Below are 57,671 nucleotides of genomic sequence, written 5' to 3'. Positions count from 1 at the left end.
GAAATAATCATGAAAGTTTTATTTGCCGCAGCTGAAGCTCATCCATTTATCAAAACGGGTGGTCTGGCCGATGTCATTGGGGCATTACCTAAAGCGCTGAAGGGTGCCGGGGTAGATGTACGAGTGATTTTGCCTAAATATCGTGGGATTCCAGAAAAGTTCACTTCAAAAATGGAGCATTTAACAGAAGTGTATGTGCCAATCGGTTGGCGTAATCAATACTGCGGGATCGAACATATGGTTTATGACGGTATTCCCGTTTACTTTATCGACAATGAATATTATTTTGGACGGGACGGAATCTACGGATATATGGACGATGGGGAACGCTTCGCGTTCTATAATCGTGCGGTGCTGGAGTGTCTGCCAGCTATTGATTTTCAGCCGGACGTCTTGCATTGCCATGATTGGCATACGGCTGTAATCCCAATGCTGCTTCAGGGTCATTATCGACACAATCCATTTTACAGCGAAATGCGAAGTGTATTTACCATACATAACCTGTTGTATCAGGGTGTGTTTCCATATGAGGTGCTTGGGGAGCTATTGGGTCTTGACAGCAGTTATTTTGGAGGCGTGGAGTATTACGGGAATGTGAATTTCTTAAAAGGTGGCATTGTATACAGCGACCGTGTCACCACAGTAAGTCCAACCTACTCGGAAGAAATTCGAACACCTTATTATGGTTACGGACTGGATGGATTGTTGAATGCGCGAGCGGATGTTTTGAGCGGTATTGTGAATGGAATAGATACAAAAAGTTATAATCCTGCAACAGATACAAGTCTTGCTACCCGTTATCGTTCTAATCTGGCGAAGAAAACGGAGAATAAATTAGCCTTGCAGGAGGAATTAGGACTACCTGTGGATGCTAATATTCCGATGGTGGCTATGGTTACTCGTCTTGTGGATTCCAAAGGTTTAGATTTGCTTACGCGTGTATTGGATGAGCTATTGTATAAGGATGACATTCAATTTGTTCTGCTTGGAACTGGGGATGAGTCCTATGAGCGATGGTTTAAGGAAGCGGCTTGGCGTTATCCGACAAAGCTATCTTCACAAATCCTCTTTAATGATGCACTCTCACGCAAAATATATGCTGCTAGTGATATCTTTCTTATGCCTTCCAAGTTTGAACCTTGCGGGATCAGTCAACTTCTCGCTTTACGCTATGGTAGCATACCTGTTGTGCGGGAAACTGGTGGCCTGAATGACACTGTTCAAGCTTATAATGAAGAATCCGGTGAAGGAAACGGCTTTACGTTTAGTAACTACAACGCCCACGATATGATGTTTACGCTTCGCCGGGCGATCTCATTATACAAGCAGCCTGAACACTGGAAAAAGATTACGAAAAACGCATTCGCTGGCGATTATAGCTGGAATGTATCGGCGCAACAGTACATTGATATTTATAATGAAATTACGGAATAAGGATTCATTAGATTCCGTAATAGGTTAATAAGGGAGTGCACTGAAGTATAACTCATACTTTAGTGCACTCCTTTTTTTTGATGAAAATTAGGGGCGATTTGCCGCATGATTTGGTTAAGTTAGGGAATAGTAAAAATGTATAAAATTATATAAAATTTGAATAAATGTTGAATAATATGTTTCAGAAGAATGAATTCTTTGCTTTGAAACCCAATAAAAGGAAGTTATTGTCACAATTATGCCTTTGCATATTCATGCGTTCTGATTTATAATAAGTCGGTCAAAGAGACAACTTGGATTTTTTTCATACGAATAGGGGAGATATAGAAATGAACAAATGGGGTAAACTTAGTTTAGGTATGTTATTAGCAGTAGGCCTGTTGTCAGGCTGCGGTCAAAATAAAAATGATAGTGATACCGCTGCAAGTGGAAATGCAACTAACGGTGGGGCTACTAAGAAGCTTACTATGGGCACAAGTGCAGATTTTCCTCCGTACGAATTCCATAAAGTAGTAGACGGTAAAGATACTATCGTGGGCTTCGATATCGATATCGCTAAGGAAATTGCTGCTGATATGGGTGCTGAACTTGTAATTAAGGACTTGCCATTCGACTCACTATTGAACGAATTGTCCAGCGGAAGAGTAGATATTGTAATTTCTGGACTTAGCCCGACGGAAGAACGTAAAAAAGCTGTTGATCTTTCAGACATTTATTACAAGGCTGAGCAAGCAATTGTTGTGCGCGAAGCGGACAAAGATAAATACGCCACTATGGATGCTGTAAAAGGTACCAAAATTGGTGTGCAGACTGGTTCCATTCAAGAAGAAATTGCTAAAGGGATCGAGGGAGCGAAAATCACTTCGCTTGGTAAAATCTCCGAAATCGTTCTACAATTGCAATCCAATCGTGTAGATACTGCTATCATTGAAGGTCCCGTCGCTAAATCATTCGTTAAGAATGTTCCTGGTCTTGTAATTACTGATGCTAAGCCAGAAGTTGAAGATGACGGTTATGCTATTGGTATTAAAAAAGGAAATAAAGAGCTACTGGATCAAGTAAACAGCACACTGACACGTTTAAACTCAGAAGGTAAAATTGATGAGTACGTAACGGCAGCTAGTGAGCTTGCAGATAGCACGAAGTAAAGAAACAACGGATATTTTTAAAGTCTGCTAAAGTAAATTGTATGTGTATACAGAAAATAGCGACAATAAGCTATTTTCTATTTTTTTGGAGATGGGAGGAAAGGTTATGGACATTACTTTATTTAAAATGGCTTATGATTATCGTGATTTTTTCCTAACCGGTTTGCAGTATACCTTGCTGCTTGCTGTTTTGGGCGTCTTCTTTGGTTTTATTCTAGGGATTATTGTTTCCTTGCTACGTATGTCCAAATGGGGTGTGCTTCGCTTCTTGGCAACAGCCTGGGTAGAATTCCTTCGTGGTACACCTATGCTTGTACAACTGTTTCTGATCCATTATGGATTGGCTACATTCGGGATTGAATTTACACCGATTCAGTCGGGGGCAATCACTTTATCCATTAACAGTTCTGCTTACCTTGCAGAGATTTTCCGTGCTGGGATACAAGGGGTAGATCGTGGACAAATGGAGGCAGCCCGTTCGCTTGGAATGAAGCAAGGGATGACTATGCGCCATATCATACTCCCGCAGGCACTCAAGAGTGTTCTTCCGGCAATTGGAAATGAATTTATCACTATTATCAAGGAATCATCGATTATTTCTTTTATCGGCGTTACGGATTTGATGTTTCAAGCACGTACGGTTACAACGATTTCTTACGATGGTATGACACCACTTGTAATTATCGCATTTATGTACTTTGTGCTGACATTTACGCTATCGAAGATCCTAGGTAGACTGGAAAGGAGGCTGAATACCGATGATCGCCGTTAAAAACTTGCAAAAAAATTACGGAAAGCTGGAAATTCTCAAGGGAATTGACTTGGAGATTCATAAAGGTGAGGTCGTCGTCGTTATCGGACCGAGTGGATCGGGTAAAAGTACCTTTCTGCGCTGTTTGAATCTCCTGGAGCAGCCAACTGGTGGCGAAATTACTTTTGAAGGTGAATCTATTACCTCCAAAAAGCACGATATTAATGTCACACGTGAGAAGATGGGAATGGTATTTCAGCAGTTTAACCTCTTTCCTCACAAAACAGTTCTACAGAACATTACACTAGCACCGATTAAGGTGAAAAAACAGCAGCAGTCCGAAGCTGATAAATTCGCAATGGAGCTGCTCAAGACTGTAGGCCTAGAAGATAAAAAGGATGCATATCCTGCTCAGCTGTCCGGAGGACAGAAGCAGCGGATCGCGATTGCCCGTGCGCTGGCGATGCAGCCTCATGTGATGCTCTTTGACGAGCCAACCTCAGCCCTTGACCCAGAGATGGTCGGTGAGGTGCTGGAGGTTATGAAGAAGCTTGCAGAAGATGGGATGACAATGGTCATAGTTACGCATGAGATGGGCTTTGCACGCGAAGTGGGCGACCGTATTCTATTTATGGATGGCGGCGTGATTGTAGAGCAAGGTACACCTGCACAAGTATTCGGAAATCCACAGCATGTACGTACACAGGATTTTTTAAGTAAAGTGTTATAAGTAAGTCAAATTGTAGCGGCGCTCGGGCAAGTTATCCGGGTGCCGCTTTATTTTTTTAACAGTTGCGTAATTTTGAGGATATAATGGACTGAGTTCATTTATTTATGTAAACCATGTATAATAGATGGTCAATCAACTTGAAAAGGAGTACATACATAATGAGAGATGATCTGCGCCGGATAGGCATTATCGATATTGGTTCTAACTCCATACGTCTTGTAATCTATGATACAACGCCGGAGGGAGGCTATAAGATCATCAAGGAGTGTAAGTACTCTGCACGTCTTAGTGAGAAGATTACGAAGGAAGGTCAACTGGAGCAGAAGGATATGGAGACGATCATCCCAGTCTTGCGCCAGTTTAAGGAGATCTGCAATGCTTTTGATGTAGAGACCATTCGTGCGGGCGCTACAGCGGCAATCAGAAATGCTGCTAACTCCAGTGAAATTATTGCCTTTTTGTCAGAAGCTTCAACCATACCCATTGAGGTTATCAGTGGTCATCAGGAAGCTTACTTTGGCTTCTTAGGTGTCATAAATGCATTTAATGTTGAAGATGGTTATGTCATCGATATTGGTGGCGGGAGTACTGAAATCACACTTTTTCGCGGGCGGCGTTATCAACATAGCATTTCCTTTCCGTTCGGAGCGGTGAATACCAATCTTATGTTTGGTCAAGGCGGGAACTGGAATGGAGAGCAGATTCAGAAGCTCGAGACCTATGTTCTGGGGAGATTGGTAGAGCATGATTGGCTCAACTCAACAGCAGGTCTTCCATTGTTTGGTCTGGGAGGTACGGTTCGTTCTCTAGGTAAGCTGGATCAAAAGACTAGAGCATACTCATTACCTAACTCTCACGGTTACACCATGGCCAGTGAGACGATTGAGCATTTTATGAACACATTACCTTCAATGCCTTATGATAAGCGTAAAGATTTAGATGGGTTGTCTAAGAGTCGAGCAGATATCATCGTATCCGGGTTGATTATTTTCCATACGGTATATCAGTATATTGGGGCTAGCCAGGCTGTAATCAGCGGGGAGGGGCTCAGGGAAGGTATGCTACATGATCTACTGAAGCCGGAGCAACCGGTGCGAGACAGTGCGCTTGAATACAGTTTAAATACGATTATTCGGTTTGATATTCGTACTTCTAAACGGTATTTAGATCATATTAACAAACTTGCTCTAAGTCTGTTTGACGCGTTCAAGGATGAGGAGAATAAAGCTGAACATGAGATGTTAATTTATGTATCCATCATGCTACATCGGACAGGGTCTAACATTAACTATTATCAATCTAAACGACACACCCTGTATTGGCTGATGAATTCACCGATTCGTGGACTGACACACCGCCAGCTTATCCTGTGCGCGATGATTGCCTCGTATAGCACAAAAAGCCGGAAGCAGAAATTGTCCCAGATGTATAAGGACATTTTACTGCCTTCCGACGAAGAGTGGATTCATAAGCTCGGATCGCTTGTACAGCTTAGCATTGCACTAGACAGCACCGAGATCGGGATTGTAAGCGGCCTGAAGGCTAATCTCCACGGCAATACTCTTAATCTGGATCTTGAGGGCGCTTCAGCGCTTCTGATTGGTCTAGAGGACATTGAGAACGCCTTGAAAGCATTTAAGAATGCTTGGGCGGTGAAGGTAAAACTCGATTTTCCTTCCAACGTGTAACATCCATTGCTGCGAACTGGCTCCGGAAAGGGGCCTTTTTGTCGTCTGGTTGCTCGTAATACCCATTAGGCTGTAAGAAGCTGGCTTTCACATTATCTTTAAGGGATAGTTCAAGAATCTTTACGATTTGTTTACGAATATTGCTGTCTCTTACCGGACACATCAGCTCGATCCGTCGGGTTAGGTTTCTAGTCATCCAGTCTGCACTGGATAAATACACCTCAGGCTTCCCGCCATTTTCAAAATAGTAAATTCTTGAATGCTCCAGAAAGCGGTCGACAATACTGCGAACCGTAATGTTTTCGCTCAAGCCTTCAATCCCCGGACGAAGACAACAAACCCCCCGAACGATTAAATCGATAGATACACCGGCCTGTGCGGCACCATATAAATCGTCGATGACTTGTTGATTAGAGAGTGAGTTCATTTTGGCAATGATACGTGCAGGTCTTCCAGCTGCAGCATGCTCCGCTTCACGCTTCATTAGCTTTTGTAAGGAAAGGCTCATGTCCGTTGGAGCTACAATGAAGGAATTCCAGTCAAAATCAGCGGAATAGCCAGTCATTTGATTAAACAGCTCGGAAGCATCAAGTCCGATATCGCTTTGAGCAGTAAATAGACTTAGATCCGTGTAGACTTTGGCGGTACTGTCATTGTAATTTCCTGTGCCTACATGCACGTAACGACGTAATTCATGGCCTTCCTGACGAACAATCAAGGTGACTTTGGCATGTGTTTTGAGTCCAACAAGACCATAAACGACATGGCATCCGGATTTTTCAAGTTGGCGAGCCCAAGCGATGTTCCGTTCCTCATCAAATCTGGCTTTTAACTCAACAACCACTGTTACCTGTTTTCCGGATTCAGCAGCATTAGCGAGTGCAGTGATCAGAGGAGAGTTTCCGCTCACGCGGTATAAAGTCATCTTAATGGCCATCACTTGTTCGTCCTCTGAGGCTTGAATGATAAAGTCCGTCATCGCATCAAAGGATTCGTAAGGGTGGTAGACCAGAACATCCCGCTCACGTAATACCTCGAAGAAATCCTCGTTCTCTTCAAATTCAGCAGGGTAGACGGGTTCAATGCTTGGATAGTTTAAGTAACTAAAGCCCTTAATACTGCCGGCGAAATTACGAAGGAAACTTAGATCTAGCGGACCTTCAATTTCGAATACGAAATCTTCAATTTCAAACTCAGCTTGCAGCTGTTCCAAGGCATATGGATGAATTCCTTTTTGTACTTCAAGTCTTGCTGGAACACCGCGGCGACGCTTGCGCAGCTCCTTTTCAATCTCTTCTAGAAGATCCTCGGCCCCTTCTTCGTCGATCGTGAGATCAGAGTTGCGGGTCAAACGAAATTCACTAACAGCAACGGGCTCATAACCACTAAATAAAGTTTGAATGTGATGACGGATGACATCCTCTATAAATACGAACTGCCGTTTCTTACTGTTAGACCGGTGTGGTAGCGGGATACATCTTGGCAGATTAGATGGAATTTGCAGAATAGCAAAAAAAGGCTCTTCTTCAAGGCCATTCTTACGAGTAAGAACTACTGCTAAATAGATAAATTGGCTATGAACGAGTGGAAACGGTCGACTCTGATCTACAGCCATTGGTGTAAGTACAGGATAAATGATATCCCGGTAATATTGTTCTATGGACTGTTCTTGTGCATGAGTGAGATCCTCATAATCCACAAAAACGATACCTTCTTTATGCAAACTCCGTGAAATATCACGGAAAATCCGGTATTGGTCGGCAACAATTTTGGTAACTCGCTTGATGAGACGTTTGTATAGCCCGGAAGGGGTGTAGCCAGTGAAATCTTTTTTAGTATAGCCTGCCCGGATTTGATCTTGAATTCCTGCCACTCGAACGCTTATGAATTCATCAAGGTTGCTTGAGACGATAGCCAGAAATCTAGCCCTTTCCATTAGCGGATTATCAGGGTCTTGAGCTTCTTTCAGCACGCGTCGGTTAAATTCGATCCAGCTCAAATCTCTATTGAGGTAAGCAGTGGCTGGGCTGCTTTGGTTGTTTTTATTCTCTTCTGTATTCATGGGACCTCCAAATATGATTCGTTGTCTATATCTATTCTATTTATCATATTCTATCATTCTACTATTGGATAAAGCATGAAATGTTAACGCTATGTAAAATCTTCGGGAATTTTATATGATAATTTTTAAAAATGGTGCATCTATCTTTTAATGTAGTTAACATAATGAAAAATATGTTAACCATAATCCGAAAAAATGACAATATTGAAACTTGATTTTTCACAATGGTAACAATTACATAAGCACAGGTTACAAAATTGTGATATATTAAGTCCTGTCAGTTTTACAAAAGACTGCAACACATCAAGAAATCACACACGGGTTGTACATAAGTACTTAAAATGTACACGAGCGTATACGGAAGTGATACCGTTCACGCCCATCTAATGAGGAGGCAATTATGAAGAACAGATTTAGAACAATTAAAACCCTTGCTGCAATTATGGGAATCAGTGCATTACTGCATGCCGTTCCAGCTCATGCAGACAGCGTTCATATCGCTAAGGACGGCAACACTTTTTATACTTTATCCAAGCAATATAATGTAGGTATGAATGAATTAATGAAAGCAAACCCAAACGTTGCAGCACTTAACATTTACGAAGGTCTTGAAATTACTATCCCTAGTAAGATGCAAGCTGAGTCCGTAACTACAACTGACAAATCACCAGTGATTACACCAAGTCTGAATGTAAACTCAGAGTCCAAAACAGTTGAAGCATGGGGTAAGTCCTTTAATTATGACAAATCGATTCAAGTCAAAGCTTCAGCTTATTCTTCTGCAAGCAGTGAGAACGGCGGATGGGGTGCAGTAGATTATTTCGGAAATCCTCTCAAGCTTGGAACTATTGCTGTTGATCCAAATGTGATTCCTCTCGGTACCAAAGTATTGGTGACAGGCCATTCACATGATGGATTGCCTAAAGATGCATTCTTAGCAACTGCAACGGATGTGGGCGGTGCTATAAAAGGCAATCGTATCGATATCTTTATCCCTGGTAGCCAAAGCTTTGTATCATCATTCGGTTATCAATATGTACAATTATACATTGTTAAATAGATAGATAAAAATAGAGAGAATACCTATGAGATATGAAAAGTTCTAAAATAAGGTTACACAGGAAACGGAGGAAGTCCTTAGCGGCTGCCTCCGTTTTTTGCGTATTATAAAATATATATTTGGGGGTAATTTATTTACTTTTGGACACTTGTAGTAATTGAGGAACGGTAACGAAAGTATAGCCCCGCTTGCGCATAATAGTGATTACTTCAGGTAAAGCCTGAATCGTTCCCTGTAGATGACTACCTGGACCGCCTCCACCGTGCTGAAGAATAATCGCTCCTCTCCCAATATGGGCTAGAATATTATTTCTGACTTGGTTTTTGGAAAGTCCTTTCCAGTCCAATGAGTCCACATTCCAATTCACGAGCGTGTAGCCATGGCTTTTTGCCCATTTTAGCTGCTGTTCACTGATATCCCCATAGGGTGGGCGAATTAGTCGTGGTTTATATCCGGCCAAGGTTTGTATAATATCCTCGGTCTTTATGATTTGTGATTGAAAATCATTCATCGCAAGCTTCACAAACTGAGGGTGGTTATACGAGTGATTTCCAATCGCATGTCCTTCTCTAATCATTCTTTTCACCAAAGCTGGATGTTTTTTTGCTCGGCTTCCCACCACAAAGAAGGTTGCTTTGACATTGTATTTTTTCAGGATGTTAAGCAATTGGGGGGTAAATCTTGGATCAGGAACATCATCAAAAGTAAGTGCTATGACTTTATTCCGAGGTCCACTAGTCTTAAAAGTCTCTGGGTATTTGTGTAACAGCTGACTTAATGTCAGACCTTTAGTGTTTTTATTGCTGTTAAGTGACGAACTATTTGTAGCAGCGCTACCTGCTGAAATTGCCGTATCTTCGTCTGAAGCGGGTACACTTTGTGTTTGTTCTTGCGGAGTCTTCTGACTCTGTACAGGCGCTGACGCAACCTCTGAAGAATAGGTTGGGAATAGCATAGTTATGATTGTTCCTAATATTATGAGCAGTTTCTGACCTCTCCGTTGAAAATACATCCCCATCTGCCTCCTTTACTACCTGATCACCGTCATATTCTTAATTGTTATCTCCATAGATGGGTAGATTTATGCTGATAACAATACAGTATTGGTTAAGATTTCTTGAAGGAACCAATGCGTGTATACTAATAGAACGGGGAATTCCCGAGTCAATTATAGATTACGGAAGGATGGAGACATGAATGTCTGATTTGTTTGCACCGTATGAATTGAAGGGGTTATCGCTGAAGAATCGTATTGTCATGCCACCTATGTGTCAGTATTCGGTGGATAAAGAGGATGGCATCCCTAATGATTGGCATTATGTTCATTATGTAAGCCGTGCTATTGGCGGCACAGGATTTATTATCGTGGAAATGACTGGCGTACATCCAGATGGTAGAATCACTAATCGAGATACAGGAATCTGGAGTGATTCGCAAATTGAAGCTTATTGTAGAATCACGGATGGTGTACATGCGTATGGATCAAAAATCGCTGTTCAATTAGGACATGCTGGACGAAAAGCTGTGGATGCAGAGCCGCCAGTGGCTCCATCAGCAATTCCTTTTGATGCTAATTTTAAAACTCCACAGGCCCTTTCTAAAAAAGGAATTTCAGAATTAATTGAGGCCTTCCGTGAAGGGGCGCGCAGAGCTATAGAGGCAGGATTTGATACGGTCGAAATTCATGGTGCACATGGTTATTTAATTCATCAGTTTCATTCTCCATTGACGAATACCAGAGATGATGAATATGGACAAGATCCTGCGTTGTTCGGAGAACAGGTAGTTAAAGCAGTCCGAGAAGTGGTTCCTGTAGACATGCCATTGATTATGAGAATATCTGCGAAGGAATATGTAGAGGGTGGATATGATGCTGCATACGCTCTGGATATTTGCCGACGGTATAAGAATGCTGGAGTGGATCTGTTCCATGTTTCTTCTGGAGGAGAAGGTCCTATAGGTTCAAATGGAGGGCCGGGTGCAGGCCCTGCTTATCAAGTGGATCTGGCAGAGTTTATCCGTAGTGAATTACAGGTGCCTGTAATTGCAGTGGGGCGGCTTGAATCCTTTACTGAGGCACAGTCCATCGTCGCGGAAGAACGGGCAGAGCTGATAGCCGTTGGCCGTGGGATGTTGAGCGATCCCTATTGGGCTTTACATGCGGAAGAGGCGCTTGGAAGCGTACGTAATGTACCCAAACCTTATGAACGCGGGATCTGGAAAAAGGGATAGCGCGCTTTGAATGTGAAGTTTGTCACAGATTTTATGCTCCTTCTAAGGCAATCTTAATAAAGATAAAATTTGAAGGAGCTTGATAACGTGGGGATGGTTTTAAGTAACGATCGGCTAACTGACGGAGTGTACCACCTTAAAGTTGAAACGAATAGCGGCGGTGAAATGGGTCAATTCTACATGTTACGGGCATGGGATGCTTATCCGATCCTTTCCAGACCGTTAAGTATACATGAAGTAAAAGAAGATAGTGTCGAATTTTTATATCACGTAGTGGGGGAAGGCACTGAGATATTTTCACGGTTGACTCCTGGTGACTCAGTGGAGCTTGAAGGGCCTTTTGGCACGGGATTCCCACAGGTCGAAGGCAAGGTTGCACTTATTGGTGGCGGAATCGGAATAGCGCCGCTATATTATTGTGCAAAGCAGCTGCCTAGTTGTGATATCTTTCTAGGTTTTAGTCGGGAAGCTTACCGGACAGAAGCTTTTCGTCCATTAGCAGCCGAGCTTACAGTAGATGTAGGCGGATTTATTTTGGATCGTGTGGATTTTAGTCAATATGATCATGTTTTCGTTTGCGGCCCACATCCTATGCTTAAAGCTGCACAGCTTAAAGGCGTAGCGGCCGAAGAGGCGGGTAGCAATACAAAAGTTTATCTCTCTCTAGAGAATCGAATGGCATGCGGCATTGGTGCCTGTCTTGTTTGTAGTGTTTCTTGTCGTGATGGTCAGCGAAAAGCCTGTGCAGACGGACCCGTGTTCCTTTCTGAGGAGGTGATTTTTCATGACTAAGATGAGTACAACAATTGCAGGCGTTCATTTTAAAAATCCGATTGTAATGGCTTCAGGAACATTCGGCTTTGGTCGTGAATATGGAAAGCTGTATGATGTATCTTTGCTAGGTGGAATCTCAGGGAAAGGGCTCACCCTCCATCCAAAAGCAGGTAACCCTGGCACTCGAGTTTATGAGACAGCCTCTGGCATGCTGAATAGTGTAGGATTGGAGAATCCCGGTGTAGCTGCGTTCTTGGAAAAAGAATGCCCTTATTGGGAAACACTCGATACAGCCCGTTTGGTGAATCTTGGCGGCGGGACGCTTGAGGATTACGTACTTGGAGCAGAAATGATCCAGCGTGATGCAGATCTTCGATCAAGCGCAGGTAAACCAGCTGTTGATATGATTGAGTTGAATATTTCCTGTCCAAATGTAAAAGAGGGCGGAATTGCATTTGGAATCAAGACTTCAGAAGCGCAAAAAGTAGTACAAGCTGTTAGACGTGCCACTAAGCTACCACTTGCGGTAAAGCTGTCTCCAGGTGCTGAGAATATCGTTGAGATGGCGCAAATGTGTGAGGCAGAGGGAGCAGATGCTGTCTCGCTGATCAACACCATTTCCGGGATGAAAATTGATGTGCGACGGAGAAGTAGTGTATTTAATAACTTGTATGCCGGACTGTCCGGACCAGCGATTAAGCCAGTTGCTTTGCGCATGGTGCATCAAGTCGCACAAAACATATCTATTCCAGTAATCGGAATGGGGGGCATCACCACAGCTACTGATATTATTGAATTTATTATGGCAGGTGCTTCGGTAATCCAAGTAGGAACCTACAATTTCATGAATTTGAGAGCAGGTAGCCAGCTTGTTGAAGAGCTTGAGCAATTCATGGTTCAAGAAAATATTCAATCCTTGGATGAAATACGTGGCATTATATAAAGTGGAGTAGTGAGGAGATACTATTGACTTCTAACAAGATTAACCCTGAGGATATTGAGCTGACGGCGACGCCTGTCGGACGTGATCTCTTACTCGTAATTAGTGGGGGCGTTCGTCATATTGGAGCGGCAAGTACTGCGTATTTAAATGGAGAGCGGGTGGAAGTGCAGACCTCTGCGGTTCCTCATCATAAAGAGCATACGATAAGCGAAGATATTGCCATTAGGGTAGCTGAGGCTTTAAACAGGACGGTCACAGTGGTTATGGGCATTCATTACGACGATCTCACGAAAGAAGGTATTAAAGAGGTCGTTGAGATCGTAAATAATAAAGTAATTCAATATTTAGCGCAACAAATGTGAAACGGGATTGGCAATTCTGCGTAAAAGATATCAAGTGAGTATTTAAATTATCTTTTGGAGGAATGAAACCATGTCTATATTTAAAAGATTGCGCGATTTAACAATGTCTAACGTGAATGCGATTATCGACAAAGCAGAAGACCCGATTAAGATGACCGATCAGTACATTCGTGATATGACCGAAGATTTGGAAGATGCAGAAAAAGCGGTAGCGGCTCAAATCGCTATTGAGAAGAAGTTCAAGCAGCTGTATGAAGAGCAGGAAGCACTTGTTAACAAACGTACGCAACAGGCACATGCTGCAGCTCAAGCTGGTAATGTTGACCTTGCTCGCCGAGCTCTGGAAGAGAAGAAGGCTGCTGAAGCTAAACTGGTAGAATACAAAGCTAGCTTCGATCAGAACAAAGCATCTGCGGATAATCTTCGTGGGAAGCTTGACGAAATGCGTAAGCAACTTACTCAAATGAAGAACAAACGTGAAACCTTGGTTGCTCGTTATAATGCTGCTAAAGCTCAAACCGAAATTAATAAAGCGATGAGTGGTTTCAGCTCTGATTCCGCATCTGCTGGCCTGAAACGTATGGAAGAAAAAATGCTGCAAGCAGAAGCTCAAGCCGAAGCTAGCAACGAGATGAGCTCGGGCAACAAATCACTTGATGATGAGTTCGAGAAGTTGAACAAAGATCAAGCAGTAGAAGATGAATTGGCTGCTCTGATGAAACAATACGAGAAGCAATAACATTTGATCTTAGCCGTTTCACGGCTGATGTTCACAGGCGAAGGGGAGACAGGAATATCGTTTCCTCTTCGCTTTATCTATGCTTATGACAGCATGCAAAATGAATAAGCGGGGGCTATTAGAATGGATTTCCATATCCTGGTGTCCATGGTCGTGTGGACAGTGAGCGGCGCGGTGTTGCTGTTTGTGCTGATGTTCGTAGATTCACTCTTCACTCGATACAATGATTTAGAAGAGTTAAAGGCTGGAAATATGGCAGTTACTACACGTTTTGTAATGAAGCTATTGGCACAGGCATTCATTTTATCATCATCGATAGCTGCTTCTAACAGCCTGCCAGATGCTTTGCTGATCTCGATTGTATCTTTTTTTCTTTTGCTTATTTTGGAAAGAACGGTCCGTCTCCTCTTGGCTAAATGGGGGAATCTGGATCTGGATCATGGTACACAGCTTGGCAAAATCGGGTACGGCTTATTATCAGGCTCACTGCAAATTACGGGAGCTTTAATTATTTCTGCATTTATGTAGGGGGAACGATCAAGTTGAGTATATGGAAACGTATAGGTAATCTTTTCTCCAAACCAGCGGCTCAGGAAGTTCAGAAAAGTATGCTTAATTTGTCTCCCGGAGACATCTGTGAAGTATCGCTCGTTACCTACGAGGTTACCGGCAGGACCCATAATCGTGGACGAAATGCGGTAGTGCTGACATTAAGAGATGGTAGTCAAATTGCCTATTTGCATATTGAGGAGCGGGAACAGCTGCAATATGGTTTATATAAACCTATTGATGGGCGCTTAGATAATCCTGCTGAGGTTCCAACAACACTTGAACTGGACGATTATACATTTTTTCTGGAGGAAGAGTATGAAGGATATGTTGCTGCCCTAGGCCAAACCCCTTTTATGAATGGTGGAGAGCAGCATGTATGGCAATATCAGTCAGATGATTCTCGGCTTCTGCGTGTAGAATGGCAACATGGACGGTTTATGCTGTATGAAGGGGAGAAAGTAATTCCTGGTGATGTGAAGGTAATTAGAGCATCCTAGACATGAATCGTAAGAGATGTGATCTTGAGATCGCATCTTTTTTTTGTAATTACGTAGATGAAATCGGTGAAGGATTTAATGTCGTTTCCACCATTCATTTTACTTCAGGATAGCTCATGTTAAAATAGTACCTATTGTACTGCAAAAATGGACGATTTAGAGCGGAGGTATGGTATGAAGGATCATAAATTTCAGCGCAGAGCGCTTCAAGTAAAAGAGGCACAGGCAAAAATAATCAAATTTGCGAATCTGCTAGAGTCACAGGAGGTTTCATTGAATGAGGTCTGTGGACGTTATTTGGCTGAGGAAGTGATTGCGCCACATTCTTTTCCCGCGTTTAACCGTTCTAGCATGGATGGATATGCAATTATTGCAGCAGATACAAGGCACTGTGTAAATGGACAAGTCGTATGGTTAGAAATGGTGGACAATATTCCATGTGGCGCTGTGGCATCGGTAGATATAACTTCGGGAACAGCAGCAAGGATAATGACTGGAGCACAAGTGCCGTCAGGGGCAGATACTGTAGTTATGCTAGAAGTAACGGAGACACGTGAGGAGGAAGGAAAGACTTACGTAGGTATTCGAAAGAACCAGGAAGCGAACTCTAATATTACACCGATGGGGCTGGAGTTAAGCTCTGGTGAGCTAGTGCTGCCAGCGGGGCGATTAATCTCTGCCGGGGATATAGCTGTTCTGGCAGCGTTTGGCATACATACAGTGAAAGTCTATCGTCAGCCTAAGGTAGCTATCTTTGCGACAGGCACAGAGCTGCTAGAGGTACATGAACCACTACAGCCTGGCAAAATTCGAAACAGCAACTCACCCATGCTCGAAGCTTTAGTCAAAGAGGCAGGTGGGGAGCCCGTGATGCTGGGATCTATTGTGGATGATCTGGAGCTGGCTCGAAGTAAAGTACAGATGGCGCTGGAAACCTATGATTTTGTAATCACTACGGGTGGAGTATCGGTAGGAGATTATGATATTATGGGCGATTTGGTTCGTGAACAGAGTGGAGATATGTTATTTAATAAAGTGACGATGCGTCCGGGGAGTGTAACCACTGCTGCTGTTAGAGGTGGTAAGCTGCTGTTAGCCCTATCAGGTAATCCAGGTGCTTGTTTCGTTGGTTTTCAATTGTTCGCACGTCCGGTTATCAGATTAATGCAGTGTGTGTCACAGCCGTTCTTACCAGAATGGAGCGCCACACTCGGTGCAGATTATAACAGAGTGAATGAGTTTACCCGATTTGTTAGAGCGCGATTAGAGATCCGTGAAGGCAGCCTTTATGCCATTCCAGCAGCGATAGACGAATCTTCCGTGATGGTCACGATCAAGGATAGCGATTGTCTGATTGTTGTTCCACCAGGGGATCGAGGCTTATCTGCGGGTGCTAAAGTGACTATTATCAAGCTTCCGGGAGAAATACGGGGATAGGATAAAGGTAAAATGCTTTTTGACATTAACAATAGGACGGAAATAGCTAATTATCTAATATGCCAACGATATTATTTACAACATTTCAATATATGAAAAATTCACAATAGAAAAGCTGATAATTCAACATAATGCTAATCTGATCAGTCTTTCTAAACCATGTAAAAAGAGAGCCGGCCACACCTTTTCCATAAAAATCGGATAGGGTATGGCCGGCTTTTCGCAAAAAATTAATTATCCAAACGGCGTTCAATCGCCTCAGACATCGTTTTGTCCGTGAGATGAGCATAGATCTCGGTTGTTTCTGTCGAAGCATGCCCGAGCTGTTCTTTCGTTTTATAAATATCGTTTTGCAGATAATAGTCTGTTGCAAAAGAGTGACGAAGCTTATGTACCGTTAGATAGGGCTTACCAAAGCGTTTTGCATATTTAATAATCATTTCTTGAATGGCTCTTTTGGTCATGCGTTTGCCTTCTTGCCGTCCATTGGGCAAAGCGATAAATAAAGCTTTTTCCCTCTTCGGCGTTTTATAACGGGATTGACGTAGGCTTAAATAAAGAGCTAAATCCTCTTTAGCTTGTTCTCGAAAATAAACAGGGGTTTTGAAGGTTTCATCATTGTTCCCTTTTCGGGTGACATAGATCAGCTTGTTGTTAACATCCAGATCATCTACGTTTAGATTGACTACTTCGGATACACGAAGACCAGAATTCAGAATTAAGCTGGCAATACAAGCATCGCGTTCACGATTTAATTGAAAGGAGTAATAGGCCTGCTTGTTTCCTTCAACATCTCGTCCATATCCTTCGAAAATGTACCCCACAAATTCCAGCAGTTCCTCATCCTCTAGAATCTTGCCCTTTAATTTAGCAGCAGTATCCTTAGGTTTATGCGTTCGTTTAACTTCAACCTTAGCCATAATGTTTCGCTTAAGCAATGGATAGAAGTTCTCATCCTCAGCGATTTGACTTAAATAATGAAATAAAGAGCGTAATGCGGAAAGCTTACGTGACACGGTTACACGTGTATTGGTTCCCTCAGCTCTGGTAGTGAGGTGTAGGCGGTATCCAACAATACTATCCATATGCAGGGTCTCTAATTCCAGCAGTGTGATCTCTGTGTTGGAGCTGGCCTGTGAGAGACCCTCAGCACGCAGCCATCCGAAAAAGGACTCATAGTCCCGAATATATTCCAATAGGGTGGAAGGGGATAGATCAGGACGCTTATAGTCAATAAACTGCTGAACGAACCAAGGCATGAGAGGTAGCTTTAGATCCAGTTTTTTACGGTCATCGTTCTTTTGAACGCTCATGTGATTCACCTTTTCCATAGTCTGCATATTATTTCTTCTTTCTATCTTACCATGTTTTGTCCAAATATAAGAAAGTATAAGTTTCACACCATACTTTATGCCTTATATTTCTCGCAGAAACGGAAACCGTCCCAATAAGGACGGTAAAGCCGGTTCTTCTTGTCCCATGGCTTTGTTCAAAGCTAATTACAAGTGATGAACTTGCTCCTGAAGTAACTAAGTTATATGATGTGTAGTAAACATAAATGGCAGAGGTGCACGAAATGGAACTTGGAATGGAGCTGGTTCCCAAAGAGCGGAAACAGACGATAAGCAAACTAATGCAGTACTATTTATATGATTTCACCCGTTATCTGGAGCTTGATGTAGATCAAGATGGAGTATATCCAGCTTATCCGGGATTAGAATCATTTTGGAGTAGTGGCAACAATAAATTTGCGTATTTGTTCAAAGTAGACGGGAATATTGCCGGATTTGCTTTGGTAGAACGGTTGTTGTATGATCCCGAAGGGCAATTTTACATGACTGAGTTTTTTGTGATGCAAAAATATCGCCGGAGCGGTGTGGGGACCTGGGCCGCGCATAAATTGTTTGATATGTACCCAGGCGACTGGAAGGTGTCACAGGTACGCGCGAATACGCCTGCCCGTAATTTCTGGCATAGAGTGATTGGAGAGTACACAAATGGAGAATTTAAAGAGCGTTTTAATCCGCCTCAAGGAAATCCGAGTCAATACTTCAATACATTAACTAATAATAAGGTTAATAATTATAAAGGTAACAGCGATGATGTAGTCATGAAAAATTAATGGTTATCTCACGATAATTAAGATAAACGCGAAAAAGTTTACATAATAATTATTATGTAAACAAAAAACGAATAACCTAACAGCCTTAACAGGAATGTTGGGTTATTTTTGTTCATTTCACCCAAGCACAGAGTGGGATTTAGCATATCTTATGGTGTACTCAATTACAAAGGAGGAGTTAAAATGGGCGAATTCGCAGGAGGATATGGTGGATTTACTTCCACAGGAGCGATTCTGGTTCTGTTTATCCTGTTGGTTATCATCACTAAAACTCTTTGTCTGTAATCCTTTAACATCATGAAGTTTGGTTCCGCCAGTCTATAAGGACTGGCGGATTTTTCATGTTTGGATATGACAATAAGGGTTGGGTGGTTTGCCTGTGACTTACTATATAGAAAAGAACGTTATAAATTATATATATTTAACAGTGTTCAATGACTAAACGATGTTCAAATTATAAGGAGACGTCATGATGACTAAAGAACAACGGCAAATGCGTGAGCGTGAGGAAATGAAGAAAAGAATTTTAGAGGCTGCGGCCTTGTTGATTGCAGAGGAGGGGATTGAAAAGCTTTCTATTCGCAAAATTGCAGAGAAAATCGAGTATTCTCCGGGTATTATTTATCATTACTTTCAGGGTAAAGATGAAATTGTGGTGAGATATTTGCAACAAAAATATACAGATATGGTTGCCGGGCTTCAGTCCGTACAGCGGAAGGTGGAGCATGAACTGCCACCAGAGACGCTTTTGAGACAATCGCTTGAGCAATGGATCAGGATGACCCTTTCCACAAGTGTTGAGTACCGTAATGTTATGCTAAATGATACACCGGCTGTTCTTAGTTACACAGCAGTTCTATTCAAGGGAGCTGGTCAGGAGCGTAAAGCGATAGGTATGCTCTGTCAATGTCTATCTAGGTTCGAATCGAAAGCACAACATATGGAATCTTCGATAGAGCTCACTGCTCAAGTGATGTGGAGTGCTGCGTTCGGATTAATTATGCGTTTGATTGTGGAAAAGGATTTGCCAGAAGATCAGGTTGAAGCACTGATATCTTGTTATTTGGATTCTATGGTTTCAATAGCAACCAGGGAGATACGTGAGCCTTTAACATAGTAGGATGATCAGAGGGTGGAGGGAAGAATCAGAATGAAGACGATTATTATTTATACTTCTAAATATGGATGTACGGAGAAAGCTGCCTATTTATTGAAAAATCAATTGGATGATGAGACTGAAGTAGTTAATTTAATGCATGCTAAAGAGCCTACATTAGAACGGTACGATACTGTCATCTTAGGTGGGTCTATTTATTTTGGGAAAATACAAAAACAAATGACGGAGTTTGCTTCAAAATATCAAAATGAACTAGCTAATAAGCGCGTTGGATTGTTTATTTGTGCAGGAGCGAAGGGGGAGCAAGCCATACAAGAATTGAAATCTTCATTTCCAGAGAAGCTGTATAACCAATCAATTACAAAAGAAGTGTTCGGTGATGAGATTTACGAAGAGAAGATGACTGCATTAGATCGAGTGGTTCTGCGAGTGGTAAAAGGGAAGAATAAGAGTGTAAATGGATTATCCAAAGAGACGATAGAACGTTTCGCACTTGCGCTAAAGAAGCGGTGAACGAGTGTGGAAAAGCGTTTACTGAAATTAGTTAACATAATAATGATTATGTTAACTAATTATTGTTTCAGATACCAATTATCATTAGTTAGGAGATGGGGGGCTTATAAAAAGTATTGATTTTTGATTTTATCACTATTATTTTCCGCTAATTCATCATATGAAAAATTCACAATAGAAAAGTCAAAATCCACTACTGTCTCACCCTATACACTACACATCAATAAACAATTCACCTCACCTCACCCTACAAACAAAACCCCTGAAAAAGGATATAACATCCCTTGATCCATTTATACAAGCTTTTTTTCAATGCAAATAGCTAGTTCTAAAGCTTGTATCGCATTGTCTAACTCAATTATTGATGAACTACCCTCCACTAGACATTGGAGTGCATACTCCAAACTTTTTTCATAGGGATTAGCTGGTTCTAACAAAAGATCTTGTTTACCTACAGCGGTATATTCAATTAATGAGCTTTCAACAGCTCCATTCATGTTGTCACTCTCTTGATAGACAAGCTTGCCTTGTTCAAAATAAGCCTCATAGCCTACGGTAAAAGGATACGAAGCCGGCATTTGTGAAGAAACAACGATCTCTGCGGATACAGGAGGTTGTTGAAAAATTGCACGGACTAAGGCTTGATTACTATTACCACCATCGGATCCCCAAACCGATTGCGGCTCCATAGACCCCAGCATCCAGGTCACAAAATCCAATTCGTGAATCATCAGATTTGTAGCGATAGCGTGCAGACCGAGGTCACCCCACAAAGGAGACGTCTCTCTTTTTAAGGTAAGAGATAAGAGTTTTCCGTATTTCTCATTATGAGTCGCTTCGTAAAGATATTTGTACGCAGGATCGAATTTAATAAACTGGTTTACGAGAATTCGCGAATCATACAGTTGTTCAGCTTCCTTCATCGCAAGAGCATCTTCTAAGTTGTAGCAAACCGGTGTCTCACAGAATACATGTTTTCCATGCTTAAGCGCATCGACTGTATACTGCTTATGTAAAAAAGAGGGCAAACAGATATCAATCACATCGATGGTGGAATCAAGCATAATATCGTCAATATTGGTAGTTATCTCAACGCCAAAAGATTGTTTTAGCTCCTGCAGCTTAGCTTCGTTCCGACCAAAGATAATTACTTTGTCTACTCGTTCCATTGTCGTCCATAACTGCGCATGATAAGCTCCGAATCCAGTTCCCAATACGCCTATATTCATGTGTATCAGCTCCTTTAATGTAATGAACTAATCATAACCTTCTATTGTTGACAACAGCTTGGCAAGAATTATGATGTATACTATAAAAAAAGAAAGATTTGGAGGCTCCCCATGCGCTTGCATCGTTTGATTGCAATTTTATTATTAGTGGAATCAAGAGGGAAGATGAAGGCCAATGACTTAGCTGAAGCCTTGGAAACCTCCGTACGTTCTATCTATAGAGACATTGATGTATTAGCTGAAGCAGGAATACCACTGTTATCCACGCCGGGACCGAATGGTGGCATCTCCTTGATGGAGGGGTATACTGTTAACCTAAATCAGCTTCATGGGGAAGATGTAATCAATCTATTTTTAACAGGAATGGGGATTCATACTGGCGGACATACAGATTCCGGATTAAAGCTAAAGACAACCCTCTTGAAATTAGAAAAATCATTACCCGCTTCCTATCAAAATGATATCCAGAAGGCACAAAGACGTTTTTATTTTGATGATACACCTTGGTGGACAGAACGCTTAGAGATTCCATGTCTGGAATCGATTCGAACTGCTGTTTGGAGATCTCAGAAACTACAGATTGAGTACCACAAGATTAACGGAGTCATCTCGAGCAGGAAATTACAGCCCTATGGTCTAGTTGTGAAAAAAGAAGAGTGGTATCTTATAGCCTACTGTGAAGAAATCGAACAAATCCGCACGTTTAAATGTGAGCGAATCGCCTCTATACAGCTTATAGATGAAGAGTATGCTATCCCTCAGGACTTTTCATTAGAAAGGCACTGGAAGCAGCAGGAGAGGGGATTCAAGCAAGCTTGTAAAGAGGAAGAGATCTACCCAGTATTGATCAGAACGGATAAGAGGAGAGAGGCCTCGCTACACGGGGTGGAGATTATGAATAGAGTAGAGGAAGGAGATCAAATAACCCTTACTGTAAATATGTATAGCTATGATAGTGCATGTACGAATATTTGGGGAATACTTGGACAAGGCGAGATTGTGGAACCTTTGGAACTGAGACAATATGTGAAAGTACAGGTGAATTTGCTACAGGAGGTTTACAATTAGCATGATTTTTTTGTGAAAAAGGGACCGTTTCGATTGCATGTTCTGCAATGAAACGGTCCCGCTCATTTGTGAATAGGCTTTATTTATTCAATTGGTTTACATAATAATTAATATGTTAACTAATTTGGGATTGCCCCATAATAACCTCTAGATTTAATAAATTAGACTTTTATGTGCTAGCGTCTACGCCTAGAGATAACTTCTCTCTAGCAGTAAGCCTCTTGTGCGCTACGATTAGAAAAGGAAGACCTATAGCCGTGGTTAAAGCGAGTGGCAGGAAGATCGTAAGGCCATTCTGAGCTCCATAATGATCCAGCAATACACCGCCGAAGATAGGCGCGATTACACTCCCCAAATTGTTAAAGCCAATCGTTCCAAAGTACGTACCCTTCATTTCTGGCTTCGCGATCCGATCAATTAACATATCCATCATCGTAAAGAGCAGTACTTCCCCTATCGTAAATAGTACGACACTAAACATTAGAAGGGCTACACCTTCAGCTAAACCTACTAAGAGAAGACTAATAGCAACGCAGATATTTCCGAGAATCAATGGAACAATCGGTGAGAATTTGCTTGCAGTACGTACGATAGGATATTGTACCACGAGCACTGTAATGGCATTGAGTGACAACATATAGGAGAATAATTGTCCACCATTTGTGAAATGGGTGTTCATTGCTAAATATTGCGCCATAGTTGAACCAAAATGTCCGTATCCAAGTACACAAAAGATTGTACCAAGTAGAACTGGCAAGAATACACGGTCTCTACCGGTTGTTGCCAAGGCTTCAAGTAAACGTGGTGGTTCAGCTTGCGTATGACTCTGCATGGTTGAACGATGCAATTTAAATTGGATGAATAGTACAAGTCCATATGCAACATATACAATACCAGCGATCATAAAAGGAAACGTAGATTCGGCAGAACCGAGCTGTACTCCAATAATCGGACCAAAGACAACACCAAGATTAATCGCAGCGTATCTAAGATTGAATACAAGCAGCTTACTTTCAGCAGGGGTAATGTCGGATAAAAGTGCCCGTGATGTGGGCTCAAACACGGATCTGCATAAACCGTTCAGGGTGTTGACCAGGAAGAATACCCACAGATGTTGTGCAACAGAGAATCCGAAGAATACTGCTGCCCAGCCAAATACGGAGATTAACATGACAATTTTTCGGCCTACAATATCCGAGATATATCCTCCGTAGAAGCTGGCCATTACGCCCGCCAGAGAGCTGACGGCTACCGTAATCCCCGTTTGTGTGGGGGTGGCTCCAAGGACTTGGGTTAAATAGATGGATAAGAACGGAATGCTCATTGAAGTTACCAAACGTCCGAACATCGTACCGACGATGATGGTCCAAGCTAGTGGGTGAATATGCCTAAGATGCTGGTTCATAATTGAAAAGGTCTCCTAATCTGATAGCTATAATTTAGTACTGCATATTCATTAACGATATATGTATAATTATAATGATAAAAGGGGGAAGTAAAAGTGTAAGAATTACTTACTGTGTTTCACCTTTAAAGGAGTGAACGATCGTGGACCATATTAGTAATCATTTTTTATGTTTAGCAATAGCCATCCCATCCTCAATAGATATAGGGGAAGCTAATCCTGTGACGATAGATAGACTAGCTTCGATTCTGTGCTGCACTCCGCGTAATGTAAAGTTTATTCTGCGAAAACTTGAAGAGCAGGGTTTTATACACTGGCAGCCTGGAAGAGGACGTGGAAATATCTCGCAGCTAACTTTTCTTCGAACGATTGAAGAGGTGCTGGAGGACAACTTTCAGGAACTGATTAATAAGGGGAAGATTAAGGAAGCTATAGAGTTATTAAGTCGTGGTCAGGTTAGCGACACATTAAAGGAACGGTTATTAATGGTGTTAAATAAGCAGATGGGCTTCCGTAGTGAAACGGAGTCGACATCAGGATTGGATGTCTTGCGAATTACACGAAACCGGCATATGGAAGTGCTGGATCCAGCTTATGTATATACCGCGTTTGAATCCTATTTACTCGGACAAATTTATAGCACATTAGTTACCTATGATGCGGCAAGTGATACCTTTCTTCCCGGATTGGCGCATATGTGGGAAGCCAATGAAGATTGTACTAGTTATATTTTTTATCTACGGAAAGGTGTGCGATTTCATCACGGCAGGACTATGACCTCTAGAGACGTAAAAGAGACATTTCAACGACTTATAGACTTGAACAGTCCGGCGTTGAGCTTGTACAAAGATATTGAACGAGTAGAGCTTGAAGGAGATCACAGGATCAGGTTTGAGCTGTCTCGTCCGAATCTCTTTTTTCTCCATATGTTCAGTTGTATTCATATGTCGATTCTTCCTCATGATGTAGATCTTGTAAATGAAGTAAGTGGAACAGGGCCCTATCGTTTACTAGATCTTAATGAAGATGTGCTAGTCCTCGCGGCATTTGACTATTATTACGGTATACGCCCGCTACTAGATCGTGTGGAAATCTGGTATTTGCCAGAACAAGCTTCAAATGAACGATTGTATGAACTTCCTGAATCTGCTCAGGAAGGTTTATTACCTAATATCATCTGTAACCACAGTATTGACTACCCTGCCTTGGGATGCCGATATCTCTTGTTCAATTTCCATAAAGACGGAATTCATCAACACCAACTATTCCGGCAGGCTATACGAATCCTTTACAGCCGAGAAGCCTTAATTAAGGAGTTAGGAGGGAACCGTAGTACCCCTGCTGATAGCTTTTTACCTTGGGAGAGCAGTAAGAGAAGTATTATTGAGCCTACTCTGGAACATGCGAGAGAGCTGCTAGTGGCAAGTGGCTACCAGGGGGAGACCTTAAGATTAGCCACAAAAGATAAAAAAGAAGAGCGAGAAGAAGCCCTGTGGCTTCAAGCACGAGCTGCTTCAGTAGGACTGCATATTGAGCTGTATTTATTCAACGAGTTTAACTCAGCAAATATAAAGAACACCTCCGAAATCCTCCTTGCTGAAGAGGTTCTTGAAGATGATTGGCAGTGGGGAATGGTTAACTATTTTAATAATAAACTTAATTATCTTTTTTCTCTGCTGAGAGATGAACAGATCTTGTTATTCTCAGATGTACTTACCGATTTCACGCAATCCTCAAAGGAAGAAAGAATAAAGTTGCTGGATCAGGCAGAAGGTGTGCTTAGGGACAATTATTGGGTGCTATATGGTTGTCATATGAATAAAAAAGCGCAGCTAAATCAAAGCTTGTTTGGACTTCACACCAGTTCATTCGGATTTCTGGATATCTCAAAACTGTGGATCAAAACTACTAGTCTTTAAGGAGAGTTACCTAAATATGCTTGTACAGGAATGTTTTCTTTTGCTATACTTTCCAGGGAGGCTGTATCGATAAATCATCGAATGGTGCTCTAATAGGTTTTAATAAATGAATAGTAATTAACTTGTAGCCATGGAGGTGAACTCGTTGGATTTTGCTCAGATCCGTAAGGACCGAGACAAAAGAACGGTCGATACTTGACTCTTTTTTTGCCTTTCGGACCTGTTTAGCAGATAGCTAAAAGGTCTTTTTGTTTGTTTAAATTAAGGGAAAAGAAGGGGAGATTATTATGCGTTTTCTTATCGTGGGTGCAGGAGCTATAGGTGGATATTTCGGGGGCCGTCTAGTTCAAAAAGGAGAAGATGTTACTTTTCTCGTCCGAAATGCTAAACAGATTCAGTTAGAAGCGGACGGTTTGATTGTAAAAAGTGTTCATGGGGATTTTCAGACTTCTGTACGAACGATTTCTAATAGGGAAGCAGTAGAGCCCTTCGACTGCATTATTATAGCGGTCAAGGCATACCATTTGCCTCAGGTGATGAATGACATTGAACCCTACGTCGGTGAACATACACTGATCCTCCCGCTCCTCAATGGTTACGATCAATTTAGCATTTTGCAGAAGCGTTTTGGCCCAGAACATGTACTGGGTGGTCTTTGTTATATAGAAACAACTCTAGATTCAGCAGGTACTATCGTTCAAAGCAGTTCGTTCCATAGTATAGTGTTTGGTGAGTGGGCAGGTGGTGAGTCAGAACGAACACAGTTGCTTCTGAGTCATTTGGATCATGCTGGATTCACAGTGACATTAAGTTCTGACATTCAGCGCGAAGTGTGGCAGAAATATATATTTGTAGCTAGTCTAAGTGGGATTACCACTTTAATGGACAGCTCTGTTGGGCCTATTTTTGCTTCCCCAAAAGCACGTGCAATCTATGAGCAGCTTCTTCAAGAGATTGTTAGCTTGGCTCAAAATGTTGGAATGCCTGTGGGACCGGAAAATATAGCTTCCACGATGCAAAAGATGCTTTCTGTGTTACCTGAATTTACTTCATCCATGCATCGGGATATGCATAAGCAACTACCTGTAGAAGCGGACCATCTGCATGGGGCACTTCTGGCTATGGCTGTTCCGGGTCAAGGCGCGTATCCGGTTCTCGAAACCGTGTATGCCCGTTTGAAAGTATACGAAAGCGTTAATGATATGAAATGATCTACTTTAAATCACAATAAGGAGCTGGACAATTATGAAGGAAACGAATCAAAAGATCATGACTTTTCTAATGTTCGAAGGTAAGGCAGAAGAAGCTATGAATTTCTATACGTCCTTGTTTGATGATTCCGAAGTTATTAGCATTAAGCGATATGGAGCGAATGAAGCAGGACCTGAAGGGAGTGTAATGCAAGCTTCCTTTTCTATGCATGGACAAGTATTTATGTGTATAGATAGTTATGTTCAGCACGGGTTTACCTTTACTCCAGCGATATCCTTATATGTAAATTGTGAGAGTGAAGCTGAAATTGATCGGGTCTACGAATCATTAGCGCAAGGTGGACAGGTCCTAATGCCTCTTGGAAGCTATCCGTTTAGTCCGAAATTTGGCTGGGTAGCGGATAGATTTGGCGTGACTTGGCAATTAAATTTTTCGGGGAATGCATAACGATTGAAGTGTTGCGCGGTCAAATCTTTTAGGGTTTGACCCGACATACTTTCCAAGTGAAAAAGTAGGTTTTCTACGATTAAAGTTGATAGCCCACTCTCCATTTTTAATCCGCAAAAAGGTCAAAAGAGCAGCAATTCTCTCATCACTGGAGAATTACTGCTCTTTGTTTATGGTCATAGCAAGTGAAAGTCAACCGACCTCAAGCGTCACTTTTTCCATGCTGTCAAAAGAAAATAAAGTATTAGACTCGAAAAATAAAATTGTAGACTGGCATGGCGATTAGCAAACGGCTGAGCAAGGATACGCTCGTCCGACTAGTTGAGGTCTTAAAAGTGTAAACGGCTACATCACAAAGAAGGTTGGTCGAGTTAATCGGTGTATCCCAGGGACGAGTGAGTCAGTTAATTCAAAAATTGAAAGAGTCAGCCCGCGGATTTGGCGAGTAGTTGGTACTGCTATGGGAATGAAGTAGGCGCTTCTGGACTACTGCCGGGAGCGCCTTTTTTCGTGTTTTGATGATAATACACAGAAGAAGAGTTATATGCTTTTAGAAAGGGCTGGGTTAATCAGTAGCTTGGAAGAAGGGAGAATTGGAAATGAAGCATTGGGCTTTGTGATATAATATGGTAAAATATTCAACTCTTCAGAGACTATCCCACATGTAGCGTCATCTTTCAGAGAGATTATCTCTCAAATAACCGTTGTTTGCGGAATACCTGGATTTGAAGAAATCCCAATAGGAGGAAAACAGAAATGAAGAAGAAGGTTGTTACGACTTTATGCGGTACCATGATACTTTTAGTGGGCATGGGCACAGGTGCTTTCGCGAGCTCGCAGCTCCAAGAAATTAAAGCGTTGTTAAACGGAGATTTAAAAATCAGAGTGAACGGGGAGATTACCCCTCTCAAAGATGGCAATGGCAAAGCGGTACTTCCAATTACTTATAAAGGAACTACTTATCTTCCGGTACGATCTGTTTCTGAGCTTCTGGATGTTCCGGTGAATTATGACGGGACAGCCAAAGAGGTGATTATTGGCGAACAGCAGGCAGGCGTTCCCGTGAAGCAGGAGGATTTTAACACGAGTCTGTATACCAAGGACCCTACACTGACCAAATACGGCGGCAAAAATTATAAGGAAGTTCTGTACAGCGCACCTAATTCAAATATTAAATATACCGCGCTCAGCCCTAACGGCAAATATCAGAAGCTTGTTCTACAATTCGCTTCAGTCGGCAAGGAAGTGGAATCTCTTGAAATTAGGGATAATGACAAGAATGTGCTCCTTAAAAAAGTAGAGAAGATTTCACCTAATAGTGATCTCCAGACGATTGAAGTAGATATTTCTGGAGTAAAGACCATCGCAATAAATGTGACACAAGCTGTTGACGGCGGGTTCATTATTCCGCTAGATACTTCAATATACAAGTAAGATTAAGCAGCGAAGCCCACAATGCCCGAATAGGCGTAGTGGGCTTATTTTCACGTGAGGTTACATTGGATTTTTTCTCGTTCTTTTGCTATAGAGAGATTTAAATCCATCTTTCGTTATATGTGGACATGCTTAGAGGGTATGTGTCGACTCGAAAAATAAAGTTGTAGACTGGCATGGCGATTAGCAAACGGCTGAGCAGCGCGCCTGCAACTCGTGCTCATGGTTCTTTCGGATGCAACGGGACGGGCCGCGATCGGTATGCCGACGACAAGAATGTGTTCGCCGGTAGCCATTTAAAGGGACGTTACTCAGTCTACTAATTTATTTTCTTCGAACACATGCCGCGAAGCAGAAATCGCCGGAAGCTCCGATTGTTCTTTAGTTGTCCAAACATACTCTCTAGTTCTATCATTCGACGTACGGACAAAGCATAGTCTTCTTCGCTTCGCAGGATTTCCTGAGCTTGGTATACTGAATGTTCAAAAGAAACCTCTTCTTTGAAATAGTTGTATGGTAACTCCATTTTACCAAAAGAGAGGTTTTTTTGCGTTTTTATAAATATTGTAGTCCATTTCCCGCCTACACAGCGGAGAGAACGGACTGATTGTGGAAAAGCGATAGCGGTCGCCTTTGTTTCCGGATTTTATCCGCTAAGGAAAATTGAAAAAAATCTGGACACAACAGCGATTGGAACAACGGACCGTTCGCGGAGCGTCCTTATGGAGCGCAACCGTCTATCCGACTCCAAAAACAAGGGATCTCCTAAGCATCCGTTTCATGGCTTTTGGGACAGCCCCTTAGAAGAAAGGATTTAATTACATTGCTGAACTATAGTTGTGCCCTCATTAGTAATGGTGACAGTTGAATAACCAGATAGATACTCTGTATAACCGCATACAGTTTCTTGGGTGGATTGTCCTTTTGCGTTAGTATACTTAAGGTATATAGAACCTTCACCACTTAAGCTCAATGTAGGTTTGAACTTTTTTGTTTCACCTTTCTTGATGGGATCTGTAAATAATTCCTTAGAATCCATATGGATTAAACCTATTTCAATAGAGCTAATTTCATCATCCGACTGATTATCAACAGTGAGTAAGAAATTCTTAAATGGAGTTAGGATATTTGATATCGTACCGATCCCGAAAGCTATCACAATACCTAATGAAAATATAGCAATACCTATAAAAAATCGTCTCTTCATCATTTAGTCCCCCTATGTAAGTAAGACAGGGTTCACTCGATAAATGTTACGGTATATAAGAATTAATTATAACTATTCATTAACAAGTGAAATTGGAAGAGTTGTGCTACCCTTAATGTATGCCAAAATTTATATGAAAAGGGGTTTTGTTTTGACAAAATCTACGATTCTTTCATCAGAAGGAATAACGATTCGTCATTTTGAACAAGGGGACATGCCATTACTGGGTGAGTTATATAACTCGGTTACTTCGCGGGGAAATGCTGTTTTTTGGTGGGTTGGCGATAAGGAAAACTGGGAGAATGTGTACTGCGCCTTTGAAAATGGAAAAATGGTTGCCAAAGGTCAAGTAGAGATCATAAATATTGTGCCGCCTGGGCGTTCAAAGGAAAGCAGACATTCGATCTATTTGAATTTGAAAACAATACCTGAACGAGCAGAAGACTACGATTTATTAGAGAGCATGTATCAAACGCTCCTCTTGAGAGCACTTGAATTGAAGGAAACTTTATCAACAGCGTACAAAACGACGCTATGTGTCGGGAATAACGCATCAGAGATCGCAAATACGCAATTTTTTGAAAAAGAAAAGGGCTTCTGTCAATTCAATAGCTTATTTAAAATGAATCATACTCTTGATCATTCCTACACCGTACCTGAACTGAAAAAGGAATTTGAATTTGCAACTTGGATGATGGAGACGCCACAAGAAGAAGATCTTTATTTAGAATTGGAAGCAGAGGTTTGGCCAGAAACCCCACTTGGGAAAGAACGACTATCTCAGTTTAAGCAAAATCCGCTTTGGAACTCTATGGTTGTTCGAGAAGGAGAGAGGGTTGTAGGCAGCTTGATGGTATGGCAGGAAGAGAATAGTGGGTATATTGAAAATGTTTTTGTTCTTGAGCCGTGGAGAAGATTTGGGATTGCTACGTACATGCTTTCTCAAGCGTTAAAATATTTCAGAACACATGGACTTGAAGAAGCTTATTTAATGGTGTTAACAGATAATGATTCTGCATTGCATCTTTATGAATCTGTCGGATTCAGTTTATCGAGTGAGGAAAGAAGGTATCGTATAGAACTCCTATAGTTTTTGAAGTGGAGGATTACTAAGCAAAGTGTGATTCAGTTTCATCGAGGTTCGATGACAGGATTGCACTTTTTTAGTAATCCGTTCTCCTTGTAATAAATGATGACTGGAAATCCTCTGAACAATTTTGTTCAGTTACTGTTAGTTACTTGTTTACCCTCGCATTTCTTACACACGTTAACCTTTTCGCCAGAAAGTCCTTTTCCGATGTACAAAAGCTTAATACGAGTGCTGCCGCAGATCAGACATGTTCCTCTGCTTCGGGATGGCATACGCCAGAGTGCTTTGCCGCGCTTGTTTTTGGACATAAATAGCCCACCTTTGCGATTGATACCCTATCTTATGAGCGAGGGAACCTTAAAGTTCGGAGAATGAAGCTTATAAATTCCTTTGTGATTGCAGACAAAATTAAGGATAAAAAGGGCAAAAAACGCCCTAAAAAAACAGCGCATAACTTAAATTATACGCTGTTTTAGATTTAAGACGTTTTTTTGAGGAGAGATCGCCACTTGGACGAGCAAAAAGGAGGGGTTTTAAGGATTTTTTTATAAATAACGGATGTCGATATCTCTAAATTTACCTGCTGACATTTTCGGCATTCTGAATTGCAATGAGCCTTGTTTATAAGTGCCTCTGCTCTGATCCGGATTGACTGGAATGGGGAGTGGGATGATCTCGTTATGATCTTTTCCGAGACCGCTTAATTTGATTTGTGTTCGGTTGATTTGTGCCCAAATACTTTCGGGGTGAATTCCACTTGGAATACGGATTTTAGTGATCAAATAATTATGTGTGTCCAGATGCTCAAATTGAAGACTTGAGGTTTCGTTCGTAAATGACGAAGAGGTCGCTGCAGTAGCTTCTTTGATTATTTTTTCAACATAGCCATCGATCTGGCTTGGATCCAGCTTCCATTGCTCTTCAAGTGACTTTAAGGATAACTTTTTCTTAAAAAAGGGATCTTCGTTCATCCAATCTAAAGGGTTTGATTTATTCGGACTCATGAACGCTCAACCTCCTTCATTTTTAATCCATTGTATGGGCGTATGACTTATTCAGTGACATCTGGGCGGATATCTACATAGAATAGGTTATCATTCCGAAGGGAGGAGTGGTTTGGTGGTTTCAATCATCGGCAATATTAAAATTAACAGCGTAGGCCCCAGTTCCACAGTCTTAGTAGGAAATACGGCATCCGTTATCTTGAGCAGTAACTCCAAAATCTATGCCGGTGCCAACTCCTTCTCCATAGGTGACTCCATAGGTACAAACATTACGAATAATGCAGCCAGCAGTACGAACACGATGGATTCAGATGTGGTGGATCAAGTATCGCCTCCTTAAGGGTGGGTTTACATGAATATTACGGTGTATCAGTGCATATCGGTCAATCATCTGAAAATTGGTACGATCTCAAATTCATCGGTTTTGCAGATCGGTACTTCCGGCCGAATTAATGCCTTGTCTCATAGTTATCAGTCTAGTGACGTTCCAGTATCTCCTCCTGCGCCATCACCAGCGGTAAGTGATTCACCTCTTGTACCCTTGCCTCCACCAACTGAACTATATACACGCTAGAATTAGGCTCTTATCCTTCGCATACAATAAACCATAGGAGGGGGTTGTATGCACCCGTATTATGTTCAGCAAGTCTTTAATGCACTAAGAGTACAAGCAGAAAAGATTCAACTGCTAGAGAAACAACTCCAAGATTTAAAAGGGGACGTAGACAGCATAAAGAACAATAAAACTGCAAGTATAGGTCCTATAAATTATCATTTTGAACAATTGAAAATCGAGAAGCTGGAAGGCACTTTAAATATAGGCATTACACCAAATGAGGGAAATAATCTGGATGAAGCGATGATCAATGGTAAGCCTATTGGGGAGCAAGAGGGAGGGACACCAACTGCATCTGCATTATCGGATAAAATCCGTCCAGAGATTCTGAAGTATGTGCAAGAGGAAGTTCCTTTTCAATTTTCACGCTTAGAAAAAGAGCAGAACTTAAGTATTGATGAGCAGTATATCCAAATGGTAACCCAGGATCTGCTGAATCAGATGGATGGCCGGATTAACGAGTATGTAAGCCAGCTTCCTGCCGCTGAAGAAGGGCGTGGATACACAGAAGAGGAAAGTGCTTCTATTGTTGAACAAATCAAACGAGATATTGTTACGGCGGTAGAACGGCATTTGGAAAAAAACATAACTGGAAGGCGGGAGCCGCATGAAAGTAACCGTGATTAATAGAGACATAAATGTAAACGCAGTAAAAGTGGTTTCGATATCAGGTTCTTCAGTATTTTTAGTAGGGGATACACAGACGATTAACTGTTCTTCGGCGTTTGACAGCGTGATAGAATATACTCCGAGTGCTTCGGATCAAGTCAAAAAAGGCAGTTAACAATGCACAACTCGCGTATACAAGATGTATACATTAATAATCTGTCTGACAGTTCGATTTTCTTATGTGGATCTGTAGAGCGGATTCAGTCCAAATTCGTGGGCAGTAAAGAAAATTACCTATATAACATACAAGAGATTAATAGCAATAATAGAGAGGCTTTACGTTTAGACATCCCTCTTGCGACCTGGTCGAACCAAGTGAATGATGATGTTGAGATTTTAAATGATTCTGAGGAATCAAGCATTAATATTAAATTTATTAAAATCTTATCGATTGGCTCTGGAACGACCTTTCAGATTGGAAATGGTAGCTCAGTTCATCTGGAGAGTCGAACCAGTGAGTTCAAGCGGGAAATAGCTTCAGAAGATGAGGGGTAATTTGGCATATTTGTTGATACTTATTTTGTAAAAATAAATTAGTTTACATAATCATTATTATGTAAACTAATTTAAGGTACTGTCCTATAAGAAAGTACTTATCACAAATAAGGGAGCTTCGAGCTACGAAAAGGAGGGCTATCAAAGGTATTCTGCTATAGATATAGCATTAAACTTATAATTAGAGAAAGCCTGCACATTTGCAGGCTTTCTCTAATTTGGTGAACGAACATATTTATTTAGAAACCTTCGCGAAGCCATGTAGTCGCCAGCTTGATGGCGGCTTTTTTGGCATTGGTTTCAGCTAAAGGATTAAGCATCACGAAATCATGTATGATCCCTTGAAAACGAACTGCCGTGACTGTGACTCCAGCTTCACGTAATTTGGCGGCATAAGCTTCACCTTCATCACGTAGAACATCTGCTTCACCCGTTATGACTAGTGCTTCAGGTAGATCGCGTAACTGATCTACACTAGCTCGAAGCGGGGAAGCTGTGATCTGCTTCCGCTCCTCAGGGTCAGTTGTATATTGATCCCAGAACCATTTCATTCCATCACGCTGCAAGAAGTATCCTTCGGCGAATTCATGATAAGATTCGGTATCAAAGGAGGCATCCGTTACCGGATAGAACAAAAGTTGTTTCCCTATCTTCGGGCCACTGCGTTCTTTAGCCATAAGCGTAATGGCGGCTGCCATATTTCCACCGACACTATCACCGCCTATGGATAGCTTGCTAGCATCAAGTGCATGTTCACTACCCTGTGCAGCGATCCATTTCAGAACAGCATAGATTTCTTCAATTGCTGTAGGATATTTAGCTTCTGGAGAGAGGCTGTAATTTGGAAAAACAATGGCAGCCTCCGCTCCGACAGCTAGTTCACGGATCAAGCGGTCATGGGTATGTGCATTACCAAACACCCAGCCAGCACCATGAATGTAAAGGATCACTGGCAACGACGCGGAAGAGGAGCTAGGGGGCCGGACAATTCTTATGGAAACATTACCATTAGGTCCTCCTGGCACCATAAGATCTTCAATTTCGACTTCAGGTTTATATATCTCACTGGATTGTACAGTATCTACCGTCTCACGGCCTTTTTCTGGTCCAAGATCAGGAAGGAACGGAGGTTTGGAATTATCATCAGCAAATTTCTGCGCTGCTGGCTCAAGAATGATCTTTGGTTGATTTGACATGATGTATCGTCTCCTTTATCTGGTCATAGTATAGTTTACCCTCTTCATACCATAACCATCTAAACGAATGCTGAAACGATATGAGTCTTACAATGCTTTTTGTTGATCCTCACGAATTTCACTTTTTAAATCCCTTATTCCAGCAACCGTTTGTTTATGTTTGATACGGAAGATCAAAATAAACATCAAAGTAATAAGTAACGGATAGCCTATTGCCCAGCCTGTAAAAGGAAACACGGCGGTGGTAGCTAGAAAAGAGATCCAGCTAATCGTTACGCCTAATCTACTTCCCTTAAGTAGGCGTATCCCCGCAGCACAACCTCCGATATAAGACAGGATAAAAGTCGCATTTGGAAACTGGATCAAAGTAGTGATAGATATCAATCCGCTGCTGTACAGTGACATGACCGTTACAAAACAGAGGAGCAGGAAAGCTATCCCACCGATAGGGGTATGATATGGTTTGGATAGTCTTCCCATCCATTGCGGTGCATAGCCCTGACGTGATAACGCATAAGCCACACGCGAGGCAGCACCGGCATAAGCGATAATGGTGGCGGTACAGATGAAGAGACCTGTAAGTCCTGCGATAAATCCTCCCCAGCGTCCAAGGGGCTGGCTGATGATCCAGACAAGTGAAGTGCTCGACCCACCTTTAAGGTAGCTTTGTGTGCCAACCGTTGCTAAAGCGGATAAGAAATATAGAACACCTACAATAATAGCAGCGATGGTCACACCTTTAACTGCAGCACGTTGTGGATCTTTGAACTCCTCAGAGAGATGTGAGACAGCTTCCCAACCAATAAAACACCAAAATAGAATTGCTGCAGCCTGTCCAATGCTCATCCATCCGTGTGGGGCAAAGGGAGTGAAGTGTTCAACCTCCATTCGAGGAAGCGCAGTAGCAAACGAGAAGACGAGAACAGCTACAATCGCAATCACTACAGCAATTTGTACCTTTCCCGCCACTTGCATACCAATCCAGTTTGTAATTAGCCCAATGGCCAACATCACCGCAGCGATAGTAATTCTCGCAGGTTCATCCCAGCCCATTGCGGCTGTCATATAACCAGCTCCGGTCAGCGCAGCGACAGGCGCACCAATCGGAACGGACATTAGGAAGAACCAGCCCACTAAAGATCCGGCTTTAGGTCCGAAAGCAAGGGTGACGAAGTGGGACACGCCTCCTGCGTTAGGAAATTTGGCAGAGAGCAGGCCCATCGATAAGGCCATTGGCAAAATCAACAGCGTCATAAATCCCCATGCCAGCAATGAAGCGGGACCTGCCATTTCTGCAGCCAGTCCGGGAACGATTAAGACTCCCGAGCCCAATACAGCGCCGATATAAAGAGCTATGGCTTGCGGCATGCCGATGTTTCTTCGTAAAGTGGTTGAACTTGAATCTTTCATGATTTTTAATCCTGCTTTCATTGTCTTTTGTTATAGAGTAGCAGATAATAGATCCATTGGAAAAACAGATTTTTTGAATAGTATCCATTCGAAATTCCGATGGGTAACTATTATTCAGGGGGCACGTATGGAATCACGTCATCTTTTTACCTTTATAGTCGTAGTGGAGACGGGTAGCTTCACACGCGCTGCACAGAAGCTTGATTATGCACAATCCAGTATTACCGCACAGATCCAAGCATTAGAGACTGAAATAGGTCAGCCTTTATTTGATCGGATCAGTAAAAGGATCATCCTAACCGATGCAGGCCGCCGTCTGCTCCCATTCGCTCAAGAGATCTCCAGAATGCACTCTCTAGCGCAAGATGCTCTTCGCTCCGAGAGTGAGCTAACAGGGTCTTTACGCATTGGCGCACCTGAATCCCTGGCTGCTTTTCGTTTACCAGGCATTATCAAGGAGTTTCGCGTGAAATATCCAAAGGTCCAAATTCTTCTGAAGCCTGGGGCCTGCTGGGAGCTAACGGATTTAGTTCGATCCGGTGAATTGGATTTGGCCTTCCTACTGCAACCAGAGACGGAAGATAAAGATCTGAATATAGAAACACTGGTGCATGAACAAATGACCCTGATCGCTCCGCCGGATCATCCCTTATTGAATCTTCCAGTGGTAGAACCGGTTCATCTTAAGGGAGAAACGATATTGCATACGGAAACTGGTTGTAGCTACCGTACTTTATTTGAACATCATTTAAACAGACACGGGGTATTTCCGGACCCTACGTTAGAGTTTTGGAGTATTGAGGCGATCAAGCAATGTGTTATGGCGGGTCTAGGCATCGCTTTTATTCCAATGATTACAGTGAGCAACGAATTAGCGGAAAGGAAGTTAGCTAGGCTGAATTGGAATGATGAATCGCAGCGTGTGGCTACTCAAATTGCCTATCATCATAAGAAATGGAAATCTCCTGTTCTAACAGAGTTTTTAAAAGCTGTACAAAAGCATGCTGAAAAATGGAGCAGCTAAGTTTAATTCTTGTAGCTATTCTATGGTACAATAGATTGTCGAAAACAAGGGAGGCTCGAAGCCATGAATGAGTGGAGTGAAGACTACGAAGAGGGGCTTGAGGCTTTTTTAATCTGGATGAAGGATGCCGGTTACACTCCCTATACGCAGAAATCCTATTTAGTGGATGTAAAACAGTTTTTAGAAAGTCTGAATGGTAAAAAGCTAGAGTCCGTAAAGAAGCTACATGTTATTTCTTTTCTTACGTCAGTGCGTGAACGTGGAGTAAGTGATGCTACCCGTAACCGGAAGCATGCCTCAATTAACTGTTTTTTTAAGGCATTAATTGAGCTGGAATTGCTTCTAACCAATCCTGCAGCTGGGATTAAGAAATCTAAAACTGAGATCAATCGCGAACCGGTCTACTTAGATGAAGGTGATCTGGGGCGATTTTTGTCTTCTATAGATGGGAAATACAAAGGTCGTAATTTAGCAGTCTTTTTACTGATGTCCTATATGGGGCTTCGGGTGGGGGAAGTCCACACGCTTAATTTAAGTGATTATAATGTAGAAAGACATTCCCTTCGAGTGTTCGGTAAGGGACGTAAATGGCGTAATGTACCGATTCCAGAGGATGTGGTACCTTTTCTCGATCTGGCGATTGAAGAACGATTAAATCCTTGGCGCAGTAAAGAGGAAGCTATGTTCATTTCACAGAAAGGACGCAGGCTGTCCATACGTGGCATTCAGCAAATCGCTGCGGACACCTTCGATCGTTTCCAAAGGGATGTGCCTGCTGCACAACGTCGACCCTATTCCAGCCATAAGCTACGACATTCCTTCGCTACCATGCTGCTACGAAAAGGTGCGGATCTGAGGACGGTTCAGGAGCTGCTGGGGCACTCTTCCATTCAGACAACAACGGTTTACACGCATATCACGAGCCGTGAGAAGGAAGAAGCCATGTCGAAATTGCAAGTCCAGATTTGATAGAATTCAAAGTGCAATTCTTTTCGTGAAAAAGGGGCTATCCCCGGCCATGTATCATGACAACAGGGAGAGCCCCATGTATTCATTTGCTTATAGTTCTAGCTTAGCTATCTCAGCTTTAAGCTTCTCGGCAGATTTCTGGAATAGAGCTCGTTCTGTCTCATTTAATGGAAGATCTAGTACTTCTCGTACACCGGACCGATCTACGACGCAGGGGGCGCCAAGGTAGACATCCGAAACTCCGTTATAATTATTCAATAAAGTAGATACGTTCAATACAGAACCTTCATTATGAAGAATGGATACTACAATACGATCTAGTGCTAATGCTATTGCGTAAGAGGTTGAGCCTTTGGCATCAATAATTTCATAAGCGGCATTCTTAGTATCCTGGAATATTTCATCTTGTTCTGCTTCGTCAAAACCGAGATCAATCCCGGCAACATTCGCTAGACTCCAAACAGGAAGTTCCGAGTCTCCATGTTCCCCGATAATCTGACCATGAATACTGCGTGGATCAATTTCTTTGTGGCGTCCAATCAGGTAGCGAAAACGTGCACTATCCAGCACCGTTCCGGAACCGATGACTCTTCTGCGATCAAAACCGCTTATTTTCAAAGTGGCATATGACAAAATATCTACAGGATTAGTAGCAATAAGTAGTATCGCATGTTGATTATATTTCGTGATTTTTTGAACGATATCTTTGAAAATTGAAATGTTTTTGCGGAGAAGATCTATCCGGGTTTCACCCGGTTTTTGTGATGCACCGGCAGTTACAATGATGATATCCGCTTCCCGGCAATCTTCATATGTACCAGCCCATAGCTTCACACCACCAACAAAGGGCATGCCGTGATTCATATCCAATGCTTCTCCAAGGGCTTTCTTTTGATTAACGTCAATAAGTACGAGCTCAGGCATACGTCTCCGTAGAAGTAATGTATAGGCTGTTGTTGTACCAACTGCTCCAGTACCAATGACTACGACACGATTGGGTTTCGGGGGGGCCATGATTCCATCTCCTCAGTAATTAAAATTTTTAGCTTTTAATCTTGTCCATCATAATCGCTAACGATATTGTTTTCAAGCAGGTCTTATTTAATGCATTACCCCATTTTGGGCATACTTAATAGAAATTCTCTAATCAATTTGACAACAAGACTAGACAGGAGAGAATGTAAGAATGGATTTATTTCGCAAAAAACCGCTAATCGCACCTTCAAACTCGGGCGCAACCAAGTTAAACAAAACACTTGGTGCGCTGGATCTAACCATGCTAGGTGTAGGAGCGATTATTGGTACTGGTATTTTTGTAATGACAGGAGTAGCGGCAGCAGAACACGCTGGTCCTGGCCTTGTCATTTCATTCCTGTTAGCCGCGTTTGCCTGCGTGCTGTCAGCCCTTTGTTATTCAGAGTTTGCATCGACCATCCCAGTCTCCGGAAGTGCCTATGCTTATAGTTATGTAGCTTTTGGAGAATTACTCGCTTGGATTTTGGGCTGGGACCTTGTGTTAGAGTATGGCGTTGCAGCAGCTGCAGTAAGCAGTGGATGGTCAGGCTATTTGCAGGGACTTTTAGAGGGCTTTGGTATCCATATTCCTAAAGCACTATCCGGGGCGTATAATGCGGAAGCAGGTACCATTATTAATTTACCAGCAGTAATAATCATTTTACTAATTTCCTACTTACTAACTCGGGGAACTAAAGAGACTGCTCGTTTTAATGCGATTATGGTCGTTATCAAAATAGCTGTAGTGCTTTTGTTTATCGTAACTGGATTTTTCTATGTTAAACCAGAGAACTGGACTCCATTTCTACCCTTTGGCTATCAAGGTGTTGTAAACGGTGCGGCAACTGTCTTCTTTGCCTACATAGGTTTTGATGCGTTATCGACTGCTGCAGAAGAAGTAAAACAGCCACAGCGCGATTTGCCTATAGGGATTATTTCATCCCTTGCTATATGTTCTGTATTGTATATCCTAGTTTCACTTGTATTAACAGGTATTATACCGTATACGGATCTCAATGTTAGTGATCCCGTTTCTTATGCGCTTCGTGTTGTAAATCAAGATATGATAGCGGGTCTAATCTCTGTTGGAGCTATTGCGGGAATGACCACTGTACTGCTCGTAATGCTGTTCGGTCAAACCCGACTGTTATTCGCAATCTCACGTGATGGTCTTTTACCACGAGGATTGTCTAAGATCAATGCTAAAACACAGACACCTATTCGTAGTACGTGGATGGTTGGGATCATTATAGCTGTATTAACGGGCTTTATTCCTTTGGATCGATTGGCTAACTTAACAAGCATTGGAACACTGTTTGCCTTCTTTGTCGTTTCTTTGGGGGTAATTGCCCTGCGTGTTATTCATCCCAATATGAAAAGAGGGTTCAGAGTACCCTGGGTACCCTTCATTCCATTGCTAAGTGCGGCAACATGCGGATATTTGATGTATAATCTAGGAAGTGAGACATGGATTGGGTTTCTGATTTGGACGAGTCTTGGACTTCTGATCTATTTTCTATACGGCTACCGTAATAGTAAGTTAAATCATAAATAAGATTCCAATTGAGAGGAGAGAGGGCATTGACATCTAGAACCGCTGGATTGAAAACTCTAAGAATGTTTATGATGCTATTTTTTTTAGCGTGGATAGTCTCAGCATGTTCTTCACCACCACCGGAGCCTTCTCCACAGCCACAGCCTACAGAAGCACCGGAAGAAGGACAGACGATTACTCTGATTACACCACCAAGTAACAATACTAACAAAGAGAGTGGCCCGAAATATCAGGTTCAAACTCGAATTACGGGTTTTCATCTGCTTAGTGAGACAGAGGGCATGGTATGGGGTGTAACAAAAAATGAACTTCGTTTGTACGTTACCCATAATAACGGGGCGACCTGGGCTAATATTTCTCCTGCACCCAATGTGCAGTTCCTGTCCACACCTGTCTATGGAAAAGGTATCTTTTTTACTGACTCTAACCATGGTTGGATTATAAGAAGTGCTTTTGGTACGACAGAGAATATAGTGCTACGAACCACAGATGGAGGGAAAAGCTGGAAAATCTCTTCATTAGGTGATGATAATAATGTATCTTCCGTTTATTTCAATTCACCAACTCAGGGATGGCTAATGACCTCTGCGAACGCTACTCCTAATAAGGAAAGCAAGGCGATTTATTCAACGTCAGACGGTGGGGCCACATGGGAAGAAGTGATGCAGAATGAACAGTATAATCCGAACCTTCCCAATCATTCGATCCCGTTCACAGGTGTAAGTACTGGAATGATCTTCAAGAGTCGTGTAGAAGGATTTGTGACTTTGCAGACCGGTGCCCTTCCTAAGATCTTTATAACTAAGGACGGTGGTCAGAGTTGGAATCCAGGACAGTCTTTTCTGGTAAATGAACAACTGGAAAGCTGTGACAGAGTCATTACTGGCAAACCAGAGTTCTTCGATGCTAGTAAGACTAATGGTTGGATGTCTGTGGGCTGCCAAAATGATAAAGATAAGACGATTACTTACCACGGTTACTTTACCGCTAATGGTGGAGATAACTGGAAATTCACACCGTTTGAATTAAAGAGTCCAACCGGAGGGAATCATCAGAGCGCTCCGACGTTTCTGAATTCGCAAGTTGGTTGGGCCATTATTGGTGATACTCTTTACCATACCGCTAACCAAGGGAAAACTTGGCTCCCTCTAAAGGAGAGCAGTGTTTTGCAGTCTAAGCTTGAGGAATATCCTGAGACGATTAAGATGGAGTTTATTTCCACAGAGGTGGGATGGCTTTTACTTGAGAAAAAAGAACAAAAACGCTCGCTCCTCTTACAAACTACAAATGGTGGGATTAGTTGGCGTGTGATGTAAAGTGAAGTGAAGCTGTTTCAAAAGTAGAGGATAATACTTTTGAAACAGCTTTTTTTGAATAAGAATGAACTTCTAAATCAATATGTTTTTGATTGATTGAATATAAGGAAAAAACTTAATTAAAATTTTCTTTATGGATGTGAAAAAAATCACATGACATTTAAATGATCGTGTGATATATTTAACACATAGAACAAGTTCAAATTTTCACAAACTTAACTTTCGAATAGGAGAGATTACAATGAAAACTTTTGAAACAGATTATATGACAAGAAACTTGCTGCAACTTTGCTACAACTGTGATGACGCTCACCTGTGTGAAACGGAAGAACAATGCAGAGCATGCTGGGCAGACAATGGTATGTTAGATGTTGAGACTGACGAAACGAAGCAATTGCTAGACCTCGTTCATGCTTAATCTGATCACTCAAAATTATGATTAAAGACCACTCGATTTCTTGATTTCTAAGAAAACGAAGTGGTCTTTTTGCATGAAGTCTCACTAATTTAATGCTTTCTGGACTAGAAGAGGCATATACATGTACAGAAGTGCCTGAAGTTAAGTTAAGGGTTGAATTAATGGGTATGAAGGGGGAAAATGTCATGGGAATGGGCCCGGATCTTTCATGGATGTTTGATTTCTCTGGAACAGTGATGCCAATATTTCTCATTGTAATGGTTGGTATTCTTGCAGTATCAGCAGGCAGGGGTTTGCTTCAATGGAGCCGGAACAATAGCTCACCCATGCTAACCATCCCTGCCCGTATCGTCAGCAAGCGGAGTGAAATAAGGCAGCAGCAGGTTCAAGAAGATAATGGTTCAAGTCGTACGAGTACAACCTACTACTTAACGTACGAATTGAATGGGGGCAGTCGAATTGAATTTAAAGTAGATGGCCATGAATATGGCATGAGTGCAGAAGGCGATAAAGGCATGCTTACCTATCAAGGAACTAGATATCACGGATTTGAGCGACAACCACAATACTCCACAGCGGAGTAGTCATTAGCTATACTTTCATACTTAAACCATTCTTCTGTTCCATTCAACGGAGCAGAGAGAATGGTTTTTATTTGCGGACTATTAAGAACCTAAGGGAAAGCAAATGGCTTTAAAATTAGGTTGGAACTGTCACCTCTTGGGCTAATGCACATACAATACACCATGCAGTTAAGAACGAGGTTGTTTACGAAGCAACCCCAAGGAGGAGACAGCGTGGCCGTCATCAAAACGAACTCGGAAGATGTGAAGGTGCTAGCGCGGTTGATGAGAGCGGAAGCTGAGGAAGATGGAGATCTCGGTATGCTTATGGTCGGCAATGTTGGTGTCAACCGGATTCTTGGCAATTGCCTTGATTTTTTGAACATTCGTAATGTGAATGACATGGTCTATCAAAGTCCAGGAGGATTTGAAGCCCCGCAGAAAAGCTACTTCTATCAACGAGCAAGAGAAGCAGATATCCGACTTGCTAAACGTGCAATTGCAGGTGAAAGAACATGGCCAGCGACCAATGCTTTATGGTTCTTCCGTCCTGTAGGAGATTGCCCTCCAACCTGGTATAACCAACAAAACACAGGCCGCTTTAAAGCTCATTGCTTCTTTACTCCGACTGGAGAAGATTGTCCGTCTGTATTTATTGGTAATTAACAGGGTAACTGTGTAAAAGAGAATTACTCATTATTATGAGTAATTCTCTCAGTAAGCTAGTGCAAAGGTTCTTTTGTGTCCAAAGGGAGCAACTGCTCCGATAAACATTTAGGAGGTTTCATTAAATGATCGTTCAACCATACCGTCCCGTCACTTATACTATTGGTAGTGTTTCTTCTTCAGGTATGCAAATGCCAATGTCTACAGGAATGCAAGGAATGCAAGGAATGCAAGGCATGCAAGGCATGGGTAGCATGCCGCCACAAGTTAGCAGTGGAAGTCCAATGACACCAGGAGGGGTTGTAGTTCAAAACCCACCTCAACAGTTTGAACAATCGTATATCGAAAATATTTTCAGACTGAATTTAGGCAAAGTAGGTACATTTTATTTTACTTATGAAAATAACAAAGAGTGGAATGCCAAAGTTTACAAGGGTGTGCTGGAAGCTGCGGGCCGTGACCACATTATTATTAGTGACCCAGTAACTGGTCAGCGTACTGTATTACTTATGATTTATTTTGATTATGCTACATTTGATGAGCCCCTTACTTACCAGTACCCTGGAGTGATCGGCAATCCTCCAACAACAAGAAACTGTCGCTAATCAAGTCCTTATATTTCTGGATGAACCCCAACACTTAACGGTGAGGGGGTTTTCTTTATACATACTGATATTTTGGAATAATAAGGGGAATAAAGACCCATTTTTTTTCGAAAGGACACGCATGCTTGCGGTTTGCCCCAATATATTAATATAATAAAGTATATATTCAAAAACGTGATTCCAGACTGGAGATGAAACCATTGGGAAATTGATACTGAAAGGAACAACTGGCAAGCTTCTTGCCGATACTCTGAAAAAACGAAGGAGGTGGGCCTATCCATCCGTACGGAGAATGATGGATAGGATTATAAATTGAGCGACCCTTTACCCGGTATATTACACGTAGGTCTTATTATTTTGTTGGTATTATTAAATGGATTTTTTGTTTCAGTCGAATACGCAATGGTGAAAGTACGAAGCGGTAGAATTGATACCCTTATTGAAGAAGGTAGTAAAAAAGCTTTAAAAGCGAGAAGCATCGTACGCAACTTGGAAGGTTATCTATCCGCCTGTCAGCTTGGTATTACATTGGCTTCACTTGCGCTAGGATGGTTGGGGCAACCCGCTATAGCTAACCTTGTTGGGCCCTTATTAGGAAGTATAGGTTTTGGAGTAACCGCTGTTAATGTTGTATCTTTGATTATTGCTCTAATGTTTATCACTATCTTGCATATCGTACTAGGAGAGCTTGCACCTAAGACTATTGCAGTTAACAAGGCTGAATCTGTCCTTTTGCTAACATCTGGGCCGATGAATGTGTTTTACAAGATCATGTATCCAGTGATTTGGATCGTAAATGGGCTGGCACGTGGTTTATTACGGATCTTCCGTTTATCCCCTGCTTCAGAGCTGGGAACGGCGCATACGGAAGAAGAAATCCGTATTATCATGCAAGAAAGTAATAAAAGCGGCTTTATTGATAATACCGAAATGGCGCTGGTTGACAATATTTTTGAATTTGTGGACACAATGGCCCGTGAGATCATGATTCCTCGAACAGAAATGATCTGCCTGAATAATCATCTTTCAACGGAAGAGAACCTTGAGATTGCTTTTGATGGAATGAGGACGCGTTACCCAGTCTGTGATGGTGATAAGGATCATATCCTAGGCTTTATTCATATCAAGGACTTAATTAGGGATCGTGAACAAAGCTATAATAAATTGATTCGTCCTATACTAACCGTACCAGAATCTATACAGATTAGTGCTCTGCTGAAAGTCATGCAGCGCGCAAAGACACAAATCGCCATTCTGATTGATGAGTACGGTGGAACATCAGGAATGGTTACGCTGGAAGATATCATGGAGGAAATTGTAGGAGAAATTCAGGATGAGTTCGATGAGGAACGTCCTGGTGTTGAGAAGCTGGGGGAGGATGAACACTCCATCGACGGCTTGATGCTTATTGAAGAGATCAATGATCTTTTGGGGCTCCATATGGATACCGAGGATTATGATACGATAGGCGGTTGGCTGTATTCTAAATTGGAGGTTAATCCACCTCAAAAAGGACAGTCTGTAGAATTTGATGATCATCTGTTTATTGTGGAAGAAACGGATAATAAGCGGATTTCTCGAATTAAGCTGCTGAAGTTACAGCTATTGACTGAAGAAGCTGGTGCATAACGAACTTATTAGTAATATTAGGACACAGTGCTATAGCGCTGTGTCTTTTTTACAGTGTTTTTACAGTATAGTTTGCCAAAAAGAGAATAAAAATTATATAATTTTAAATGTATATGATAAAAACTACATTAGTCCACAGAGGACAGAAAGGAACTCTCCTTGAGTAAACCTAATAAAAGTACAAGCGTTCCCCAGCTTAGCAAACAAGAGAAACGGCGGGTAGAACAGGAGCAGCAAAAGCAGAAGACGAGAATTTTAATTATTAGTTCAATTGCTTTAGTAGTCATCATTTTTGTTGGATTGTTTATGTTAGCTTCGAAAGATGCCGCAAAAAATGCAACTTCGGGAGAACCAGTAGCATTCAATTACAGTGAGCTACCTAGAGTCGGTAAAGAGGATGCACCTGTTAAAATTGTTGAATTTGGAGACTTGAAATGTCCAGCGTGTTCCCAGTTTGCAACTTCAGTTAAACCGAAAATTGTTCAAGATTTTGTCAACGAGGGAAAAGCAGCGCTCTACTTTGTAAATATGGCTTTCGTTGGTCCAGACTCTGAAACTGCCTCACTTGCTGCATTATCTGTTTACCATCAGAATCATGATGAATTCTGGAAGTTCTATGATGCTGTATATGCTCAGCAAGGTGATGAGAGCGAAGAATGGGCGACTGAAGATTTCTTAGTAAGCCTTGCGGAGAAAGAGAAGTTAGCTATCGATTACGAACTGCTTCGTAAAGATATTAAAGATCGTACGTATGCAGATGAGCTGAATAAGGGTATGCAGTTAGCTAGTGAAGCTGGGGTGACGACTACACCATCCCTTTATATCAATGGAGTAATGACTGCGGATCCATTTAACATTGAAGCGATTTCAACTGAAATTAACGACGCCGCAAAAGCTGTGGAGGCAAAGTGACAAAGTTCCTATCTTTTTGCAAGCGTAACTGCCTGTATCTGGCCTGGTTCGTCTCTTTAGTTGCTGTTGCTGGTAGCTTGTATCTGAGCGAAGTATTGAAATATGAACCTTGTAAGCTTTGCTGGTTTCAGCGAATTTTTATGTATCCTCAGTTATTCCTCTTGGGAATTGCAACCTTTCGAGGGGATAAAAGGATTATCCCATATGTACTTCCACTAAGCTTGATTGGTGGCAGTATCTCGATCTATCATTATGCGGAGCAGAAGATTCCTGCGTTAAGTAAAGTGCTTCCTTGTACAATTGGTGTTCCTTGTAATAAGGATTACTTGAACTTTTTTGGATTCATTACGATTCCTTTCCTTGCATTAATCGCTTTTGCTTTAATTAGCATTTTACTTTGGTACGGACGCAAGGAAGAAGAAGTGATGGAGTTAGATACAGAGGAAAGTTTAGGATTTTGATTTTTTAATTTTAAAGGATCCGAAAAAATGTGAAAAGTGATTAAAAACACGATCCAGAGGGATAATTGAAGAGAATGAAAGAGAGCATCCAATAAGACGCTGTATTTGCGCTTACTGGATGTTTTTTCATTCTTTTTTCATTTTTTTCAACGCTTTACTGTATACACTTTGTAGACTAATATTAGACCTTGTGAGAAGTTGAATATGCGCTGAATTTTCTTAGGAAAAACGGGGGAACCAAACTTGGCATATGTGCCAATGGGGTGAATCGGAATGGGTCGATTAGACTTATACCGTAGGGCTAAACCACAGCCCGAATCCGCCAGCTAACCTCGTAAGCAAAGGTGGGATAATGACCATGCATAGCATGCGGATCATTTCCGTATGCTATTTTTAGTGTCTGCATTTATGAAATCCACCAATGAAAACAGCGCGCGGAAATTCCGTTTCAGCTCCCAAAGAAAGGAACTGTATCCACCATGGTAAGCAAGGTAAAACGACTATTGATCGGGCGTCCGATGAAGTCGAACGAACTCGATCATGAAAAGTTATCCAAGGTTAAAGCACTGGCTGTCCTGTCTTCTGATGCGCTCTCGTCTGTAGCCTACGGAACGGAACAAATTTTGATTGTACTGGTGGCTGCGGGGTTTACTGCCATCTGGTATTCCCTGCCAATTGCATTAGCCGTATTGGGCCTGCTGGCCATCCTGATTTTATCCTATCGGCAGACGATTTACGCTTATCCTCAGGGAGGCGGAGCTTACATCGTTGCCAAGAGTAATCTTGGTGTTCCGACAGGGCTCTTAGCAGGAGGGTCTTTGTTAGTGGATTACATTCTGACCGTAGCTGTTAGTGCGTCGGCAGGGACGGATGCGATCACATCGGCTTTTCCAAGTCTTCATAATCACACAGTTCTTATTGCAGTATCAGTTATTATTTTACTTACTTTGATTAATCTTCGCGGAGTTACAGAATCAGCTTCATTCATCGCAATCCCAGTGTATTTGTTTGTGGTGTCGATTGTAGTCTTGATAATCTCCGGTGTTATTAAATATGCAGCAGGTGGCGTGCATGCGAATGTCCCTGAAATTGGCTCTGCTGTTTCTAATGTTAGTTTGTTTCTACTATTAAAAGCCTTCAGTTCTGGCTGTTCGGCACTTACGGGTGTAGAGGCTGTATCTAATGCCATTCCAAACTTTAAAGCACCAGCTGAAAAGAACGCAGCCAAGACCCTAATGGTCATGGGGGTTATACTTGGATTTATGTTTACAGGTATCACACTACTGGCGTATTGGTACGGCATAGTGCCTGATGAAAAGGCAACGGTTGTTTCTCAGATCGCTGAATCGACCTTTGGCCGCGGAACCTTATATTTTTTCATTCAAGGTATCACAGCAGTAATTTTGTTCTTGGCAGCTAATACAGCTTACTCAGCGTTCCCGCTGCTCGCATTTATGTTTGCAAAAGATAAATATATGCCACATGCTTTTATGGTTCGTGGTGACCGTCTAGGTTTCTCTAATGGTATTATTTTTCTAGGTGTTCTGTCTGCTGTTCTTGTAGCTGCATTCCACGGAAATACAGAAAGCTTGATTCCACTTTATGCGGTTGGTGTATTCATTCCTTTCACATTGTCACAGCTAGGAATGATGGTTCATTGGTTTAAAACAAAACCAGCGGGATGGAAAAAAAGATTTGTTGTAAATACCATCGGTATGCTGACTACATTGACGATTACGCTTATTTTTATCATCACTAAATTCTCAAGCGTATGGATGGCTTTCATTTTCTTACCTGCTGTAATGTTCGTGTTCCACCGGATTCACAGGCACTATTTGAACACTGCAGATCAGCTTCGTATATGTCCGAGTACAGATAAACCTTTGATTAAAGGCAGTACAGTTGTTGTTCCAGTTGCGGGTGTAACACGTGCTGTACTACATTCCATCAGCTATGCCAAGTCTCTAACGGATAATGTTGTAGCCGTGTATGTTGGCTTTGATGAAGAGGACATTCAAAAAATGGAGCAACGGTGGGAGGAATGGAATCCGGGTGTACGCCTGATCGTACTTCGTTCCAGATATCGCAGTATTATTCGTCCGTTAGTGAAATTTATTGATACAGTGGAGTGGAAGACCGCAGCGACGGATCATATCACGATTCTGATTCCACAGTTTATAACTAAGCATTGGTGGCAAGCTGTACTTCATAATCAGACCAGCTTTTTAATCCGTTCGTATCTAATGAATTCAAAAGATGTTGTAGTTGCGACTGTCCCATATCATTTGAATAAATAATGGATCATTAAGGAGAGGCTATATCCGGAACGTTCGGAATATAGCCTTTTTTTTGTATTTTTAAGAAGGAAATTATTGCAAATCCACAAAATTTAAAATTTATATGTTGACATAGAGAATGAGAATCAATATCATTTAAAAGTGAGACTGAGGTAGTCAACACCTTTGAATAACATAGGATGTACACACTAGGAGGGTATTTAATGTTTTTGTTTAACAGAAAAAGATTTGGAAGCATGAAATTAATGATGGTCGGATTAATGGTGATGGTGCTATTCTTATCCGCTTGCGGTAATAATAATCCCGGTAACGCTTCAAACGCAGGAACAGAGCCAACGACGGCACCTACTGCTGAAGCTCCTGCAGCTCCTAAGACGTTAACGGATGCAATGGGACATGAAGTAACGATTCCAGCTAATCCTGGGCGTGTACTGGGTTCTTATTTGGAGGATGCTTTGGTAACTCTAGGTGTGACTCCAGTAGCGCAATGGTCAGTGACTAATGGTATTCAAGATTATCTGTCCACTGAATTGAAGGATGTTCCTACGATCAGCTACGATCTTCCGCTCGAGGCAGTAACCAGCTTCGCTCCGGATCTTATCCTCATCCCATCGGAGTCATCTGTACAGAATGGTATCTATGACCAACTGAATAAGATTGCACCGACTTATGTGATTGGGGATAAGCTAAATCAAGATTGGCGTAAATCGCTACTCAAGATTGGTGAAATTCTGAACAAGACCCCTGAAGCAGAGAAAGCCATTAAAGATTATGAAGACAAGGCGGCTGCAGCGAAAGAAAAGCTTAAAGGAGCTATTGGAGATGAGTCCGTGGCGATTTTATGGTTGGTACAAAAGAACTTCTATATTGTAGACGAAACCCGCAGCAGTGGTGCTGTATTATATACAGACCTTGGTGTAAAGCTGCCTAACTTAGTAACAGAAATTCCTGTTGGTACAAGAGCTACTTGGAATCCAATTTCGCTAGAGAAGCTTTCTGAGCTGACAGCAGATCATATTATCCTTGTAAATAGTGATAAGACTGAGGGTTCGGAGATTCTGGACAGTGCAATTTGGAAAGGCATCCCGGCTGTAAAAGCTGGTAATGTGCATGAAATGAGCTCAACAAGCAGTTGGCTATACAGTGGTGCGAACGCTGGTGGCAAAATTATTGACGATGTGTTAAAAAGTTTTGTGAAATAAAAAGTCGTAATTCACCTTGAATGAGACTTATCATTTGGGTGGGGAAGGGCGTGCAGATCAAGTATCTTAGGATACTTAGATCTGCACCATTTTTTTATAAACCATTCCTGTATTACTGAAAAATAACTCCTACAATTGTACAACCTAATTTTTTTTGCGATAATGAGAATGATTGTTGTTATCATATAGACCATTGTAACTATCGATTAAGGAGACGACTCATGGTTTCACCCTCAGATTTCGCACATCGTAATAAAAATGATACACAAAAAGCTATACATACCCGACCGGCAGCTGCAATGGGTATTCTAGTGATTGGACTCGCTGCCATTGCCTTTGGACTGGCACTTTCGGTCTCAGTGGGTGCGGCAGATATCAAGCTAGCTACGGTATGGGAAGCAATATTTCATTTCAATCCAGATGTACAAAAACATCAGGTGATAAGAGAACTGCGATTTCCACGCGCGATAGCAGGTGCATTGGTCGGTGCTTGCTTCGCAGTAGCAGGGGCAATCATGCAGGGGATGACAAGGAACCCTCTTGCGGATTCAGGTCTGTTAGGCTTGAATGCGGGAGCAGGTGTAGCGCTGGCCATAGTTTTTGCTTTTGCACCTTCGCTCTCCTTCACTTCACTTATGTTGTTTTGTTTTATAGGTGCTGCTATAGCTTCTTTTATCGTATTTGGAATCGGGTCGCTATCTTTTAATGGCCTTACACCTTTACGTTTGACGCTGGCAGGTTCCGCGGTAAGTGCACTACTAGTTGCTGTTAGTCAGGGCATAGCTATTCTTTTTAACTTATCCCAAGATATAGCCTTCTGGTTGGCTGGCGGAATGGGCGGGGCAAGCTGGACTCAGATCAAGATTATTTTTCCTTGGGTGTTCGTGGCATTAATCGCAGCGATGATGTTATCGCGGTCTGTCACCTTGCTCAGCTTAGGAAGAGAAGTTGCAGTTGGTCTGGGGCAGCGGACAAGATTAGTACAGTTGGCATGTATGATTGTTGTAGTAGTTCTTGCCGGAAGTGCAGTCTCAATGGTTGGCCCGATTGCTTTTATAGGACTAATTATTCCACATGTAGCACGTTATTTCGTTGGAGTAGATTATCGGTGGATCATTCCTTGCTCGGCAGTTCTTGGGAGCTTATTGATCATCTTTGCGGATATCGCCGCTAGAATGATAAATGCCCCTTATGAGACGCCGCTAGGCGCATTAATTGCCATCATCGGTGTACCTTTCTTTATTTACTTAGCGAGTAAGCGGAAGGGGGAGCTGTAATGCACAGAACAACCCTTTCTCCCAATGAAAATGAACGCCGTACACGTGCTATTACAGTGTTAGCGGTCCTTGCCATATTGATCGTTGTTGTTTTTATTGTCAGTATGAATACAGGATTTATGCGTCTATCCCCACGGGAGGTATTACATACACTGCTGGGTGATGGAACTCATCAGCAAAAGCTTATCTTATTTGATTTCAGATTACCTCGCATCGTAATTTCATTGTTGGTTGGAGCGGGCTTTGCAGTGTCAGGCTGTATTTTACAAAGTCTCGCAAGAAATGCACTTGCCGAACCGGCTACGCTGGGCATAAGTGCGGGTGCTGGTTTTGCGGTAATCATTTTTATCTCGTTTTTTCCGGCTACAACAGCAGCTCCGGTATTTGTCTTGCCGCTCTTAGCGCTTGGAGGGGCTAGCTTAACCGCCGCTTTAATCTATATTCTTGCTTATAGAAAAGCAGATGGTCTATCTCCAACAAGGTTGATCCTTATCGGGATTGCAGTCGCTGCCGGAATTAACGCTTGCCAGCTGGTGTTGGCACTTCGGCTTGATCCCAATAATTATCAGTTTGTAGCGACTTGGATCGCCGGGAAAATATGGGGGGGCGATTGGAGATTCGTCCTTGCTCTGCTACCTTGGATAGCGATTCTGTTACCGTTCGCCTTCTATAAAGCCCGTATTCTTAATGTATTGAATCTAGGGGACCATACTTCAGTAGGACTTGGAATGCGAGTGGAGAAGGAGCGTATTCTCCTTCTAGTGACTGCAGTTGCGCTTGCCGGCTCCTGCGTTGCTGTAAGTGGAGGAATTGGCTTTGTCGGCCTAATTGCACCACATCTTGCCCGCAAGCTTGTGGGACCCCGTCATCAGGTATTATTGCCTGCTAGTGCGTTGACAGGGGCGCTTCTTATGATTACTGCTGATACTATCGGCAGATGGGTGTTACAGCCTGCAGAAGTTCCAACAGGCATCGTGGTTGCGATCATTGGTGCACCTTACTTTTTATATTTACTCGCCAAATCGAAAGCATAATGCGTACGAAGCGAGTTTTACTATGTAGTTCATTCTAGGAGCATAGCTCCATAAAACTTTTAAGGAGTTGTTAACATGTCAGAACGTTTGAACACAGAAGAGTTAAGTATTGGGTATGCAGAGGCTACAATTGTTAAAGGGTTGAACTTAACTATCCCTACGGGAAAAATAACCGCACTAGTGGGCGCTAACGGTTCTGGTAAATCTACAATTCTTAAAACAATGGCCCGGATCATGAAGCCTAAGAGCGGCAGCGTAATGCTGGACGGCAAATCGATCCATAACTTTTCAACGAAAGAGGTAGCTCGTCAGCTTGCGATCTTACCGCAAAACCCAACGGCTCCAGACGGACTAACGGTCTCTGAACTTGTCAGCTATGGTCGCTTCCCGCATCAAAAAGGATTTGGCACAATGACAGCAGAGGATCGCAGCATTATCTCCAACGCAATCACTGTTACAGGTATGGAGCCTTTCCATGACCGTCCGATTGACCGCTTATCTGGAGGACAACGTCAGCGTGCTTGGATCGCTATGGCATTGGCGCAAGAAACTGACATTCTATTCCTGGACGAACCAACAACATTTCTAGATATGGCTCACCAGCTTGAAGTTCTACAGCTTCTGCAAAAGCTGAATGAGGAAGAAGGCCGTACCATTATCATGGTCGTGCATGACTTGAATCATGCTACTCGTTATGCGCAGCATATGGTAGCTATTAAGTCTGGTACTGTGGTTAGTGAAGGCTCACCTACAGAAGTTATGACACCAGATGTATTGCGGGAAGTGTTTGGAATTGAGGCAGATATTGTTCCAGATCCACGTACAGGTGTGCCGCTGTGTCTTCCTTACGAGCTTGCGGCCTACAAAGCCGTATAATTATATTGAAATCATACAACGAACAGGCTCCCGTCATTGACAAGGGAGCCTGTTCGTTGTTACAGTTGTGGTTGCCTACAAATCCATGATACTACTACTAAAAATAGATCAAGGACCATCATTTATACATGGTTAAAGGAGCATGAAACATGAATATTGACAAAATTCAAAATGACCTAGAGCAGCTAATGACTACAGGGATTGTGAAGAGTCATGAGAACTTAAAAGATCACGTGTATACTAAAATGGGCGGTAAAGCTGATATTTTGGCAGCACCAGCTACTTATGAGGAAATTCAAAAGATCGTTACATATGCGGAACAGAATGGGATCACCCTTACGGTACTTGGGAACGGCTCCAACGTGATTATCCGTGATGGCGGTGTGCGTGGGATCGTGCTGCAAACGGCAGGATTAACCGAAATGGGGATTCGTGACAATCTCTTATATGCGGAGTGTGGAGCCAAGATTATTGATGTTTCCAGATATGCACTGGATATGGAGCTTACGGGTCTTGAGTTCGCCTGTGGCATTCCAGGAACGGTTGGTGGAGCGCTTTACATGAACGCAGGTGCTTATGGCGGAGAAGTTAAAGATGTATTGCACAGTGCGCTGGCTATAACTAAGAGCGGGCAATTGGTGACTCTGCAAGGGGATGAACTGCAATGGGGTTACAGAAAAAGCGTGTTCGCAAGCGGTGAATACATCGTGCTTGAGGCGAAATTTGCTATGACTTCCGGAGATGCATTATCCATCAAGGCGAAAATGGATGAACTTACTTACTTGCGTGAATCCAAGCAACCGCTTGAGTATCCTTCCTGTGGTAGTGTCTTTAAACGTCCTCCAGGTCGGTTTGCAGGTCAGTTAATTCAAGAGAGTGGCTTGCAGGGAACAAGAATCGGTGGTGCTGAGGTATCCAAGAAGCATGCAGGGTTTATTGTAAATGCAGATAATGCAACCGCCAGCGATTACATCGGGCTAATTCACCATGTAAGAGCGACTGTGAAGGATAAATTCGGCGTGGAGCTTGAAACTGAAGTGGAGATCATTGGGGAAGAGTAACTATTAATTAGAAAGAGCCCACAGATTACTGTGGGCTCTTTTGCTGTCGTTACAAATGGTTTAATCCACTGAAAGGGTATATTTAGCTCTTTCAGTAGTTATTTCCGCCTTGCGATCACTTATGTCCTCAATCCGAAGCCCGTCAATAGCTAAGTCATAGGTGGAGTGTGGTAGCGATACTAGCTCACCATCGGCGTTTAAAGTGCTGCCAAATCCTTTTAATATTAATGCACTCCCAAGATAATCATCGATAACATCCTCCGCACTCCGAAACTCAACAGCCTCTAGATTAAAATGAATTTTATCCAGATCACGAAGCTCTTTCTTTTCAATTACAATAGTTTCATTCACATGACTGTTAATCCAGTCCATAAGTTTCTGTATACTTTGTTCCATTAGATGATCCCACCCTTACCTCGAAGATTATTATGTTTAAGTTACCCTTTTCTTAGGATTTGAATCCTTATTTTCGCCACATCTGAGCGGATTTGAACAAAGGAAGGTACTAAGGAATAGCGAATGTTACAGAATAGCAACAACAGAGATAATCCTCTACAACCAGAATAAGGATAGAAGAAAGTTAACTATTCTAAAAAGGGGGGAGTGTTATTGATTCAGCTAACTGAGGTCTCAAAATATTATCAGGAGAGGTGTGCAGTTGATCAAATTACTTTCACGGTGGAGAAAGGTGAGGTCTTTGGATTTCTAGGTCCCAATGGTGCAGGGAAGACTACAACGATGCGAATGATGACAGGGCTTCTTCAGTCTACAAGCGGAGAGATTTTAATTAATGGCATGAATATTTCACGTCATAAAAAAGAAATCCATGCTCAAATTGGTGTTGTTTTCGAGCTTCCGAACCTATACATGCGTAGTTCTATTCGAAATAATCTGGAGCTGTTCGCTGATCTGTATAGGGTAGCAGGAAATCGAGTGAATGAAGTCATGGAAACCCTCCAGCTGTTAGATAAGGAAAAAGCTAAAGTAAGCAGCTTATCCAAAGGCTGGAAGCAGCGTGTTCTAATCGCCAGAGCATTATTACATAAGCCTCAAGTGTTGTTTTTAGATGAGCCTACAAGTGGGTTAGATCCAAATTCAGCTTCACTCATACGTAATCACGTCAAGAGAATTCAAGAAGAAGGCACAACCATCGTCTTAACGACGCATGATATGCACGAAGCCGAGGCATTGAGCGATAGAGTGGGCATCATGCACGCTGGTGCCTTGGTGGCACTCGATGAACCGCATAGACTTAAGACCATTTATGGTAAACCAGAAATTGAAGTTAAATATCAGCAGGATGGTAAAGTGGTTATGAAATCCTGGCCGATTGCAGAAGAAGCTACTAAAGATCATATCTATCAGTTAATGTCTACGAATCAAATTCTAAGTATGCACAGCAAAGAAGCTTCGCTGGCAGATGTATTCGCTGCCCTGACGGGAAGTGAGCTAAGTTGAGTTATCAGATATGGAAGCTGTATAAACATGAAAGTAAGGATATACTGCGTAATCCTGCGACTGTAATTCTAATAATTTTGCCTATATTTATGGCTAAAATTATCATCACTGTAGTGGACAAGAGCGGTTTGGACTTCATGCTTCTTTCTACATGGATATTATTTGCGCAAGTGATGGTTGGGATCATGATTACCGGCCCAGGATTAATTGAGGAGCGGGAGAGTAAGACTTATGATGCGCTGTTGATTACTCCGCTAAGCAGAGGCCAGATTATTACAGCGAAAGCTGGATCTGTTCTTGTTTTTTCTTTGTTATCACAGCTGATTGTTTATGTACTAAATCAAGGTTTGACAATGGATTTACTCCCTTCCTTATTGTATATGTTATTGGGTGGAATTATCTTTGTACAAGTTGGAATTATCATTGGTTTAAAGGTAAGTTCCTCCAAAAATGGTTCAGCCATCAGCTCCGCATTTATGGTTGTTTTTTTCTTAGTTGCTTCTGTGTACGTCGCTCTTCCAGAATGGACTTATCCGATCTTTGTTATTCTGCCAAGTATTGAAATCGTCCAGAATTTGAACAGTATTCTAAATGGAGAAGGAGTATTGCTCCTAGAAAGCCTGCTTTTGCTCTTGTGGATTGTGGTGCTTTCGCTCTGGATTTGGAAGACGGGCAAAGCGTAGAACTTGTCAGAAGCAAATTACCATGGTATAGTTCAAGACGCAATATGCATGAAGAAGAAGTCTGCACGGATTGTGCAGGAGAGGTTCGC

General features: G+C 42.1%; 59 protein-coding genes, 1 pseudogene and 2 riboswitches (1 of these 62 cut by a window edge). Of the genes and pseudogenes, 47 read left to right on the top strand and 13 right to left on the bottom strand.

All coding sequences use genetic code 11. The features are described 5' to 3' along the window. Window positions 1-9: 9 nt before the first annotated feature. The 5 genes and pseudogenes from glgA (at window position 10) to MKY99_RS16395 (ending at window position 5,751) form a co-directional block, all read left to right on the top strand. The gene (glgA, locus tag MKY99_RS16415) at window positions 10-1,434 is read left to right on the top strand and encodes a glycogen synthase GlgA (protein WP_339265044.1); all 1,425 of its coding nucleotides are present in this window, start codon (window positions 10-12) and stop codon (window positions 1,432-1,434) included. Between the two features lie 329 nt (window positions 1,435-1,763). Continuing rightward, on the top strand, window positions 1,764-2,582 hold the full coding sequence (locus tag MKY99_RS16410; protein ID WP_042188769.1) for a transporter substrate-binding domain-containing protein: 819 nt from the start codon (window positions 1,764-1,766) through the stop codon (window positions 2,580-2,582). A gap of 139 nt (window positions 2,583-2,721) precedes the next feature. Further along, window positions 2,722-3,354: pseudogene (locus MKY99_RS16405) on the top strand (amino acid ABC transporter permease); the annotation flags it as partial. Continuing rightward, window positions 3,341-4,063, top strand: coding sequence for an amino acid ABC transporter ATP-binding protein (locus tag MKY99_RS16400; RefSeq protein WP_042188767.1), 723 nt, complete (start codon window positions 3,341-3,343; stop codon window positions 4,061-4,063). The pseudogene MKY99_RS16405 and the gene MKY99_RS16400, both read left to right, overlap by 14 nt. A gap of 158 nt (window positions 4,064-4,221) precedes the next feature. Then, window positions 4,222-5,751 (top strand): Ppx/GppA phosphatase family protein, encoded by a 1,530-nt coding sequence (locus MKY99_RS16395; RefSeq protein WP_339265041.1) that lies wholly within the window; start codon window positions 4,222-4,224, stop codon window positions 5,749-5,751. Here the strand turns inward: MKY99_RS16395 and ppk1 are convergent. Then, the gene (gene ppk1, locus MKY99_RS16390) at window positions 5,699-7,813 is read right to left on the bottom strand and encodes a polyphosphate kinase 1 (RefSeq protein ID WP_339265039.1); all 2,115 of its coding nucleotides are present in this window, start codon (window positions 7,811-7,813) and stop codon (window positions 5,699-5,701) included. The genes MKY99_RS16395 and ppk1 overlap by 53 nt on opposite strands. A gap of 400 nt (window positions 7,814-8,213) precedes the next feature. Between ppk1 and MKY99_RS16385 the strand changes: the two genes are divergently transcribed. Continuing rightward, complete coding sequence (locus MKY99_RS16385; RefSeq protein ID WP_339265037.1) at window positions 8,214-8,873, top strand: 3D domain-containing protein; 660 nt, start codon at window positions 8,214-8,216, stop codon at window positions 8,871-8,873. 130 nt (window positions 8,874-9,003) lie between these two features. Here the strand turns inward: MKY99_RS16385 and MKY99_RS16380 are convergent, their stop codons facing one another. After that, the gene (locus tag MKY99_RS16380; protein WP_339265035.1) at window positions 9,004-9,885 is read right to left on the bottom strand and encodes a polysaccharide deacetylase family protein; all 882 of its coding nucleotides are present in this window, start codon (window positions 9,883-9,885) and stop codon (window positions 9,004-9,006) included. A 185-nt stretch (window positions 9,886-10,070) separates the two neighbouring features. Here MKY99_RS16380 and MKY99_RS16375 point away from each other — a divergent pair, with 185 nt between their 5' ends. From MKY99_RS16375 to glp, 8 genes are all read left to right on the top strand, one after another. Continuing rightward, window positions 10,071-11,105, top strand: a complete 1,035-nt coding sequence (locus tag MKY99_RS16375; protein ID WP_339265033.1) for an NADH:flavin oxidoreductase/NADH oxidase — start codon at window positions 10,071-10,073, stop codon at window positions 11,103-11,105. Between the two features lie 87 nt (window positions 11,106-11,192). Continuing rightward, window positions 11,193-11,897, top strand: a complete 705-nt coding sequence (locus MKY99_RS16370) for a dihydroorotate dehydrogenase electron transfer subunit (protein ID WP_339265031.1) — start codon at window positions 11,193-11,195, stop codon at window positions 11,895-11,897. Continuing rightward, complete coding sequence (locus MKY99_RS16365; RefSeq protein WP_076283571.1) at window positions 11,890-12,822, top strand: dihydroorotate dehydrogenase; 933 nt, start codon at window positions 11,890-11,892, stop codon at window positions 12,820-12,822. Before MKY99_RS16370 ends, MKY99_RS16365 begins: the two co-directional genes overlap by 8 nt. A 23-nt stretch (window positions 12,823-12,845) precedes the next feature. Further along, window positions 12,846-13,184, top strand: coding sequence for a hypothetical protein (locus tag MKY99_RS16360; protein WP_081382772.1), 339 nt, complete (start codon window positions 12,846-12,848; stop codon window positions 13,182-13,184). 70 nt (window positions 13,185-13,254) lie between these two features. Then, on the top strand, window positions 13,255-13,923 hold the full coding sequence (locus MKY99_RS16355; RefSeq protein WP_042188756.1) for a PspA/IM30 family protein: 669 nt from the start codon (window positions 13,255-13,257) through the stop codon (window positions 13,921-13,923). Window positions 13,924-14,046: 123 nt separating this feature from the next. Next, window positions 14,047-14,451: a DUF350 domain-containing protein gene (locus tag MKY99_RS16350; protein WP_094869154.1), complete on the top strand. Its 405-nt coding sequence runs from the start codon at window positions 14,047-14,049 to the stop codon at window positions 14,449-14,451. 14 nt (window positions 14,452-14,465) lie between these two features. Beyond that, the gene (locus tag MKY99_RS16345; RefSeq protein WP_042188751.1) at window positions 14,466-14,972 is read left to right on the top strand and encodes a DUF4178 domain-containing protein; all 507 of its coding nucleotides are present in this window, start codon (window positions 14,466-14,468) and stop codon (window positions 14,970-14,972) included. 174 nt (window positions 14,973-15,146) lie between these two features. Continuing rightward, the gene (gene glp, locus MKY99_RS16340; protein WP_339265027.1) at window positions 15,147-16,409 is read left to right on the top strand and encodes a gephyrin-like molybdotransferase Glp; all 1,263 of its coding nucleotides are present in this window, start codon (window positions 15,147-15,149) and stop codon (window positions 16,407-16,409) included. A 230-nt stretch (window positions 16,410-16,639) separates the two neighbouring features. On the opposite strand, the gene xerS is transcribed toward glp, so the two are convergent. Then, window positions 16,640-17,722 (bottom strand): tyrosine recombinase XerS, encoded by a 1,083-nt coding sequence (gene xerS / locus MKY99_RS16335; protein ID WP_339265025.1) that lies wholly within the window; start codon window positions 17,720-17,722, stop codon window positions 16,640-16,642. A 263-nt stretch (window positions 17,723-17,985) separates the two neighbouring features. Between xerS and MKY99_RS16330 the strand changes: the two genes are divergently transcribed. From MKY99_RS16330 to MKY99_RS16315, 4 genes are all read left to right on the top strand, one after another. Further along, entirely contained in the window at window positions 17,986-18,531 is a 546-nt protein-coding gene (locus MKY99_RS16330) for a GNAT family N-acetyltransferase (RefSeq protein ID WP_339265023.1), read from the top strand. Window positions 18,532-18,714: 183 nt separating this feature from the next. Then, window positions 18,715-18,816 carry a sporulation protein YjcZ gene (locus tag MKY99_RS16325; protein WP_197069683.1) on the top strand — a complete coding sequence of 34 codons (102 nt, stop codon included), beginning with the start codon at window positions 18,715-18,717 and terminating at the stop codon, window positions 18,814-18,816. A 184-nt stretch (window positions 18,817-19,000) separates the two neighbouring features. Then, complete coding sequence (locus tag MKY99_RS16320; protein WP_339265021.1) at window positions 19,001-19,648, top strand: helix-turn-helix domain-containing protein; 648 nt, start codon at window positions 19,001-19,003, stop codon at window positions 19,646-19,648. Between the two features lie 33 nt (window positions 19,649-19,681). Next, window positions 19,682-20,161 (top strand): flavodoxin domain-containing protein, encoded by a 480-nt coding sequence (locus MKY99_RS16315; RefSeq protein ID WP_339265019.1) that lies wholly within the window; start codon window positions 19,682-19,684, stop codon window positions 20,159-20,161. Between the two features lie 293 nt (window positions 20,162-20,454). On the opposite strand, the gene MKY99_RS16310 is transcribed toward MKY99_RS16315, so the two are convergent. After that, window positions 20,455-21,390 (bottom strand): Gfo/Idh/MocA family oxidoreductase, encoded by a 936-nt coding sequence (locus MKY99_RS16310; protein WP_339265017.1) that lies wholly within the window; start codon window positions 21,388-21,390, stop codon window positions 20,455-20,457. A 111-nt stretch (window positions 21,391-21,501) separates the two neighbouring features. Between MKY99_RS16310 and MKY99_RS16305 the strand changes: the two genes are divergently transcribed. Continuing rightward, the gene (locus MKY99_RS16305) at window positions 21,502-22,458 is read left to right on the top strand and encodes a WYL domain-containing protein (protein ID WP_339265015.1); all 957 of its coding nucleotides are present in this window, start codon (window positions 21,502-21,504) and stop codon (window positions 22,456-22,458) included. Window positions 22,459-22,627: 169 nt separating this feature from the next. Here the strand turns inward: MKY99_RS16305 and MKY99_RS16300 are convergent, their stop codons facing one another. Continuing rightward, window positions 22,628-23,863 carry an MFS transporter gene (locus MKY99_RS16300; RefSeq protein ID WP_339265013.1) on the bottom strand — a complete coding sequence of 412 codons (1,236 nt, stop codon included), beginning with the start codon at window positions 23,861-23,863 and terminating at the stop codon, window positions 22,628-22,630. Between the two features lie 143 nt (window positions 23,864-24,006). Here MKY99_RS16300 and MKY99_RS16295 point away from each other — a divergent pair, with 143 nt between their 5' ends. The 4 genes from MKY99_RS16295 to MKY99_RS16280 all read left to right on the top strand — a co-directional run bounded on the left by MKY99_RS16295 (window position 24,007) and on the right by MKY99_RS16280 (window position 28,875). After that, complete coding sequence (locus MKY99_RS16295; RefSeq protein ID WP_339265011.1) at window positions 24,007-25,782, top strand: ABC transporter substrate-binding protein; 1,776 nt, start codon at window positions 24,007-24,009, stop codon at window positions 25,780-25,782. 287 nt (window positions 25,783-26,069) lie between these two features. Next, a complete protein-coding gene (locus MKY99_RS16290) occupies window positions 26,070-26,993 on the top strand; it encodes a ketopantoate reductase family protein (RefSeq protein WP_339265009.1) in 924 nt (307 codons plus the stop codon). A 34-nt stretch (window positions 26,994-27,027) separates the two neighbouring features. After that, a complete protein-coding gene (locus tag MKY99_RS16285; protein ID WP_042188733.1) occupies window positions 27,028-27,441 on the top strand; it encodes a VOC family protein in 414 nt (137 codons plus the stop codon). A 756-nt stretch (window positions 27,442-28,197) separates the two neighbouring features. Further along, entirely contained in the window at window positions 28,198-28,875 is a 678-nt protein-coding gene (locus tag MKY99_RS16280) for a stalk domain-containing protein (RefSeq protein ID WP_339265007.1), read from the top strand. A gap of 319 nt (window positions 28,876-29,194) precedes the next feature. Here the strand turns inward: MKY99_RS16280 and MKY99_RS16275 are convergent, their stop codons facing one another. Further along, a complete protein-coding gene (locus tag MKY99_RS16275; RefSeq protein WP_339265005.1) occupies window positions 29,195-29,401 on the bottom strand; it encodes a transposase in 207 nt (68 codons plus the stop codon). Between the two features lie 288 nt (window positions 29,402-29,689). Beyond that, complete coding sequence (locus MKY99_RS16270) at window positions 29,690-30,085, bottom strand: hypothetical protein (protein WP_339265003.1); 396 nt, start codon at window positions 30,083-30,085, stop codon at window positions 29,690-29,692. A gap of 148 nt (window positions 30,086-30,233) precedes the next feature. On the opposite strand from MKY99_RS16270, the gene MKY99_RS16265 reads away from it, so the two are divergent. Next, window positions 30,234-31,172 (top strand): GNAT family N-acetyltransferase, encoded by a 939-nt coding sequence (locus MKY99_RS16265; RefSeq protein WP_339265001.1) that lies wholly within the window; start codon window positions 30,234-30,236, stop codon window positions 31,170-31,172. Window positions 31,173-31,303: 131 nt separating this feature from the next. On the opposite strand, the gene MKY99_RS16260 is transcribed toward MKY99_RS16265, so the two are convergent. Together MKY99_RS16260 and MKY99_RS16255 are read right to left on the bottom strand one after the other, a co-directional pair. Then, entirely contained in the window at window positions 31,304-31,480 is a 177-nt protein-coding gene (locus MKY99_RS16260) for a hypothetical protein (RefSeq protein WP_339241515.1), read from the bottom strand. A 237-nt stretch (window positions 31,481-31,717) separates the two neighbouring features. Beyond that, window positions 31,718-32,176 carry an Hsp20/alpha crystallin family protein gene (locus tag MKY99_RS16255; protein WP_339264999.1) on the bottom strand — a complete coding sequence of 153 codons (459 nt, stop codon included), beginning with the start codon at window positions 32,174-32,176 and terminating at the stop codon, window positions 31,718-31,720. A gap of 115 nt (window positions 32,177-32,291) precedes the next feature. Here MKY99_RS16255 and MKY99_RS16250 point away from each other — a divergent pair, with 115 nt between their 5' ends. The 4 genes from MKY99_RS16250 to MKY99_RS16235 all read left to right on the top strand — a co-directional run bounded on the left by MKY99_RS16250 (window position 32,292) and on the right by MKY99_RS16235 (window position 33,956). After that, entirely contained in the window at window positions 32,292-32,516 is a 225-nt protein-coding gene (locus tag MKY99_RS16250) for a spore germination protein (RefSeq protein ID WP_036687577.1), read from the top strand. Window positions 32,517-32,528: 12 nt separating this feature from the next. Continuing rightward, the gene (locus tag MKY99_RS16245; protein WP_339264997.1) at window positions 32,529-32,750 is read left to right on the top strand and encodes a spore germination protein GerPB; all 222 of its coding nucleotides are present in this window, start codon (window positions 32,529-32,531) and stop codon (window positions 32,748-32,750) included. Between the two features lie 48 nt (window positions 32,751-32,798). After that, window positions 32,799-33,419 carry a spore germination protein GerPC gene (gene gerPC, locus MKY99_RS16240; protein WP_339264995.1) on the top strand — a complete coding sequence of 207 codons (621 nt, stop codon included), beginning with the start codon at window positions 32,799-32,801 and terminating at the stop codon, window positions 33,417-33,419. 159 nt (window positions 33,420-33,578) lie between these two features. Then, window positions 33,579-33,956, top strand: a complete 378-nt coding sequence (locus MKY99_RS16235; RefSeq protein ID WP_339264994.1) for a spore germination protein GerPE — start codon at window positions 33,579-33,581, stop codon at window positions 33,954-33,956. Between the two features lie 239 nt (window positions 33,957-34,195). On the opposite strand, the gene MKY99_RS16230 is transcribed toward MKY99_RS16235, so the two are convergent. Then, window positions 34,196-35,152: an alpha/beta hydrolase gene (locus tag MKY99_RS16230; RefSeq protein ID WP_339264992.1), complete on the bottom strand. Its 957-nt coding sequence runs from the start codon at window positions 35,150-35,152 to the stop codon at window positions 34,196-34,198. An 87-nt stretch (window positions 35,153-35,239) separates the two neighbouring features. Then, complete coding sequence (locus MKY99_RS16225; protein WP_339264990.1) at window positions 35,240-36,562, bottom strand: amino acid permease; 1,323 nt, start codon at window positions 36,560-36,562, stop codon at window positions 35,240-35,242. A 127-nt stretch (window positions 36,563-36,689) separates the two neighbouring features. On the opposite strand from MKY99_RS16225, the gene MKY99_RS16220 reads away from it, so the two are divergent. Both MKY99_RS16220 and MKY99_RS16215 read left to right on the top strand, forming a co-directional pair. Further along, window positions 36,690-37,586, top strand: a complete 897-nt coding sequence (locus tag MKY99_RS16220; protein WP_339264988.1) for a LysR family transcriptional regulator — start codon at window positions 36,690-36,692, stop codon at window positions 37,584-37,586. Between the two features lie 63 nt (window positions 37,587-37,649). Then, the gene (locus MKY99_RS16215; RefSeq protein WP_076283590.1) at window positions 37,650-38,555 is read left to right on the top strand and encodes a tyrosine-type recombinase/integrase; all 906 of its coding nucleotides are present in this window, start codon (window positions 37,650-37,652) and stop codon (window positions 38,553-38,555) included. A gap of 90 nt (window positions 38,556-38,645) precedes the next feature. Here MKY99_RS16215 and MKY99_RS16210 read toward each other — a convergent pair whose 3' ends face one another. Beyond that, window positions 38,646-39,569, bottom strand: a complete 924-nt coding sequence (locus tag MKY99_RS16210) for an L-lactate dehydrogenase (protein ID WP_042188714.1) — start codon at window positions 39,567-39,569, stop codon at window positions 38,646-38,648. A gap of 172 nt (window positions 39,570-39,741) precedes the next feature. On the opposite strand from MKY99_RS16210, the gene MKY99_RS16205 reads away from it, so the two are divergent. The 15 genes from MKY99_RS16205 to murB all read left to right on the top strand — a co-directional run bounded on the left by MKY99_RS16205 (window position 39,742) and on the right by murB (window position 55,441). Beyond that, window positions 39,742-41,124 carry an amino acid permease gene (locus MKY99_RS16205; protein ID WP_339264986.1) on the top strand — a complete coding sequence of 461 codons (1,383 nt, stop codon included), beginning with the start codon at window positions 39,742-39,744 and terminating at the stop codon, window positions 41,122-41,124. A gap of 26 nt (window positions 41,125-41,150) precedes the next feature. Next, complete coding sequence (locus MKY99_RS16200) at window positions 41,151-42,440, top strand: YCF48-related protein (protein ID WP_339264984.1); 1,290 nt, start codon at window positions 41,151-41,153, stop codon at window positions 42,438-42,440. A gap of 241 nt (window positions 42,441-42,681) precedes the next feature. After that, window positions 42,682-42,858: a hypothetical protein gene (locus MKY99_RS16195; RefSeq protein ID WP_179085723.1), complete on the top strand. Its 177-nt coding sequence runs from the start codon at window positions 42,682-42,684 to the stop codon at window positions 42,856-42,858. Window positions 42,859-43,049: 191 nt separating this feature from the next. Beyond that, complete coding sequence (locus MKY99_RS16190) at window positions 43,050-43,442, top strand: DUF2500 domain-containing protein (RefSeq protein WP_042194012.1); 393 nt, start codon at window positions 43,050-43,052, stop codon at window positions 43,440-43,442. Between the two features lie 213 nt (window positions 43,443-43,655). Continuing rightward, a complete protein-coding gene (locus MKY99_RS16185; protein ID WP_042188711.1) occupies window positions 43,656-44,087 on the top strand; it encodes a cell wall hydrolase in 432 nt (143 codons plus the stop codon). A gap of 125 nt (window positions 44,088-44,212) precedes the next feature. Next, on the top strand, window positions 44,213-44,692 hold the full coding sequence (gene gerQ, locus MKY99_RS16180; protein WP_094875742.1) for a spore coat protein GerQ: 480 nt from the start codon (window positions 44,213-44,215) through the stop codon (window positions 44,690-44,692). Between the two features lie 312 nt (window positions 44,693-45,004). Continuing rightward, window positions 45,005-46,321, top strand: a complete 1,317-nt coding sequence (locus tag MKY99_RS16175) for a hemolysin family protein (protein ID WP_042188644.1) — start codon at window positions 45,005-45,007, stop codon at window positions 46,319-46,321. Window positions 46,322-46,480: 159 nt separating this feature from the next. Beyond that, window positions 46,481-47,233 carry a thioredoxin domain-containing protein gene (locus MKY99_RS16170; RefSeq protein ID WP_042188642.1) on the top strand — a complete coding sequence of 251 codons (753 nt, stop codon included), beginning with the start codon at window positions 46,481-46,483 and terminating at the stop codon, window positions 47,231-47,233. Next, entirely contained in the window at window positions 47,230-47,694 is a 465-nt protein-coding gene (locus tag MKY99_RS16165) for a disulfide oxidoreductase (protein ID WP_042128176.1), read from the top strand. The genes MKY99_RS16170 and MKY99_RS16165 overlap by 4 nt, the downstream gene beginning before the upstream one ends. A 197-nt stretch (window positions 47,695-47,891) precedes the next feature. Then, window positions 47,892-48,050, top strand: a riboswitch (cyclic di-AMP (ydaO/yuaA leader). A gap of 123 nt (window positions 48,051-48,173) precedes the next feature. Continuing rightward, window positions 48,174-49,991, top strand: a complete 1,818-nt coding sequence (locus MKY99_RS16160) for an APC family permease (RefSeq protein ID WP_339241452.1) — start codon at window positions 48,174-48,176, stop codon at window positions 49,989-49,991. Window positions 49,992-50,194: 203 nt separating this feature from the next. Then, window positions 50,195-51,193, top strand: a complete 999-nt coding sequence (locus MKY99_RS16155; protein ID WP_339264978.1) for an ABC transporter substrate-binding protein — start codon at window positions 50,195-50,197, stop codon at window positions 51,191-51,193. 221 nt (window positions 51,194-51,414) lie between these two features. After that, the gene (locus MKY99_RS16150; protein WP_339264976.1) at window positions 51,415-52,470 is read left to right on the top strand and encodes an iron ABC transporter permease; all 1,056 of its coding nucleotides are present in this window, start codon (window positions 51,415-51,417) and stop codon (window positions 52,468-52,470) included. Continuing rightward, complete coding sequence (locus MKY99_RS16145; RefSeq protein ID WP_042188634.1) at window positions 52,470-53,504, top strand: iron ABC transporter permease; 1,035 nt, start codon at window positions 52,470-52,472, stop codon at window positions 53,502-53,504. Before MKY99_RS16150 ends, MKY99_RS16145 begins: the two co-directional genes overlap by 1 nt. A 75-nt stretch (window positions 53,505-53,579) precedes the next feature. Then, entirely contained in the window at window positions 53,580-54,380 is an 801-nt protein-coding gene (locus MKY99_RS16140) for an ABC transporter ATP-binding protein (protein ID WP_042188632.1), read from the top strand. Between the two features lie 149 nt (window positions 54,381-54,529). Continuing rightward, window positions 54,530-55,441 carry a UDP-N-acetylmuramate dehydrogenase gene (gene murB / locus MKY99_RS16135; protein WP_339264973.1) on the top strand — a complete coding sequence of 304 codons (912 nt, stop codon included), beginning with the start codon at window positions 54,530-54,532 and terminating at the stop codon, window positions 55,439-55,441. Window positions 55,442-55,501: 60 nt separating this feature from the next. Here the strand turns inward: murB and MKY99_RS16130 are convergent, their stop codons facing one another. Then, window positions 55,502-55,837, bottom strand: coding sequence for a hypothetical protein (locus tag MKY99_RS16130; protein WP_042188628.1), 336 nt, complete (start codon window positions 55,835-55,837; stop codon window positions 55,502-55,504). A gap of 213 nt (window positions 55,838-56,050) precedes the next feature. On the opposite strand from MKY99_RS16130, the gene MKY99_RS16125 reads away from it, so the two are divergent. Further along, complete coding sequence (locus MKY99_RS16125) at window positions 56,051-56,899, top strand: ABC transporter ATP-binding protein (RefSeq protein WP_339264971.1); 849 nt, start codon at window positions 56,051-56,053, stop codon at window positions 56,897-56,899. Between the two features lie 89 nt (window positions 56,900-56,988). Beyond that, entirely contained in the window at window positions 56,989-57,582 is a 594-nt protein-coding gene (locus MKY99_RS16120) for an ABC transporter permease (protein WP_339264969.1), read from the top strand. A 74-nt stretch (window positions 57,583-57,656) separates the two neighbouring features. Continuing rightward, window positions 57,657-57,671: riboswitch (PreQ1 riboswitch) on the top strand; it runs 29 nt beyond the window's last position.

The sequence above is a fragment of the Paenibacillus sp. FSL R5-0470 genome (assembly GCF_037975205.1).
In the GTDB taxonomy this organism is placed as follows: Bacteria; Bacillota; Bacilli; order Paenibacillales; family Paenibacillaceae; genus Paenibacillus_AQ.
The sequence above is the reverse complement of the archived record's forward strand: the minus strand, read 5'-3'. Positions and strand labels throughout refer to the sequence as shown.

Excerpts from the sequence above, each read along its gene's own strand:
- MKY99_RS16315 (WP_339265019.1), top strand. The coding sequence starts at position 19,682 with ATGAAGACGATTATTATTTATACTTCTAAATATGGATGTACGGAGAAA.
- MKY99_RS16160 (WP_339241452.1), top strand. The coding sequence starts at position 48,174 with ATGGTAAGCAAGGTAAAACGACTATTGATCGGGCGTCCGATGAAGTCG.
- MKY99_RS16155 (WP_339264978.1), top strand. The coding sequence starts at position 50,195 with ATGTTTTTGTTTAACAGAAAAAGATTTGGAAGCATGAAATTAATGATG.
- MKY99_RS16385 (WP_339265037.1), top strand. The coding sequence starts at position 8,214 with ATGAAGAACAGATTTAGAACAATTAAAACCCTTGCTGCAATTATGGGA.
- MKY99_RS16120 (WP_339264969.1), top strand. The coding sequence starts at position 56,989 with ATGGCTAAAATTATCATCACTGTAGTGGACAAGAGCGGTTTGGACTTC.
- MKY99_RS16270 (WP_339265003.1), bottom strand. The coding sequence starts at position 30,085 with ATGATGAAGAGACGATTTTTTATAGGTATTGCTATATTTTCATTAGGT.
- MKY99_RS16260 (WP_339241515.1), bottom strand. The coding sequence starts at position 31,480 with ATGTCCAAAAACAAGCGCGGCAAAGCACTCTGGCGTATGCCATCCCGA.
- MKY99_RS16320 (WP_339265021.1), top strand. The coding sequence starts at position 19,001 with ATGATGACTAAAGAACAACGGCAAATGCGTGAGCGTGAGGAAATGAAG.
- gerPC (WP_339264995.1), top strand. The coding sequence starts at position 32,799 with ATGCACCCGTATTATGTTCAGCAAGTCTTTAATGCACTAAGAGTACAA.
- MKY99_RS16395 (WP_339265041.1), top strand. The coding sequence starts at position 4,222 with ATGAGAGATGATCTGCGCCGGATAGGCATTATCGATATTGGTTCTAAC.
- glgA (WP_339265044.1), top strand. The coding sequence starts at position 10 with ATGAAAGTTTTATTTGCCGCAGCTGAAGCTCATCCATTTATCAAAACG.
- MKY99_RS16275 (WP_339265005.1), bottom strand. The coding sequence starts at position 29,401 with ATGGAGTTACCATACAACTATTTCAAAGAAGAGGTTTCTTTTGAACAT.
- MKY99_RS16140 (WP_042188632.1), top strand. The coding sequence starts at position 53,580 with ATGTCAGAACGTTTGAACACAGAAGAGTTAAGTATTGGGTATGCAGAG.
- glp (WP_339265027.1), top strand. The coding sequence starts at position 15,147 with ATGAAGGATCATAAATTTCAGCGCAGAGCGCTTCAAGTAAAAGAGGCA.
- MKY99_RS16325 (WP_197069683.1), top strand. The coding sequence starts at position 18,715 with ATGGGCGAATTCGCAGGAGGATATGGTGGATTTACTTCCACAGGAGCG.
- ppk1 (WP_339265039.1), bottom strand. The coding sequence starts at position 7,813 with ATGAATACAGAAGAGAATAAAAACAACCAAAGCAGCCCAGCCACTGCT.
- MKY99_RS16245 (WP_339264997.1), top strand. The coding sequence starts at position 32,529 with ATGAATATTACGGTGTATCAGTGCATATCGGTCAATCATCTGAAAATT.
- MKY99_RS16230 (WP_339264992.1), bottom strand. The coding sequence starts at position 35,152 with ATGTCAAATCAACCAAAGATCATTCTTGAGCCAGCAGCGCAGAAATTT.
- MKY99_RS16220 (WP_339264988.1), top strand. The coding sequence starts at position 36,690 with ATGGAATCACGTCATCTTTTTACCTTTATAGTCGTAGTGGAGACGGGT.
- MKY99_RS16330 (WP_339265023.1), top strand. The coding sequence starts at position 17,986 with ATGGAACTTGGAATGGAGCTGGTTCCCAAAGAGCGGAAACAGACGATA.
- MKY99_RS16190 (WP_042194012.1), top strand. The coding sequence starts at position 43,050 with ATGGGCCCGGATCTTTCATGGATGTTTGATTTCTCTGGAACAGTGATG.
- MKY99_RS16410 (WP_042188769.1), top strand. The coding sequence starts at position 1,764 with ATGAACAAATGGGGTAAACTTAGTTTAGGTATGTTATTAGCAGTAGGC.
- MKY99_RS16290 (WP_339265009.1), top strand. The coding sequence starts at position 26,070 with ATGCGTTTTCTTATCGTGGGTGCAGGAGCTATAGGTGGATATTTCGGG.
- MKY99_RS16375 (WP_339265033.1), top strand. The coding sequence starts at position 10,071 with ATGTCTGATTTGTTTGCACCGTATGAATTGAAGGGGTTATCGCTGAAG.
- MKY99_RS16285 (WP_042188733.1), top strand. The coding sequence starts at position 27,028 with ATGAAGGAAACGAATCAAAAGATCATGACTTTTCTAATGTTCGAAGGT.
- MKY99_RS16145 (WP_042188634.1), top strand. The coding sequence starts at position 52,470 with ATGCACAGAACAACCCTTTCTCCCAATGAAAATGAACGCCGTACACGT.
- gerQ (WP_094875742.1), top strand. The coding sequence starts at position 44,213 with ATGATCGTTCAACCATACCGTCCCGTCACTTATACTATTGGTAGTGTT.
- MKY99_RS16300 (WP_339265013.1), bottom strand. The coding sequence starts at position 23,863 with ATGAACCAGCATCTTAGGCATATTCACCCACTAGCTTGGACCATCATC.
- MKY99_RS16130 (WP_042188628.1), bottom strand. The coding sequence starts at position 55,837 with ATGGAACAAAGTATACAGAAACTTATGGACTGGATTAACAGTCATGTG.
- MKY99_RS16215 (WP_076283590.1), top strand. The coding sequence starts at position 37,650 with ATGAATGAGTGGAGTGAAGACTACGAAGAGGGGCTTGAGGCTTTTTTA.
- MKY99_RS16225 (WP_339264990.1), bottom strand. The coding sequence starts at position 36,562 with ATGAAAGATTCAAGTTCAACCACTTTACGAAGAAACATCGGCATGCCG.
- MKY99_RS16365 (WP_076283571.1), top strand. The coding sequence starts at position 11,890 with ATGACTAAGATGAGTACAACAATTGCAGGCGTTCATTTTAAAAATCCG.
- MKY99_RS16310 (WP_339265017.1), bottom strand. The coding sequence starts at position 21,390 with ATGAATATAGGCGTATTGGGAACTGGATTCGGAGCTTATCATGCGCAG.
- murB (WP_339264973.1), top strand. The coding sequence starts at position 54,530 with ATGAATATTGACAAAATTCAAAATGACCTAGAGCAGCTAATGACTACA.
- MKY99_RS16150 (WP_339264976.1), top strand. The coding sequence starts at position 51,415 with ATGGTTTCACCCTCAGATTTCGCACATCGTAATAAAAATGATACACAA.
- MKY99_RS16210 (WP_042188714.1), bottom strand. The coding sequence starts at position 39,569 with ATGGCCCCCCCGAAACCCAATCGTGTCGTAGTCATTGGTACTGGAGCA.
- MKY99_RS16255 (WP_339264999.1), bottom strand. The coding sequence starts at position 32,176 with ATGAGTCCGAATAAATCAAACCCTTTAGATTGGATGAACGAAGATCCC.
- MKY99_RS16305 (WP_339265015.1), top strand. The coding sequence starts at position 21,502 with ATGCGCTTGCATCGTTTGATTGCAATTTTATTATTAGTGGAATCAAGA.
- xerS (WP_339265025.1), bottom strand. The coding sequence starts at position 17,722 with ATGAGCGTTCAAAAGAACGATGACCGTAAAAAACTGGATCTAAAGCTA.
- MKY99_RS16380 (WP_339265035.1), bottom strand. The coding sequence starts at position 9,885 with ATGTATTTTCAACGGAGAGGTCAGAAACTGCTCATAATATTAGGAACA.
- MKY99_RS16195 (WP_179085723.1), top strand. The coding sequence starts at position 42,682 with ATGAAAACTTTTGAAACAGATTATATGACAAGAAACTTGCTGCAACTT.
- MKY99_RS16205 (WP_339264986.1), top strand. The coding sequence starts at position 39,742 with ATGGATTTATTTCGCAAAAAACCGCTAATCGCACCTTCAAACTCGGGC.
- MKY99_RS16400 (WP_042188767.1), top strand. The coding sequence starts at position 3,341 with ATGATCGCCGTTAAAAACTTGCAAAAAAATTACGGAAAGCTGGAAATT.
- MKY99_RS16280 (WP_339265007.1), top strand. The coding sequence starts at position 28,198 with ATGAAGAAGAAGGTTGTTACGACTTTATGCGGTACCATGATACTTTTA.
- MKY99_RS16350 (WP_094869154.1), top strand. The coding sequence starts at position 14,047 with ATGGATTTCCATATCCTGGTGTCCATGGTCGTGTGGACAGTGAGCGGC.
- MKY99_RS16355 (WP_042188756.1), top strand. The coding sequence starts at position 13,255 with ATGTCTATATTTAAAAGATTGCGCGATTTAACAATGTCTAACGTGAAT.
- MKY99_RS16235 (WP_339264994.1), top strand. The coding sequence starts at position 33,579 with ATGCACAACTCGCGTATACAAGATGTATACATTAATAATCTGTCTGAC.